Origin of the sequence: Microbacterium karelineae, assembly GCF_009745985.1 — a bacterium.
Classification (GTDB): domain Bacteria; phylum Actinomycetota; class Actinomycetes; order Actinomycetales; family Microbacteriaceae; genus Microbacterium; species Microbacterium karelineae.
In genome coordinates, this window is the sequence record NZ_WFIX01000190.1 from 455672 (window position 1) to 512476 (window position 56805).

At 71.9% G+C, this 56805-nt stretch carries 52 protein-coding genes (2 of these 52 only partly in view); 25 read left to right on the forward strand and 27 right to left on the reverse strand.

The genetic code is table 11. The features are described 5' to 3' along the window. A protein-coding gene (locus tag GB932_RS15280; protein WP_156761536.1) for an MMPL family transporter crosses the window boundary here: on the reverse strand, positions 1–558 show its start. It extends 1587 nt beyond the left edge of the window; the window shows 558 of its 2145 coding nt (coding positions 1–558); its start codon is at positions 556–558; its stop codon lies beyond the left edge, outside the window. A gap of 303 nt (positions 559–861) precedes the next feature. Between GB932_RS15280 and cspE the strand changes: the two genes are divergently transcribed. Then, the gene (gene cspE / locus GB932_RS15285; RefSeq protein WP_156761537.1) at positions 862–1068 is read left to right on the forward strand and encodes a transcription antiterminator/RNA stability regulator CspE; all 207 of its coding nucleotides are present in this window, start codon (positions 862–864) and stop codon (positions 1066–1068) included. Between the two features lie 57 nt (positions 1069–1125). Here cspE and GB932_RS15290 read toward each other — a convergent pair whose 3' ends face one another. Then, complete coding sequence (locus tag GB932_RS15290) at positions 1126–2046, reverse strand: LysR family transcriptional regulator (protein WP_231916239.1); 921 nt, start codon at positions 2044–2046, stop codon at positions 1126–1128. A gap of 79 nt (positions 2047–2125) precedes the next feature. Between GB932_RS15290 and GB932_RS15295 the strand changes: the two genes are divergently transcribed. Continuing rightward, complete coding sequence (locus tag GB932_RS15295) at positions 2126–3142, forward strand: YeiH family protein (RefSeq protein WP_156761539.1); 1017 nt, start codon at positions 2126–2128, stop codon at positions 3140–3142. A gap of 110 nt (positions 3143–3252) precedes the next feature. On the opposite strand, the gene GB932_RS15300 is transcribed toward GB932_RS15295, so the two are convergent. The 4 genes from GB932_RS15300 to GB932_RS15315 are packed head-to-tail and all read right to left on the reverse strand — an operon-like array spanning position 3253 to position 6523. Next, positions 3253–4521 (reverse strand): coiled-coil domain-containing protein, encoded by a 1269-nt coding sequence (locus tag GB932_RS15300; RefSeq protein ID WP_156761540.1) that lies wholly within the window; start codon positions 4519–4521, stop codon positions 3253–3255. 1 nt (position 4522) lies between these two features. Beyond that, entirely contained in the window at positions 4523–5191 is a 669-nt protein-coding gene (locus GB932_RS15305; protein ID WP_156761541.1) for an HAD hydrolase-like protein, read from the reverse strand. Between the two features lie 60 nt (positions 5192–5251). Next, positions 5252–5947, reverse strand: coding sequence for an endonuclease NucS (nucS, locus tag GB932_RS15310; protein WP_156761542.1), 696 nt, complete (start codon positions 5945–5947; stop codon positions 5252–5254). Between the two features lie 9 nt (positions 5948–5956). Then, complete coding sequence (locus GB932_RS15315; protein ID WP_156761543.1) at positions 5957–6523, reverse strand: TetR/AcrR family transcriptional regulator; 567 nt, start codon at positions 6521–6523, stop codon at positions 5957–5959. Between the two features lie 38 nt (positions 6524–6561). On the opposite strand from GB932_RS15315, the gene GB932_RS15320 reads away from it, so the two are divergent. The 8 genes from GB932_RS15320 to GB932_RS15355 all read left to right on the forward strand — a co-directional run bounded on the left by GB932_RS15320 (position 6562) and on the right by GB932_RS15355 (position 15903). After that, entirely contained in the window at positions 6562–7785 is a 1224-nt protein-coding gene (locus tag GB932_RS15320) for an FAD-dependent oxidoreductase (RefSeq protein WP_156761544.1), read from the forward strand. A gap of 160 nt (positions 7786–7945) precedes the next feature. After that, positions 7946–10876, forward strand: coding sequence for a Na+/H+ antiporter subunit A (locus GB932_RS15325; RefSeq protein WP_156761545.1), 2931 nt, complete (start codon positions 7946–7948; stop codon positions 10874–10876). Continuing rightward, the gene (locus GB932_RS15330) at positions 10873–11361 is read left to right on the forward strand and encodes a Na(+)/H(+) antiporter subunit C (RefSeq protein ID WP_156761546.1); all 489 of its coding nucleotides are present in this window, start codon (positions 10873–10875) and stop codon (positions 11359–11361) included. Before GB932_RS15325 ends, GB932_RS15330 begins: the two co-directional genes overlap by 4 nt. Next, a complete protein-coding gene (locus GB932_RS15335) occupies positions 11358–12914 on the forward strand; it encodes a Na+/H+ antiporter subunit D (protein WP_156761547.1) in 1557 nt (518 codons plus the stop codon). The genes GB932_RS15330 and GB932_RS15335 overlap by 4 nt, the downstream gene beginning before the upstream one ends. Further along, a complete protein-coding gene (locus GB932_RS15340) occupies positions 12911–13492 on the forward strand; it encodes a Na+/H+ antiporter subunit E (RefSeq protein ID WP_231916240.1) in 582 nt (193 codons plus the stop codon). Before GB932_RS15335 ends, GB932_RS15340 begins: the two co-directional genes overlap by 4 nt. Then, positions 13489–13779, forward strand: a complete 291-nt coding sequence (locus GB932_RS15345) for an MrpF/PhaF family protein (protein WP_156761548.1) — start codon at positions 13489–13491, stop codon at positions 13777–13779. The genes GB932_RS15340 and GB932_RS15345 overlap by 4 nt, the downstream gene beginning before the upstream one ends. Next, positions 13776–14114 (forward strand): monovalent cation/H(+) antiporter subunit G, encoded by a 339-nt coding sequence (gene mnhG, locus GB932_RS15350; RefSeq protein WP_156761549.1) that lies wholly within the window; start codon positions 13776–13778, stop codon positions 14112–14114. Before GB932_RS15345 ends, mnhG begins: the two co-directional genes overlap by 4 nt. A 10-nt stretch (positions 14115–14124) precedes the next feature. Continuing rightward, on the forward strand, positions 14125–15903 hold the full coding sequence (locus tag GB932_RS15355) for a DUF2207 domain-containing protein (RefSeq protein WP_231916242.1): 1779 nt from the start codon (positions 14125–14127) through the stop codon (positions 15901–15903). 140 nt (positions 15904–16043) lie between these two features. Here GB932_RS15355 and ald read toward each other — a convergent pair whose 3' ends face one another. Continuing rightward, positions 16044–17138, reverse strand: coding sequence for an alanine dehydrogenase (gene ald / locus GB932_RS15360; protein ID WP_156761550.1), 1095 nt, complete (start codon positions 17136–17138; stop codon positions 16044–16046). Between the two features lie 113 nt (positions 17139–17251). Here ald and GB932_RS15365 point away from each other — a divergent pair, with 113 nt between their 5' ends. Together GB932_RS15365 and GB932_RS15370 are read left to right on the forward strand one after the other, a co-directional pair. After that, positions 17252–17770 carry an Lrp/AsnC family transcriptional regulator gene (locus GB932_RS15365; RefSeq protein WP_156761789.1) on the forward strand — a complete coding sequence of 173 codons (519 nt, stop codon included), beginning with the start codon at positions 17252–17254 and terminating at the stop codon, positions 17768–17770. A 32-nt stretch (positions 17771–17802) separates the two neighbouring features. Then, complete coding sequence (locus tag GB932_RS15370) at positions 17803–18093, forward strand: hypothetical protein (protein WP_156761551.1); 291 nt, start codon at positions 17803–17805, stop codon at positions 18091–18093. 18 nt (positions 18094–18111) lie between these two features. On the opposite strand, the gene GB932_RS15375 is transcribed toward GB932_RS15370, so the two are convergent. The 3 genes from GB932_RS15375 to argG form a co-directional block, all read right to left on the reverse strand. Continuing rightward, positions 18112–19239, reverse strand: coding sequence for an ROK family transcriptional regulator (locus GB932_RS15375; RefSeq protein ID WP_156761552.1), 1128 nt, complete (start codon positions 19237–19239; stop codon positions 18112–18114). Between the two features lie 130 nt (positions 19240–19369). Continuing rightward, the gene (locus GB932_RS15380; RefSeq protein WP_156761553.1) at positions 19370–19780 is read right to left on the reverse strand and encodes a VOC family protein; all 411 of its coding nucleotides are present in this window, start codon (positions 19778–19780) and stop codon (positions 19370–19372) included. Between the two features lie 174 nt (positions 19781–19954). Continuing rightward, entirely contained in the window at positions 19955–21388 is a 1434-nt protein-coding gene (gene argG, locus GB932_RS15385) for an argininosuccinate synthase (protein ID WP_156761554.1), read from the reverse strand. Positions 21389–21509: 121 nt separating this feature from the next. Between argG and GB932_RS15390 the strand changes: the two genes are divergently transcribed. The 12 genes from GB932_RS15390 to GB932_RS15445 all read left to right on the forward strand — a co-directional run bounded on the left by GB932_RS15390 (position 21510) and on the right by GB932_RS15445 (position 42819). Further along, positions 21510–27695 carry an Ig-like domain-containing protein gene (locus GB932_RS15390; RefSeq protein WP_156761555.1) on the forward strand — a complete coding sequence of 2062 codons (6186 nt, stop codon included), beginning with the start codon at positions 21510–21512 and terminating at the stop codon, positions 27693–27695. After that, positions 27692–28927 carry a DUF58 domain-containing protein gene (locus tag GB932_RS15395; protein ID WP_231916245.1) on the forward strand — a complete coding sequence of 412 codons (1236 nt, stop codon included), beginning with the start codon at positions 27692–27694 and terminating at the stop codon, positions 28925–28927. The genes GB932_RS15390 and GB932_RS15395 overlap by 4 nt, the downstream gene beginning before the upstream one ends. After that, complete coding sequence (locus GB932_RS15400) at positions 28924–31254, forward strand: transglutaminase-like domain-containing protein (RefSeq protein WP_231916246.1); 2331 nt, start codon at positions 28924–28926, stop codon at positions 31252–31254. The genes GB932_RS15395 and GB932_RS15400 overlap by 4 nt, the downstream gene beginning before the upstream one ends. Then, on the forward strand, positions 31251–32888 hold the full coding sequence (locus GB932_RS15405) for a serine/threonine-protein kinase (RefSeq protein ID WP_156761557.1): 1638 nt from the start codon (positions 31251–31253) through the stop codon (positions 32886–32888). Before GB932_RS15400 ends, GB932_RS15405 begins: the two co-directional genes overlap by 4 nt. A 57-nt stretch (positions 32889–32945) precedes the next feature. Further along, a complete protein-coding gene (locus GB932_RS15410) occupies positions 32946–33473 on the forward strand; it encodes a hypothetical protein (protein ID WP_156761558.1) in 528 nt (175 codons plus the stop codon). Positions 33474–33521: 48 nt separating this feature from the next. After that, positions 33522–34496, forward strand: coding sequence for an ABC transporter ATP-binding protein (locus GB932_RS15415; protein WP_156761559.1), 975 nt, complete (start codon positions 33522–33524; stop codon positions 34494–34496). Beyond that, positions 34493–35680, forward strand: a complete 1188-nt coding sequence (locus GB932_RS15420) for an ABC transporter permease (RefSeq protein WP_156761560.1) — start codon at positions 34493–34495, stop codon at positions 35678–35680. The genes GB932_RS15415 and GB932_RS15420 overlap by 4 nt, the downstream gene beginning before the upstream one ends. Positions 35681–35752: 72 nt before the next feature. Continuing rightward, entirely contained in the window at positions 35753–37039 is a 1287-nt protein-coding gene (locus tag GB932_RS15425) for an adenylosuccinate synthase (protein ID WP_156761561.1), read from the forward strand. 80 nt (positions 37040–37119) lie between these two features. After that, complete coding sequence (locus GB932_RS15430; protein WP_156761562.1) at positions 37120–37566, forward strand: nitroreductase family deazaflavin-dependent oxidoreductase; 447 nt, start codon at positions 37120–37122, stop codon at positions 37564–37566. A gap of 85 nt (positions 37567–37651) precedes the next feature. Beyond that, positions 37652–38878 carry a sensor histidine kinase gene (locus GB932_RS15435; RefSeq protein ID WP_156761563.1) on the forward strand — a complete coding sequence of 409 codons (1227 nt, stop codon included), beginning with the start codon at positions 37652–37654 and terminating at the stop codon, positions 38876–38878. Then, entirely contained in the window at positions 38871–39524 is a 654-nt protein-coding gene (locus GB932_RS15440; protein ID WP_156761564.1) for a response regulator, read from the forward strand. Before GB932_RS15435 ends, GB932_RS15440 begins: the two co-directional genes overlap by 8 nt. 73 nt (positions 39525–39597) lie before the next feature. Further along, a complete protein-coding gene (locus tag GB932_RS15445; protein ID WP_156761565.1) occupies positions 39598–42819 on the forward strand; it encodes a S41 family peptidase in 3222 nt (1073 codons plus the stop codon). Positions 42820–42895: 76 nt separating this feature from the next. On the opposite strand, the gene GB932_RS15450 is transcribed toward GB932_RS15445, so the two are convergent. The 7 genes from GB932_RS15450 to GB932_RS15480 are packed head-to-tail and all read right to left on the reverse strand — an operon-like array spanning position 42896 to position 49089. Beyond that, a complete protein-coding gene (locus GB932_RS15450) occupies positions 42896–44035 on the reverse strand; it encodes a hypothetical protein (protein WP_156761566.1) in 1140 nt (379 codons plus the stop codon). Further along, positions 44029–44754 carry a hypothetical protein gene (locus GB932_RS15455; protein ID WP_156761567.1) on the reverse strand — a complete coding sequence of 242 codons (726 nt, stop codon included), beginning with the start codon at positions 44752–44754 and terminating at the stop codon, positions 44029–44031. The genes GB932_RS15450 and GB932_RS15455 overlap by 7 nt, the downstream gene beginning before the upstream one ends. Continuing rightward, a complete protein-coding gene (locus GB932_RS15460; RefSeq protein WP_156761568.1) occupies positions 44751–45752 on the reverse strand; it encodes a VWA domain-containing protein in 1002 nt (333 codons plus the stop codon). The genes GB932_RS15455 and GB932_RS15460 overlap by 4 nt, the downstream gene beginning before the upstream one ends. Continuing rightward, the gene (locus tag GB932_RS15465; RefSeq protein WP_231916247.1) at positions 45749–46741 is read right to left on the reverse strand and encodes a vWA domain-containing protein; all 993 of its coding nucleotides are present in this window, start codon (positions 46739–46741) and stop codon (positions 45749–45751) included. Before GB932_RS15465 ends, GB932_RS15460 begins: the two co-directional genes overlap by 4 nt. Further along, positions 46732–47208: a hypothetical protein gene (locus tag GB932_RS15470; RefSeq protein ID WP_156761569.1), complete on the reverse strand. Its 477-nt coding sequence runs from the start codon at positions 47206–47208 to the stop codon at positions 46732–46734. The genes GB932_RS15465 and GB932_RS15470 overlap by 10 nt, the downstream gene beginning before the upstream one ends. Beyond that, the gene (locus GB932_RS15475; RefSeq protein ID WP_156761570.1) at positions 47195–48082 is read right to left on the reverse strand and encodes a DUF58 domain-containing protein; all 888 of its coding nucleotides are present in this window, start codon (positions 48080–48082) and stop codon (positions 47195–47197) included. The genes GB932_RS15470 and GB932_RS15475 overlap by 14 nt, the downstream gene beginning before the upstream one ends. A 5-nt stretch (positions 48083–48087) precedes the next feature. Beyond that, complete coding sequence (locus GB932_RS15480; protein WP_156761571.1) at positions 48088–49089, reverse strand: AAA family ATPase; 1002 nt, start codon at positions 49087–49089, stop codon at positions 48088–48090. An 82-nt stretch (positions 49090–49171) separates the two neighbouring features. Here GB932_RS15480 and GB932_RS15485 point away from each other — a divergent pair, with 82 nt between their 5' ends. Then, positions 49172–49474, forward strand: coding sequence for a chorismate mutase (locus GB932_RS15485; RefSeq protein ID WP_156761572.1), 303 nt, complete (start codon positions 49172–49174; stop codon positions 49472–49474). Between the two features lie 3 nt (positions 49475–49477). Here the strand turns inward: GB932_RS15485 and GB932_RS15490 are convergent, their stop codons facing one another. The 10 genes from GB932_RS15490 to GB932_RS15535 form a co-directional block, all read right to left on the reverse strand. Beyond that, a complete protein-coding gene (locus GB932_RS15490; protein ID WP_156761573.1) occupies positions 49478–50212 on the reverse strand; it encodes a hypothetical protein in 735 nt (244 codons plus the stop codon). After that, positions 50209–51117 (reverse strand): ABC transporter ATP-binding protein, encoded by a 909-nt coding sequence (locus tag GB932_RS15495; RefSeq protein WP_156761574.1) that lies wholly within the window; start codon positions 51115–51117, stop codon positions 50209–50211. Before GB932_RS15495 ends, GB932_RS15490 begins: the two co-directional genes overlap by 4 nt. Before the next feature lie 33 nt (positions 51118–51150). Continuing rightward, positions 51151–51516, reverse strand: coding sequence for a GntR family transcriptional regulator (locus GB932_RS15500; RefSeq protein ID WP_156761575.1), 366 nt, complete (start codon positions 51514–51516; stop codon positions 51151–51153). Between the two features lie 223 nt (positions 51517–51739). Then, complete coding sequence (locus GB932_RS15505; protein ID WP_156761576.1) at positions 51740–52210, reverse strand: ASCH domain-containing protein; 471 nt, start codon at positions 52208–52210, stop codon at positions 51740–51742. Between the two features lie 215 nt (positions 52211–52425). Beyond that, positions 52426–52944 (reverse strand): lysozyme family protein, encoded by a 519-nt coding sequence (locus GB932_RS15510; protein WP_156761577.1) that lies wholly within the window; start codon positions 52942–52944, stop codon positions 52426–52428. Between the two features lie 24 nt (positions 52945–52968). Further along, complete coding sequence (locus GB932_RS15515; RefSeq protein ID WP_231916248.1) at positions 52969–54090, reverse strand: DUF899 family protein; 1122 nt, start codon at positions 54088–54090, stop codon at positions 52969–52971. Beyond that, positions 54087–55352, reverse strand: coding sequence for an RNA polymerase sigma factor (locus GB932_RS15520; protein WP_156761578.1), 1266 nt, complete (start codon positions 55350–55352; stop codon positions 54087–54089). Before GB932_RS15520 ends, GB932_RS15515 begins: the two co-directional genes overlap by 4 nt. Continuing rightward, positions 55349–55708 (reverse strand): YciI family protein, encoded by a 360-nt coding sequence (locus tag GB932_RS15525; protein WP_156761579.1) that lies wholly within the window; start codon positions 55706–55708, stop codon positions 55349–55351. Before GB932_RS15525 ends, GB932_RS15520 begins: the two co-directional genes overlap by 4 nt. A 210-nt stretch (positions 55709–55918) precedes the next feature. Next, positions 55919–56614: a hypothetical protein gene (locus GB932_RS15530; protein WP_156761580.1), complete on the reverse strand. Its 696-nt coding sequence runs from the start codon at positions 56612–56614 to the stop codon at positions 55919–55921. Positions 56615–56709: 95 nt separating this feature from the next. Next, a protein-coding gene (locus GB932_RS15535) for a hypothetical protein (RefSeq protein WP_156761581.1) crosses the window boundary here: on the reverse strand, positions 56710–56805 show its 3' portion. 78 nt of this gene lie beyond the right edge of the window; only the last 96 of its 174 coding nucleotides appear in the window; its start codon lies off the right edge, out of view; its stop codon occupies positions 56710–56712.

Genomic DNA, 56805 nt, shown 5'->3' on the forward strand with positions numbered 1-56805 from the left:
GCCGAGCAGCAGTCCGTCGATGCCGGCGAAGCCCGCCGCGAGGTCGGCGGTGAACCCGGCGGGCCCGGTGAGGAGGACCTCGACGCCGGCCGGGGCGGCCTCTCGAAGAACGTCGCCGAGCTCCGCGATCGCGTCGCCGATGTCCGCGTCCGCGTCGATCGGCACGAACGCCTGCGCCGCGATCCCGTCATCGGAAGGGAGAGCGCGGGAGACGTCGCCGTCGACCGCATCGAGACCGGCCGCGGCGTCGAGGGCGTCGCCGATCCGCGCGAGGTCGTCCTCGGACAGCTCGCCGTCGCCCGTGAAGACGGCGATGGCCGGGATCGCGTCCGATTCGGAGAAGTCCGACTGCGCCTCCTGTACGCGAGTGGCGTCGGCGGATTCGGGAAGGTAGGTGGTCTGGTCGTTCGACGAGACCTCGCTCACCTTCCCGAAGAGCGGCCCGCCGAAGGAGGCTCCCGTGAGCCAGACGAGGATGAGCGCCGCCGGGACGAGCACGCGGATCCACGGGCGCGGGCGGCGCTCGGGTCGCCGGTCATCGAGGGGAGGGTGATGCATCTCCACAGTGTGGACCGTGATCCCGCGTCCGCGCCGTCGACAGGCGAGGGTGATCCATCCCCGGCACGATTCACCCGGATGGACCTCCGGAGCGGGTGACCGGAGTCGCGGAAGGTTGTACTCTTGGGAGAGACGTCCTCTCTCGGTCGTCCGGCCCTCACTGTTTCCCCCCGACGGTGAGGGCTGTTTTCTGTCTGAGGGCGACTTTTTTCGCTCACCCCCTGGTCACAGACATGTTCGTGGGTTAGGTTGTGACCGTTGGCGTGAAACTGCGCCGGCATCCGCCCCGATAGAAGGCAGTACATGAGCACCCAGGGCACCGTCAAGTGGTTCAACTCGGAGAAGGGCTTCGGCTTCATCTCCCCCGACGAGGGCGGCCAAGACGTCTTCGCGCACTTCAGTGCGATTCAGTCGAAGGGCTACCGCTCGCTGGAAGAGAACCAGCGCGTGGAGTTCGAGGTTACGCAGGGCCCCAAGGGCCTGCAGGCTGACAACATCGTTCCGCTCTAAGCAGCGCGACTGATCTGAACCCCGCACCTCCGCTCGGAGGTGCGGGGTTTCTTCGTCTCATGGCACGGTCTGCGTGGCCGCGGCCAGGAGCTCGCGGCTCGTCGCCTGCAGGTCGCGGGGCCCGCCGCGCCAGATCGCCGTGATCGGGCGCTGGAGGGCATCGTCCGCGATCGCGACCCGCAGGATCCGCCCGAGCGCGACGTCGTCGGCGACGACGAGGTCGCTTGCGATCGACGGCGCGATGCCGCCGGCGACGGCCGACCGCACGGACGCGGTCGTCGACAGCACGACGGCGGGCGGGGCGGGTGCGACGCCGAGGCGTCCGCGGAGGATCGCCTCCCATGCGCGGCGTGTGCCGCTGCCCTCTTCGCGGGTGACGAGGGGGGTCCGGGCCACCTCCTCGAGCGCGACGGAGGCGCGGTCTGCCCACGGATGTCCGCGCGGCACGACGAGGGCGAGCTCGTCGTGCGCGATCGTCGCGGCCGCGAGGTCGTCCGGCACATCGGGCGTCTCGACGATGCCGAGATCCGCGTCGCCCGCGCGCACGAGATCCGCCGCATGCGCGCTGTTCGCGGCGATGACGCGCACCTCGGTGGGACGCCGACCCGCCGCGATCTGGGTCGAACGCAGCGCGAGCAGCCAGCGCGGCACGAGATGCGTCGCCACCGTCTCGCTCGCGGCGACGACGAGCTCGCGGCTGCTCTCGCCGCGGAGCTCCTCGACGCCCGACTGGAATCGCCGGGCGACGGCGAGCAGCTCGTCCGCCCAGCCGACGACCAGCGTTCCGGCGCCCGTGAGCTCGACACCGCGGGCCGAGCGGGTGAGGATCTCGACCCCGAGGGAGCGCTCGATCGACCGCACGCGCGCCGAGGCCGACTGCTGCGACACGCCGACCTCCCGGGCGGCGGCCGAGATGGATCCGTGGCGCGCGACGGCGCTGATCAGCTCGAGGGCGTCGAGGGGAGGGACATCGCGCATGGTGGACACAGTCTCGTCCTGTACCCCCATCGCGCGCAAGCGGATACCGCCCGGACGGCGCGTGGCGGAGAGTGGCGCCATGTCGCTCCCCGTCGCCGCCCGCGCGCGCTCCGTCGCGCCGGGACTCGCGCTGTGCACGGCGATCGCGGCGACGGCGGCGGCCATCGGCGCGCTCGTCCCGGTCGCGGGCAGCGCGCTCCCCGCGATCGTCCTCGGCGTCGCGATCGCGCTCGTGCGCGTGCCGTCGAGGATCCTCGCGCCCGGGATCGCAGCCGCGACCGGCCCGGTGCTGCGGATCGCGATCGTCATCCTCGGGGCGCAGCTCTCGCTCGGCGCCATCGCCCGCGTCGGCGCCGCGGCGCTGCCCGTGATGATCGCGTCGCTCGCGGCATGCTTCGCCGCCGCGCCCCTCCTGCGCCGGGCGCTCGGGGTGGAGCGCCGACTCGGCACGCTCATCGGCGTCGGGACGGGGATCTGCGGCGCCTCGGCGATCGCGGCCGTCGCGCCGGTGATCGGGGCGAGCGGCGCGACGGTCTCGTACGCGATGTCGACGATCTTCCTCTTCAATCTCGCCGCGATCGCGGCCTTTCCGCTGCTCGGCCACGCGCTCGGCCTCGAGCCGGAGGCGTTCGGCCTGCTCGCCGGGACCGCGATCAACGACACGAGCTCCGTCGTCGCCGCGGCAGGCGTCTACGGGACGGCGGCGCTCGGTTTCGCGGTCGCGGTCAAGCTCGTCCGCACGCTCGCGATCATCCCCGTCAGCCTGACGCTGTCGATCGCGGAGGCCCGCCGAACTTCGCGCGGAGAGCGGCTGACGCCGGTCGGGGCCGCACGCCTCGTTCCCTGGTTCCTCGTCGGGTTCCTCGCCGTCGCCTTCCTGCGCACGGCCGGATGGATCCCGGATCCCATCGTCGGCGCCGCGCCCGCGGCGAGCGGATTCCTCATCGCGCTCGCGCTCGCCGGGATCGGGCTGTCGACCGATCTCGACGCGATCCGTCGCGCGGGCTGGCGGCCCCTGGCGCTCGGCGCGATCCTGTCGATCCTCGTCACGGCCACGACGCTCATCGCGATGCGCCTCACGGACGCGCTGGGTTGAGGCGCCCCGGTCCCGTTCATATGACGACTGTCGACCGCTTTTCGCGGGGCGGTGGTCGATAGGCGTCATCTGAACCGCGGGGGCGGGGGCCCGTCGGGGAGAGGGCGCCCTCAGCGCCGCCGCTTGCGGAAGCGCGCGAGCACGGCCGCGTCCTCGGCGTCGCGGCGGGCGCGACGGGAGGCATCGAGCGCCTCGATGGGGTCGTGCGCCTGCCGCGCGAACGCGAGCTCGCGGCGGGCGCTGTCGAGGCGGACGCGCGCGTCGACCTCCGCGTCGAGGATGACCGCCTCGGCGCGGGCGAGGGCGCTGCGGGCCGCGTTCAGGGACCCGGGGAGCGCGCTGCGGGCGCCGCGCAGACGCTGCTGCTGCGTGCGGGCGTCGGCGAGCGCCATGTCGAGGCGATCGCGCAGGCGGGCGATGCGCTCGTTCGCCGTGACGGGGCGGCGACCCGCGATCTCGCCGGCCGACTCGAGCGCCACGCCCGCCACGCGGATCGCCTCCGCGAGCCGCGGCGCGTGCTCGGCGTCGAGCGTCTTCTGCGTGCCGATCGCGGCGCGGATCGCGGACTCGGCCGCGCGCCGCTCGTCGTCGACCGCGAGATAGGCGTTCTTCACGAGGCGGTGCGTCTCCTCGAGCAGGCGCGAGGCCTGCTCGGCGCGGGACAGGGCCTTCTCGCACGCGCGCAGGGACTCGCGCGCCGAGCGGGACGGATCCGCGGCTCGATCCTCCGCGTCGCGCAGGTGCTCCCGCGCCTCGTCGATCGCGGCGCGGGCCTCGTCGTCTGCCTGCGCCGCGTCCTCCCACTCGCTCTCGTCGGCGATGCGATCGAGCTCGGCGCGCAGGGCGCCGGGATCGCCCATCCGCGTCTCGAGCTCGTCGATGCGCCGGCGAGCGACGTCGATCTGCTCGTCCGCCGAGGCGTGCTCGCGCAGCCACTCCTCGTTGTCGGCACGGGCGCCGCGGATGACCTCCATCGCCTTGTCGATCCCGGCCGTGAGGCGCTTCGCCTCGCGGCGCTGCGCGCTCGGGAGCATGCCCTCGTCTGCGGCATCACGATATGCGGCGAAGGCGTCGTCGCGCGTGTGCTGGGCCGTGAGCCTGGCGCGTCGCAGCGAGGCGGGTGGGCGTCCGTCGTACAGCGCGCTCGACATGCCGATCTCGAGCTCGAGCTCCTCCGTCTGGTCGTCGAGCTCGACGAGGCGGACGCCGAGGGAGTCCAGCGCCTCACGCGCGCGGCGCCGCGCGCCCTTCCCGCGGCGAGCGACGCGCACGACGAGGACGATCGCGACGACGACGAGCGCCGCCGCGCCGAACACCACGAGGGCCGGGACGGCCCATGCGAGGAGATCCTCGGGCGCGATCTCGGGAAGCTCGAACATGTCAGCGGGGCAGGAGCAGCTCGCGCAGGTGCTCGGGATCCTCCGCGATCGCGACGGATCCCTTCGCCTCGTCGGCGTCGCCGAAGCCCCAGCGCACGAAGATCACGGGCACGTCGTGCTCGGCCGCGCCGTCGACGTCGTGGTGGCGGTCGCCGATGAGCACGGGGTTCGACAGGTCGACGCCGCGGGCGCGCATGTCGTCGAGCGCGCGCCCCAGCACGAGCGCCTTGGTGTCGAGCACATCGGCGTCGGGGATCGCGCCGTGGATGCTGTCGAACATCGGCGCGAGCTCGTAGTGCTCGAGGATCGCGCGCACCTGGTTCTCGGGCTTCGTGCTCGCGGTCGACTGCGGGATCCCCGCATCGTGCACGGCGCGGATCACCTCGGCGACGCCGTCGTAGATGCGCACCTTGTGCGCGTAGCCGTGCTCGGAGGCGAGCTCGCGATAGCGGCCCACCGCGTCGGTCGCCTGCTCGAGCGAGAGCCCGGCGAGCCTCTGGAACGACTCGAGCATGGGCGGTCCGATCCACCGGCGCACCTGGTCGGACGGCAGCGGCGGGTGACCGATCTCGCCGAGCACGCGCTCGATTCGGGGGAGGATCCCCGCGGACGCGTCCGCGATCGTCCCGTCCACGTCCCAGAGCACACACGACCACGGAGAATTCGCCATGCATCCAGCCTATTCGGCGCCGCCTGACGGCCCGCACACCGCGGGTGGGCAGGCCTGCCCTCAGAAGAGCGTCGGGACCCCCGAGTCGATGCCCTTCATGGCCTCGTAGTCGAGCGTCACACAGCGGATCCCGCGATCCTGCGCGAGCGTGCGCGCCTGCGGCTTGATCTCCTGAGCGGCGAAGACGCCCTGGATCCCCGTGAGGATCGGATCCCGACCGAGCAGGTCGAGGTACCGGGTCAGCTGCTCGACGCCGTCGATCTCGCCCCGGCGCTTCACCTCGACGGCGATCGCGACGCCCTCGGCATCGCGGACGAGGAGGTCGACCGGGCCGATCGCGGTGGGGTACTCGCGGCGCACGAGCGTCGCGCCCTCGGCGATGAGGTCGACCTGCTCGGCGAGAAGCCGCTGCAGGTCGGACTCGACGCCGTCCTTGATGAGCCCCGGGTCCACGCCCAGGTCGTGCGTCGTGTCGGCGATGACCTCGTGGATCCGCACCGTGAGGGTGTCCCCCGACTTCTGGTGCGTCACCTTCCACAGCTCGACGACGCCGGCGCCCGCGAGCTCGTCGTCGACCTCGAGATGGTCGACGCGGCAGGGCGGGCTCATCCAGTTGAGCGGCTTGTACGAGCCACCGTCGGAGTGGATGAGCAGGCTGCCGTCGCCCTTGTGCATGAGCACGCGGGTGGCGAGGGGCAGGTGGGCGTTGAGGCGGCCGGTGTAATCCACGGAGCAGCGGGCGATGACGAGGCGCACCGTGCGAGCCTAGCCGCTCGGCCGCGGCAGCATCGAGCGCATCGTCCCGATCACCTGGCGCGGGGTGAGCGTCGCCAGCGCCGGGACGCGGAGCACGTAGCGGGCGAAGATGACGCCCACGACGACGATCGCCGCGCGCCGCGCCTTCTCCGCTCCGAACGACGCGGTGAGCTGTCCGATCACGGCGCCCTGGATGTATTCGACGATCGCGCCCGATCGCGCCGAACCGGCCGCGGCCTCACGCGCGAGCGCCTCGAGCGAGGGGCCGCGCGCGGGATCCTCCCAGATCCGAACGAACAGCTCGGTGAGGAGGCCGAGGTCGATCTCGCCACCGGAGTCCGTGCTCGCCGCGACGACCTCGTGCGGTGCGACCCGCAGGGCGATCGCGGCCGTGAGCAGGCGGTCGCGCCCTCCGAAGTGATAATTGACCAGCGTGTGGCTGACTCCGGCCTCGACCGCGAGGGTGCGGGAGCTCGTCTCCGAGAGATCGCCCGCATCCAGGTGCTTCTGTGCCGCGAGAAGAAGGCGCTCACGCGCGTCGGATCCGCCGAGCGGGCGACCTCGCTTATTGACCACTCTCGCATCCTGTCACCCGCGCGCACACTGTGGGGCACATGAACGCGAATCGTACAGAGACCGCAGACTGCGTCGTCGTCGGAGGCGGACCCGCCGGCCTCATGCTCGGGGTGCTGCTCGCCCGGGCCGGCGTCGACACCCTCGTCCTCGAGAAGCACGCCGACTTCCTGCGCGACTTCCGCGGCGACACGATCCACCCGTCGACGCAGGACGCGCTCGCCGACATGGGCCTGCTCGACGAGTTCCTCGCCCTGCCGCACGCGGACCTGCCGCGGGTCATGCTGCGCTACGGAGGCCGCGACCTGGTGCTCGCCGACTTCTCGCGGCTTCCGACACGGCGCAAGGCCATCGCCTTCCTGCCGCAATGGGACTTCCTCGATCTGCTCGCCCGCGCCGGATCCCGCGAGCCCCGCTTCCGGCTCCTCCGCCGGACGCGCGGTGTGGAGCCGATCACCGAGGGCGAACGCGTCGTCGGCGTGCGTGCGGAGGGCCCGGGGGGCGCGTTCGAGGTGCGCGCCCGTCTCGTGGTCGCCGCGGACGGGCGCGACTCCGATGTCCGCGCCGCCGCGGGGATGGTGCCGAGGCGGATCGCGAGCGCCATGGATGTCCTCTGGTTCCGGCTGCCGAAGGATCCTCGCGAGACGCAGCCGTTCGTGCAGGCGGGGGACGGCACGCTCATCGTCATCGATCGGGGCGAGTTCTTCCAGATCGCGCACGTCATCCCGGCAGGGACATGGACGGCCGACGCCGACGGCCTCGTCGCGATGCGCGCACGGGTCTCGCGCCTGTCGCCCGCCATGGAGGAACGGGTCGGCGCGCTCGGACTCGACGACGTCAAGCTGCTCACGGTGCGCCTCGAGCGCCTGCGGCGGTGGCACCGCGACGGACTGCTCGCGATCGGCGACGCGGCGCACGCCATGTCGCCCGCAGGCGGCGTCGGCATCAATCTCGCGATCCAGGACGCCATCGCCACGGCGAACGCGCTCGCCCCGATCCTTCGCGAGAGGAGGCCGAGCATGCGAGAGCTCGCTCGCGTCCGGCGCCGACGCGAGCTGCCGACTGCGATCATCCAGCGCGTGCAGCACGCCCTGCAGGATCCTCTCCTCGCGCCGGCGCGGTCGTCGCGGATCCCCCTCCCGCTCCGCGCGCTGCAGCGACTCCCCTTCCTGCGCCATGTCACCGGGCGGATCGTCGGCGTCGGGATCCGGCCCGAGCGCGTGCGCTCGAATCAGCCGCGACGCGGGGCGCGCAGCACGAAGTAGGCGAGGAGGGCGAGGATCGCCACGAGAACGGGTACGACGCCGTCGACGACAGGTGGAGGTCAGCGGACGATGCCGACATGCGCCGGGCGCAATAGACTGGTGTGCATCTGAACACCCGCCGCCTGTGCGCCCGTGCCGGCCCGACGACGAGGAGACGCCCATGCTCGCGATCCTCGCCGCGTTCGCCGCCGCCTCGATCCTGGTCGTGCCGCTCGCGAAGCCGCTCGGGGCGCGCGTGTTCTACGTCGCGGCCCTCGTCCCGATCGCCGGCACCGTGCATGCGGCGGTTCTGAGCGCCCCCGTCCTCGCGGGCGACATTCCACACGAGGCATACATGTGGATCCGTCCGCTCGGCATCGAGATCTCGATGCGGATGGACACGCTCAGCTGGCTCATGACCCTCATCGTCGCGGGCGTCGGCGCCCTCGTCATGATCTACTGCCGCAACTACTTCCGCGGAAAGCACGGGGGCATCGGGCGGTTCGCGGGCGTGCTCACGGCCTTCGCGGGCGCCATGTACGGCCTCGTCCTGACCGACGACCTCATCATGCTCGTCATGTTCTGGGAGACGACGAGCGTCCTGTCGTACCTCCTCATCGGGCACGCCTACACGCGCGCCGCCCCCCGCCGCGCGGCGCTGCAGGCGCTCATGACGACGACACTCGGCGGGCTCGTGATGTTCGTCGGCGCGGTGATCCTCGTCGTCACGGCCGACACGTCGAGCATCGCCGAGATCCTGGCCGCGCCGCCGGCGGGCGCGCTCGTCGACGCGGCGCTCGTGTGCCTGCTCGTGGGCGCCCTCAGCAAGTCGGCGATCTTCCCGTTCCACTTCTGGCTCCCCGGCGCGATGGCGGCGCCGACGCCCGTCAGCGCGTATCTGCACGCCGCGGCCATGGTGAAGGCGGGCATCTACCTCCTCGCCCGCTTCGCCCCGACGTTCGCCGAGGCCGTCCCGTGGCGTCCGACGATCATCACGCTGGGGATCTTCACGATGCTCCTCGGCGGGTTCCAGGCGCTCCGTGAGACCGACCTCAAGCGCATCCTCGCCTACGGAACCGTCAGTCAGCTCGGTTTCATCGCGGTCGTCGTCGGCTTCGGAACGCGCGACACGGCGCTCGCGGGCGTCAGCCTGATCCTCGCCCACGCGATGTTCAAGGCGACGCTGTTCCTCGTCGTGGGCGTGATCGATCGCCAGCTCTCCACGCGAGACATCGATCAGCTCAGCGGCGTCGGCCGCGGCGCGCCTGTCATGGCGGCGATCTCGATCGTCGCGGCCGCGTCGATGGCGGGCGTGCCGCCGCTGTTCGGCTTCGTCGCGAAGGAGGCCGCACTCACCTCGCTCCTCGAGGCGGGGCTGGCGGGATCCGCGTGGGCGTGGGTCGCGCTGATCGGCATCGTCGTGGGATCCATTCTCACGGCGGCATATGCGATTCGCTTCGTCTGGGGGGCGTTCTGGCGCAAGAAGGACGGGCGCGGCGAGCCGCGCCCCGAGACCGCGTGGCCCGACCCGCCCCTCGGCTTCCTCTCGAGCCCGCTCGTCCTCGCTGCCCTCACCGTCGCGGGCGGCGTCGTCGCCCCGATGATCGACGTCCTGCTCGCCCCCTACGCCGACACGGCGGGCGAGGGCGACTATCACCTGGCGCTCTGGCACGGACTCGAGCCCGCGCTCGGGATCTCCGCGTTCGCTCTCGCGGCGGGGGCCGGTGTCTTCTGGCTGTCTGCGGCGACAGGGTGGGACCGCACGGGACGCGTCCTCCGCTTCCAGGCGAGCGATGTGTACTACCTCATCACACGCACCGTCGACCGTGTCGCGGTCGTCGTCACCCGCACGACCCAGCGGGGCTCGCTGCCCACATACGTCGGCACGATCTTCGTCGTGCTCGTCGCTGCGGAGGGCGCGGTCCTCCTGGCCGGAGAGGGCTGGCAGGCGCGCCTGGACGCCTGGCAGCACCCGATCCAACCGATTGCGGCCGTGCTCATGATCGCGGCCGGCATCGTCGCCGTGCGGGCGCAGAAGCGCTTCACTGGGGTCGTGCTCGTCTCGGTCACCGGTCTGGGGATGATCGTCCTGTTCGCCGCGTCGGGGGCGCCGGATCTCGCCGTGACGCAGGTGCTCATCGAGACCGTCACCCTCATCGCCTTCTCGCTCGTGCTGCGCCGGATCCCGTCGCGGCTCGGCAGCCACAACGGATCCGGTGCGACGATCGCGCGCGCGATGATCGGCGCGGCGGTCGGGATCACGATGGCCGTCATCGCCGTCGTCGCGTCCGGCGCGCGGATCCATGAGCCCATCTCGACCGAATGGCCTGAGCTCGCGTACGAGATCGGCCACGGCAAGAACGTCGTGAACGTCGCGCTCGTCGACCTGCGCGGGTGGGACACGATGGGCGAGCTCAGCGTGCTCGTCCTCGCCGCGACGGGCGTCGCCTCACTCGTGTTCATCACGGCACGCGGCGACAGGATCATGGAGGCGCGGGGACGGATCCGCGATGGCATCTCCGCGAAGTCGCGCCGCGCCGCGCGTCGACGCCCGCTCGTCGAGACGACGGAAGGGATCCGCGTGCAGACGGCCGACAACCGCGAGCACCCGCGCGCGTGGCTCGTCGGCGGCAGGACGATGAGCGCGGAGTCGCGCTCGCTCCTGCTCGAAGTCGTCGTGCGGATCCTGTTCCACACGATCATCGTCATCTCGCTCTACCTGCTGTTCGCGGGGCACAACCTCGCGGGCGGCGGCTTCGCAGGCGGCCTCGTCGCGGGGCTCGCCCTCGTCATGCGCTACATCGCCGGCGGGCGATACGAGCTCGGCGTCGCGGCGCCGACCGACGCCGGTTCGCTCCTGGGCGCGGGGATGGTGATCGCGGTCGGCACGGCCGTCGCGCCGATGCTGTTCGGGGAGGATCCGCTGGCGCGAGCCATCTGGGAGGCCGAGCTGCCCGTCCTCGGCCATGTCGAGTTCGTCTCGTCGACGTTCTTCGACATCGGCGTGTATCTCGTGGTGATCGGGCTCGTGCTCGACGTGCTGCGGTCGCTCGGCGCCGAGGTCGACCGCCAGATCACGCAGGGCGCCGCGCGAGAGGGGGCCCGCCCATGACGGTCTCCACCGCGCTCGTCGTCGCGATGGCGGTGCTCTACGCGCTCGGCGTGTTCTCGATGCTCGAGCGCAGCCTCACCCGCGTGCTCATCGGCTTCCTGCTCGTGGGCAACGCCACCAACCTGCTGCTGCTCATCGTCATGGGGTTCCCCGGCGTCGCGCCGTTCTACGGCGCGGAGGGGCCGAGCGACCCGCTCCCACAGGCGCTCATGCTCACGGCGATCGTCATCACCTTCGCCGTCAGCGCCTTCCTCCTCGCGCTCATCTACCGCTCGTGGCAGCTCGGCGAGGCCGACACCGTCATCGACGACGCCGACGACCAGGCCCTGCGCGAGAGCGCCGAGGAGACGGAGGACGCGCTCGAGGGCGAGGAGGAGGACGCCGAGGAGGAGGACGAGGAGACGACCGACTTCACCGAGGGCGAAGCGGCGCCCGTCACGGCGGTCATGGACGAGGTCCAGGACGAGACCCGGGGTGCGCCGTGAGCCTGCTCGTGCCCCTCTTCGTCGTGCTCCCTCTGCTGGGGGCGGCGCTCACGCTGCTGCTCGGCCGCCGCAGTCGCGCGCAGGTCGCCGTGTCGATCGTCACCCTCACGTCGACGTTCGCCCTCGCCGTCGTCATGCTCGTGGCGGTGGACCTCGGGACGCCGCTCGCCGTCTCGGTCGGCGGCTGGCCGCTGCCGTTCGGGATCGTGCTGTACGTCGACCGGCTCGCGGCGATGCTCGTCGCGGTCTCGAGCATCGTGCTGCTCGCGGTCCTGCTCTTCTCGGTCGGGCAGGGCGCGGCCGACGGCGATGAGGACACCCCGGTCTCGATCTTCCACCCGTCGTACCTGATCCTCGCGGCGGGCATCTTCGACGCGTTCATCGCTGGCGATCTGTTCAACCTCTACGTCGGCTTCGAGATCCTGCTCGTCGCCTCCTATGTGCTCATCACCCTCGGATCCACCGAGTCTCGGATCCGCACGGGAACCGTCTACATCGTCGTCTCGCTCGTCTCGAGCATCATCTTCCTGTCGGCGATCGCCGTCATCTACGGCGCGCTCGGCACCGTGAACATGGCGCAGATCGCCGAGCGGATGACCGAGATCCCGGATGATGTGCAGCTCGTGCTGCACATCCTGCTGCTGCTGGGCTTCGCCATCAAGGCGGCGATCTTCCCGCTGTCGTTCTGGCTGCCCGACTCGTATCCGACGGCCCCGGCACCCGTCACGGCCGTGTTCGCGGGCCTGCTGACGAAGGTGGGCGTGTACGCGATCATCCGCACCGAGACGCAGCTGTTCCACGACAGCGACCTCAACCTCGTGCTCGCGATCGCCGCGATCGCGACGATGATCGTGGGGATCCTCGGCGCGATCGCGCAGGCCGAGCTGAAGCGGATCCTCTCGTTCACCCTCGTAAGCCACGTCGGGTACATGGTGTTCGGCATCGCGATCGCGACGGAGGCCTCCGTCGGGGCGACCGCGTACTACATGGTTCACCACATCGTCGTGCAGACGACCCTGTTCCTCGCGGTCGGCCTCATCGAGCGCTTCGCGGGATCCACGTCGATCGTGCGGGTGAAGGGCCTCGTCGCGGCGACCCCGTTCATCGCGGCGCTCTACTTCATCCCCGCGCTCAACCTGGGCGGGCTGCCTCCGTTCTCCGGCTTCATCGGCAAGTTCGCCCTGTTCGATGCGGCCGCCTCCGTCGGGACGCCGATCATGTGGGTCGCGATCGGCGCGGGGGTCCTCACGTCCCTGCTCACGCTGTACGCGCTCATGCGTGCGTGGAACCTGTCGTTCTGGCGCGTGAAGGACGACTCCCCGGAGACCGAGGGGCGCATCGCCTACCTCTCGCAGGCGCCCGCAGCCGATGCGCAGGGCGCGCGCCGCGAGATCCCGCGCGTGATGTCGGGGGCGGCCGTCGGGATGGTCGCCGTGACTCTCGCCCTGACCGTGTTCGCAGGGCCGCTCTACGAGGTGTGCGAACGGATCGGCGAGTCGCTCCTGCAGCCGATCTCGCTCGTGCAGCTGGAAGATGTGGAGCAGGAATCGTGAACGGCCGCGAGGGGATCCGTCACTTCTGGACGCAGCTGCCGTTCTTCGCGTGGCTCGTCGCGCTCTGGATGATGCTGTGGGGCCAGTTCACGGTGCTCGCCCTCGTCACGGGGATCCTCGTCGCCGTCTTCGTCACCACGGCGTTCCGACTGCCGACCGCCGAGCTGACGGGGCGTGTCAACGCCTGGTGGCTGCTCGTCGGGATCGCGCGCTTCCTCGTCGACCTCGTGCACGGCGCTGTGCAGGTCTCCTGGTGGACGATCGCGCCGCGCACCCCGAGCGCCGCGATCGTGCGGGTTCCGCTGCGCATCGACGACGACCTCATCATGACCCACGTCGGCGTCGCCCTGTCGCTCGTGCCGGGCAGCACGGTCATCGAGGCCGATCGCACGAACCGGGTGCTGTTCCTCCATGCCATCGGCGTCGCATCCACGAAGGACATCGCGCGCGTGCGTGCGAAGGCGCTCGCGTGGGAGGCGCGCATCGTCCGCGCCGTCGGATCCCGCGACGAGCTGGCGGCCGTGACCGCGCGGGTCGCGCCGTATGTCGAACGCCAGGCCGCGGGAGGTGTCTCATGACGATCCAGGCCGTTCTCATCGTCGCGATCGCCGTGGTCTTCGCGGTCGCGGCAGCGCTCGCGATCATCCGCATGGTGATCGGTCCGTCGATCCTCGACCGGGCCGTCGCGAGCGATGTGCTGCTGACGGAGGTGCTGTGCGTCATGGGGGCCGAAGCGGTGGTCAACGCGCACACCGACACGCTGCCGGTCATGCTCATGATCGCCTCGACGGGGATCCTCGGCACGCTCGCCGTGGCGCGCTTCGTCGCCCGTCGCGACCGCGCGAGCGGAGGTGAGGGCCGATGATCGCGGAGACGATCGCACTCGTGCTCGTGCTGCTCGGCGCCGTGCTGTGCCTGACCGCGGCGATCGGTCTGCTGCGGTTCCGCGATGTTCCCTCGCGCTTGCATGCCGCGACGAAGCCGCAGGTGCTCGGGCTGCTGCTCATCGCGGCCGGCATCGCCGTGGCGTTCCAGTCGTGGGCCGTCGCCTGGTTCCTCGTTCCGATCGTGCTGATCCAGATGGCGACGGCGCCGATCTCGGCCCACATGGTCGGCCGGCAGGCGTATCGCAACGGCAGCATCGATCGCGACACCCTCGTCATCGACGAGCTGGAGGAGGAGCCCCCGGCTCATTTGTAGGGTGGAGGGCATGCGCCAGGTCGGGGGATGGATCCGGATCGCGTTCGCGGCGCTCGCCGCGGGCCTGATCATCATGCTGGGGGCCTCGCCCGCGAGCGCCGATGTCGACGACTTCGAGTTCGCGAGCCTCGACGTCGTCTACGAGCTCTCGCGGAACGCCGACGGCGCCGGCGTCGTGACCGTCACGGAGAGGTTCGTCGCCGTGTTCCCCGAGACCGACCAGAACCGGGGCATGCGGCGCTCGATCCCCGACAGCTATCTCGGCGGGCCGCTTCTGCCCGAGCTCGTGAGCGTGACGGACGAGAACGGCGATCCGAGGCCCGCGGAGGTCGAGACCGACGACGGCTACTTCCAGATCACGTCGCGGGCCGATGACTTCCTGCACGGGCGGCAGACGTTCGTCTTCACCTACACGCTCGACAACGTCGGGCGGGCGATGGACAACGGCGTCGACGAGTTCTACTGGGACGTCAACGGGGAGGAATGGTCGCAGCCGTTCCGCGCGGTGACGACCGAGGTGCGCGTCGATCCCGATCTCGCGCCCGCGCTGAACGGGGAGGGCTCCTGCTACGTCGGGGCGACGGGGTCCACGCGGCAGTGTGAGATCGGGACGGTCCCCGCGGACGGCGGCGCGGTCGCGATCGGGACGCGGCCCGAAGCGGTCGGCCCGTACGAGACGGTGACGATCGCGATCGGCTTCGAGCCGGGCACCTTCACGGAGTTCGACACCTCGCCCTTCGCGTCGCCGTGGGGGATCGCGCAGATCGTGACGACGATCGGCGCGGCGGGCACCATGATCTGGGCGGGCATCGTCCGCGCGCGTCGGCTGCGCGACGACGAAGGACGGTCGACGGTGATCCCGGAGTTCGCGCCGCCGAGCGGATTCGACGCGCTGCGGTCCGCGCTGCTGTTGAATCGCTCGACCAAGGCGATCCCCGCCGAGATCCTCGAGCAGGCGGTGCGCGGCGCCGTGCGGATCATCGAGGAGCCCAAGCAGGGCATGTTCGGGTCGTCGACGATGACGGCGCAGCTCGCCGACCCGGCGCTCGCGGACAGAAACGGGCGCGCAGTGCTCGACGGGCTGTTCCCGGGACTCCGCCCCGGGGCGACATTCACGTTCGGGAAGACGAACAATCGCTTCGCGAGGGCCGCGAAGCTCGTGCTGCACACGGGCAAGAGGAACATCGAGCCCTTCCGCCGCGATGTTCCGGGGTCCGTCCGGTCCGGTCCGGTCCTCACGGCGATCCTCTCCGGCGCGGCCACGGTCGGCTTCGGCATCGCGGCGACAGCCACCTATGTGTCGCCCGCGCTCCCGATTCTTCTGATCGTCTTCGGCGTGGTCTCGTTCTTCGTCTCGGTCCTCCTCGTCTCGCGCAAGCCTCTGAATCGACAGGGCGCGGTCGCGCGCGATCATCTGCGCGGGCTCGAGATCTTCATGAACTGGGCGGAGGCCGACCGGATCCGCATGCTGCAGTCGCCTCAGGGCGCCGCACGCGTGAACGTGAACGTGAACGACCGCACGCAGATGCTCCACCTCTACGAGGCGCTGCTTCCTTTCGCGGTGATCTTCGGACAGGAGAAGCGGTGGGCCGAGGAGCTGACGGTGCTCTATGGTGACAGCTCTCCTGGCTGGTACCACGGATCCGGTGCGTTCAACGCGGCGGCATTCTCCGCGAGCATGAGCTCGCTGACGTCGGGTGCCTCGAGTTCGTCGAGCACATCCGGCGGATCGGGCGGCGGCGGGTCCGCCGGCGGGGGCGGCGGTGGCGGCGGCGGTGGGGGAGTCTGACGGACCGCGTGGCGCCCGCACTGCGCGCATGTCGGAGGAACTCGTCATCGTGAGGCGACACGCCGGGCAACCGTCCTCCGACGCGACGGAGATCCGACACTCGCGCGGGCGACGCCCGCCCAGTCCGACGCCGGCGCGCCTCAGCTCGCGAGCGCGTAGCCGAACGCCTGCGCGACACCGGCGTTCGTGATCTGTCCCGCCCGCACGTTGAGGCCCTTCGCGAGGGCCGGATCCCCGGCGGCGGCATCCCAGCCGAGGTCGGCGATCCGCTGCGCGTACGGCAGGGTCGCGTTCGTGAGGGCGTGGGTCGAGGTCGCGGGAACCGCGCCGGGCATGTTCGCGACGCAGTAGAACAGCGTGTCGTGCACGGCGAACGTCGGATCGTCGTGGGTCGTCGGACGGGATCCCTCGAAGCAGCCGCCCTGGTCGATCGCGATGTCGACGAGCACCGAGCCGGGCTTCATGCCGCGCACCATGCCGTCCGTCACGAGCTTCGGGGCGGCGGCGCCGGGGATGAGCACGGAGCCGATGACGAGGTCGGCATCGGCGAGGGCCTCAGCGATGGCGTAGCGCGTCGAGTGGCGCGTGACGAGGCCGTTGCCGTAGCGCGCCTCGAGCTCGGCGAGCCGCGGGATGTTCACGTCGAGCACCGTCACGCGTGCGCCGAGGCCGAGAGCGTTCGCCGCGGCGTTCTCGCCCGCGACGCCGCCGCCGATGACGACGACGTTCGCGCGGGGAACGCCGGGCACGCCGCCGAGGAGCGCTCCGCGCCCGCCGTGCGAGCGCATGAGGTGGTAGGCGCCGACGGTGACGGACAGGCGACCCGCGACCTCGCTCATCGGTGTGAGGAGCGGCAGCGACCGATCGGCGAGCTGCACGGTCTCGTAGGCGACGGCCGTCGCGCCGGCGGCGACGAGGGCGTCGGTGAGGGGCTTGTTCGCCGCGAGGTGCAGGTAGGTGAACAGCGTGAGGTCGCTGCGCAGGAAGCCGTACTCCGACTCGATCGGCTCCTTGACCTTGAGCAGCAGCTCGGCGGCCGCCCACGTCGCGGCGGCATCCGGGAGGATCGTCGCGCCCGCGGCGGCGAACTCGTCGTCGAAGATGCGGGATCCGGCGCCGGCGCCGGCTTGGACGAACACCTCGTGGCCGTGGCGCGCGAGCGCATCGACGCCGGCGGGCGTGATCGCGACGCGATTCTCGTTGTTCTTGACCTCGGCGGGGATGGCGATCCTCATGTCGGACTCCGTGTGTCGGCTGCGATCGGCGGTCTCATTCCAGAGTCGCAAGAAGTTCGCTCGATGTGTACAAGTTCCGCAGAATGTTCGTGTGAAGAGCGTCTGTGGGTACGATGCTCCGTATGACGAGTGCGATGGAGGACATTCCTCCGAAGGATCTGCGGACGGTCGAGCTGGATGAGATCGATCGGCGCCTCGTGCGGATCCTCAGCCGCGACGGGCGGATCACCAACGCCGATCTCGCGGCGGCGCTCGGCATCGCGCCGTCGACGGCGCACGCGCGCACCAGATCGCTCGTCGAGCGCGGGGTGATCCGCGGGTTCCACGCGAGCGTCGATCATCGGCGGCTGGGGCGCGGGCTGCAGGCCATGATCGGCGTGACGCTGCGCGGCGGCACGCGGCACGACAGCATCATCGCGTTCATCGACGAGGTGAAGCAGCTGCCGCAGGTGCTGCAGCTGTTCTTCCTCGGCGGGACAGACGATTTCATGGTGCACATCGCGGTCGCCGATTCGAGCGAGGTGCGCCAGTTCGTCGTCGAGAACCTGTCGACCGAGCCCTTCGTCGCCTCGACGCGCACGAGCATCATCTTCGAGTACCACCGGCGCGGGGTCGCCGCGGGCTTCCGGTGATGCGGCGGTCCGCATCGGCCTACGATGTGGTCATGTCGAGCGACGAGGGCAAGAGGGACAAGAAGGGCAAGAAGGACAAGGGCGCCGGGAAGACCAAGAAGGACAAGCGAGACAAGAAGTCCAAGAAGTCCAACAAGTCCAAGAAGTCGAAGAAGGACACACCCAAGAAGACCTGCTGCGTGTCGAAGCCGCGCTGCCGGCGCTGTCCGATCCGCATGCTCGCGGAGGGGCGGCTCGACCCCGCCGACGCGAAGGTGCTCTTCCAGAGGTCGCGCAATCGGAAGCAGGCGAAGAAGGCGCATCTCGACCTGCCTGTCGGCTGACGGCCGGTCGGGGCGCGGTCAGAGGGCGGAGATCGCGAGCGCTCGCACGATGTCGGCCATCCCCCGCAGCACGGCGTCGGCGCCGTGCGCGCCGGGGGTGACCACGCAGGTGCGCCCGGTGACCAGGCTCCGCTCGCGCATGATGACCCGCTGGGCCGCGTCCGCGATGATCCCCGTGTCGAGGCCGGGCGGCCCGTCGAGGATCACCTCGGGCACGTCGAGCATCGCGACGGCAGGCGTGAGGGAGTGGCCGATGAGCTCGCCGACCCGGCCCAGCGCGGCCTCGACCGACGCGGTCGCGCCCGCGGTCCCCGCGCGCTGACCCCCCGGCCGGCGCGCCTCGCGCAGGAGCGCCTGCAGCTCCTCCTCGATCGTCGTGGCGCCGCTCTCGGACGAAGCCGTCCGCACGTGTGCGAACTCGCCGGCCGCGAAGTTCGCGCCCTGCACGATCCGACCGCCGACGAACGCCGCGCCGCCGATCCCCGCGCCGATGCGGACGAGCAGCAGGTCGTCGGTGCGTTCGGGAGCGAGCTCGGATGCGAGCGCCGCGTCGGCGTCGTTGCAGACGCGCGTCGGCGCGGAGAATCTCTCGCCGATCAGGCTCGCGAGGGGTACGCCGCGCCAGCCGAGGGTCGTCGATTCGAGCACGACTCCCGCGTCGTCGACGATCCCGGGCGCGCCGATGCCGATGCCGCCGATCGGGAGGTCGGTCGAGGAGGCGAGCCGGTCGACGAGCTCGATCACGCGCGCGACCGCGTCCTCGCCGCGCGCGTCGCCATCGAGCACGATGTTCGCGAGCTCGGTCCCGTCGAGCGCGAGCGCAGCACCCCGGACGGCTCCGGGTCCGCTCAGGTCGACCGCGATCGTCGCGAAGATGCGCGGGTTGATCCCGAGCAGAGTCGCCGGCTTGCCGGGGCGCCCCGCTGAGGCGCGCGCACCGGACTCCACGATCACGCCCTCGTCGACGAGGCCCCCGACGAGCTCCGAGATCGTGATCCGCGACAGCCCCGTGATGCGGGCGACGTCGGCCCGGCTGACGTCGTGTGTGCGCAGCACCGTCTCGATGACGAGGCTGCGATTGTGCGCCCGCGCGTCGGTCGGCAGCAGCTTCGTCGCGCGCCGCGGCGCGTCATCGCCGTGTCGCATCGCGCGCTCCTGCCCCTCGTCGACGATCCGGGTTTGTCAACAAACTATCCCAAACCGCGATCCGGTCGGAGCGCCCCGCGGGTCGTGCTGCTCGACGAGCGGCAGGGCCCGCCGAGCAGCACGAGCGTTCTCAGGCCTGTTCGCCGCCGCCCTCGATCATCCAGCTCACGCCGAAGCGGTCGGTGAACTGCCCGAAGAACGAGCCCCACGGCGCCGGCGCCCAGGGAATCGTGACGCTTCCGCCGGACGACAGGCCCTCGAAGGCGCCCGCGAGCTCGTCGGCATCGTCGCCGTAGAGGATGACGTCGACGCGCGAACCGCCGTCGGCACCGCCGGCGGTGTCCGCGGCCATGATCGTGGCGCCGCCGGGCACCTCGAGCTGACCGTGCATGACCCAGGTCGGCTCGCCCTCCATGCCGTCCATGGGCATGTCCGCGTAGCGCGTGATGTCGAGCGTGCCGCCGAGCACGCCGTGGTAGAACGTCAGCGCCTCCTCGGCGTCGCCGCTGAAGCCGATGTACGTCGTGATCTTGACCGCCATGATGTCCCCTTCTCGTCCGGCCGGACCGCGTGCCCGGCGCCCGTGAGGATCCTCACGCGCACCCCTGACAAACGAAAGGGGGTTCACGGATTCGTCACCGACGCGTCACGCGACTCCGTGCCGAAACGCGGAAGAGCCCCCGAGCGTGGGCTCGGGGGCGCTTCCGCAGCGGTGTCAGTCGGTGCCGGTGTCGAACGCGGCGCCTTCGCCGGCGATGTCGAGCGCGTCCGCGGCGGCCGCGTCGACGGGATTCGCGCTCTTCGTGATCTGCTTGGCCTCGCCCTGCTCGAGGGCTCCGATGAGGTCGGCCGTCGTGCCGCCGATCATTCCGCGCTGCACGTAGCCCTCGAGGCGGGCGCGGCTGTCGGCGATGTCGAGGTTGCGCATCGTGAGCTGCCCGATGCGGTCTGCGGGGCCGAACGCCGCGTCCTCGACGCGCTCCATCGAGAGCTTCTCGCCCGCGTACGACAGGGCGGGGCCGCTCGTGTCGAGGATCGTGTAGTCCTCGCCGCGGCGCAGGCGGATCGCGACGGTGCCGCTGATCTCGGATCCGACCCACTTCTGGATCGACTCGCGCAGCATGAGCGACTGCGGCTCGAGCCAGCGGCCCTCGTACATGAGGCGGCCGAGGCGGCGGCCCTGCTCGTGATAGGTGGCGAGGGTGTCCTCGTTGAGGATCGCGTTCACGAGGCGCTCGTACGCGATGTAGAGCAGCGCCATGCCGGGCGCCTCGTAGATGCCGCGGCTCTTCGCCTCGATGATGCGGTTCTCGATCTGGTCGCTCATGCCGAGGCCGTGGCGCCCGCCGATCTCGTTCGCCTTCATCACGAGGGCGACGGCGTCGGCGAACTCCTCGCCGTCGATCGCGACCGGGCGCCCCTGGTCGAACGTGACCGTGACGTCCTCGGCGGCGATCTCGACGGACGGATCCCAGAATTTCACGCCCATGATCGGCTCGACGGTCTCGAGCGAGACGTCGAGATCCTCGAGCGTCTTCGCCTCGTGTGTCGCGCCCCAGATGTTCGCGTCGGTCGAGTAGGCCTTCTCGGCCGAGTCTCGGTAGGGGTAGCCGTGCTCGACGAGCCACTCGCTCATGCCCTGTCGGCCGCCGAGCTGGCTGACGAACGTCGCGTCGAGCCAGGGCTTGTAGATCTGCAGGCGCGGGTTCGCGAGCAGGCCGTAGCGGTAGAACCGCTCGATGTCGTTGCCCTTGTAGGTGGAGCCGTCCCCCCAGATGTCGACGCCGTCCTCCTTCATCGCGCGCACGAGCAGCGTGCCCGTGACGGCGCGGCCGATGGGCGTCGTGTTGAAGTAGGTGCGGCCGGCCGAGCGGATGTGCCAGGCGCCGCATGCGAGGGCGGACAGGCCCTCCTCGACCATGAGCGGCTTGCAGTCGACGAGGCGCGACTTCTCGGCGCCGTACTCGAGCGCGCGGCTCGGGATCGAGGCGATGTCGTCCTCGTCGTACTGGCCGAGGTCGCCCGTGTAGGTGAAGGGGACGGCGCCGGCGTCGCGCATCCATGCGACCGCGCACGACGTGTCGAGCCCTCCGGAGAAGGCGATGCCGACGCGCTCGCCGACGGGGAGGTGCTCAAGAACGTTCGACATGCGCCCAATCCTACGGGCGCAGGGGGTCCGCCTTCGAATCCTGTGCATCGCACCCGGAGGAGCGTCGGGGGTCTCTACTAGAATCCGCCAGGAATCTCGAGTGTCGATCGAATGTCCGGGGGTGACGCGCACGATGAACCGGCTGAGGGCGCGCTGGCGCACCCTGACGGGCGGATCCATCGTCGCGATCGCGGCGATCGGCATCACGACGCTCGCCGTCGCGTACGAGGGCGAGCCCACGACCGAGGTCGACCTCAACGACGGATCCGTCTGGATCACGAAGCAGGACCAGCAGTTCGTCGGTCACTTCAACGCGCGGTCCGAGGTGCTCGACGGGCGCTTCGCCGCGGCGACGGCGGACTACGACGTGCTGCAGGACGGCGAGCGCGCGTTCGTGCACGACACGGGCGATGCCACGATCGGCCGGATCGACACGGCGACCGTATCGGCGCCCGAGCGGGCGCAGGTGCCCGACGACGCGTTCGTCGACTATGCGGCGCGCACCGTCGCGATCCTCGACGCCGAGAAGGGCGACCTGTTCGTCGTGCCGGCGGATGGCGTGCCGAGCTTCTCGCTGGCCGAGGCCGAGCCCGTGCTCGAGGATCTCGGCGGCGGCGCCGTGGCCACGGTCGGGCGCGACGGCGCGGTTCATGTGGCGTCTCCCGAGAAGGCGCGCCTCTACACGGTGCCGGTCTCGGCAGAGGGCCAGGCCCTCGACGATGAGCTTCGCGACCGCGAGGTCGCCGTCTCCGGGGAGGCCGACCTCGAGATCACGTCGGTCGGCGAACGGTCCGTCGTGCTCGATCGGACGGAGGGCGCCCTCCTCCTCGACGGGGGCGAGCCCGTCGCCCTCGAGGGCGCGGACGGAGCGCGGCTGGCCGGCGATGCGGCGGAGAGCGACGACGTCGTGGTCGCCACGGCCGAGGCGCTCGTCCGCGTGCCGTTCGACGGATCGGATCCGATCGTCACCCCGACGGGCGGATCCGCGGGCGAGCCGGCCGCGCCCGTGTCTCTCAACGGCTGCGCATACGGCGCGTGGGCGGGATCTGGGCGCTTCGTGCGCGACTGCCTCGACGACGCCCACGATCGCGCGGAGGCGATCAGCGAGTATCGGGCGGGCGGGGAGCTGCGGTTCCGGGTCAATCGCGACGTCGTGATCCTCAACGACGTCACCAGCGGCGCCGCGTGGTTCGCGAGCGACGTCATGCAGAAGGTCGACAACTGGGATGATCTGACGCCGCCCGAGGGCGACGGCGAGGAGAACCCGGATCCGACGACCGTGCAGGTGCCGGATCCGTCGCCGCCCGACCGCGGCGAGGACAACACGCCCCCGATCGCGAACGACGACGCGTTCGGCGTCCGCGCCGGGTCGTCCGCGATCCTGCCGGTGCTCGACAACGACAGCGATCCCGACGGTGACGTGCTCGTGGTCGACCTGCCGGGCGGGGCGCCCGACGGCGTCGATGTGCAGCCGATCCACAACTCGTCCTCGCTGCAGATCACGGTGCCCGAGGGCGTGACGGGCGTCGAGAGCTTCCGGTACCGCGTCGACGATGGGCGCGAGGGCGGCACAGACGAGGCGCGGGTGTCGATCGCGGTCGTGCCCGAGGACGAGAACGCGCCGCCCGAGCAGCGGCGCGAGCAGTTCGCGCTGCAGGTCGAGACGGGCGGCGCGCTCACCTACAACGTGCTCCCCGACTGGATCGACCCGGACGGCGACAGCCTGTTCCTCGAGTCGGTCACGGCCCTCGAGGGCGACGAGGTCGAGTTCACGGCGGACGGCCGCATCACGTATCGCGCGCTGTCGGGATCCCAGGGCATGATCGATGTGCCGATCACGGTGTCGGACGGCCGAGGCGCCTCGATGACCGGCGAGCTGACCCTCGACGTGCGCGCCGCAGGCACGGCGCCCCCCGTGACGATGGCCGATCATCTCGTCGTGAACGCCGGGCAGCAGGGCGTCGTGGCACCGCTTGCGAACGACCTCAGCCCGAACGACGAGCGCCTCGTGCTCGCACAGGTCAACGAGGTGGAGGACGCGCGGATCGTGCCCGACTTCACGGCGGGCACCTTCCGATTCACCTCGGGGAAGCCAGGCGTCTACTACGTCGAGTACCTCGCCTCGCTGGCGGGGATGACGCCCGTTCCCGGGCTCGTGCGCGTCGACGTGGTCGAGCCCGAGGACGCGGTGGAACCGCCCGTGGCGGTGCGCGACGTCGCCATGCTCCCCGAGGGCGGCGACACGCTCGTGAACGTGCTCGCGAACGACTTCGACCCGGCGGGCGGCGTGCTCGTCGTGCAGTCGGTCGACGTTCCCGACGACAGCGGCCTCAGCGTGTCGGTCATGGGGCACGAGACGCTGCGGGTCGCCGACGGCGGCATGGCGGCCGAGGGCGGACAGGTCACGGTCCGCTACACGATGTCGAACGGCATCGCGGATCCGGTGGAGGGCGAGGCGGTCATCATGGCGATGGCGGCGCCCGGCAAGCTGCGCCCGCCGATCGCCAACGAGGATGCCGCCGTCGTCCGGGCGGGCGACATCGTCACGATCCCCGTTCTCGACAACGACCACCACCCGAACGACGACGAGTTCCACGTCGATCCCGAGCTCGTCGAGGCACCTGATCCGTCCGAGGGCGAGGCGTTCGTGTCGCAGGACACCCTGCGCTTCCGCGCGGGGACCGAACCGGGAACGGTGCACGCGACGTACGCCGCCGTCGACTCGACGGGGCAGCGCGCCGCGGCCCAGGTCGAGATCCAGGTCACCGCCCCCGATGCCGAGAACAACAACGCGCCCTATCCGCGCGACATCGAGGCGCGCACCCTCACGGGACGGTCCGTGACGATCCCGATCCCCCTCGACGGCCTCGACCCCGACGGCGACTCCGTCGAGGTGATCGGGCTCGCCTCGGCGCCCGAGAAGGGGCGCATCGTCGAGTTCGGCGCCGACTCGGTCGAGTACGAGGCACTCCGCCATGCGAGCGGTGTCGACAGCTTCACGTACCGGGTGCGCGACGCGCTCGGGGCGGAGGCGGTCGCGACCGTCCGGGTCGGCATCGCGCCGCCCTCGGCCGAGAACCAGGCGCCGTACGCCGTGCGCGACAGCCTCGCCATGCGGCCGGATCGCATCGTCGCGGCACCCGTGCTGACGAATGACTCCGACCCCGACGGCGACCGCATCGGCCTCGTACCGGGCGCGGACGGCCTCGTGCTCGCCGACGATGCCGAGATCGACGCGGAGATCGTCGGCAATCGCGTGACGGTGACGGCGCCCGATCACGAGCTCGAGACCTCGTTCCAGTACGCGATCGAGGACGAGCGCGGCGCCAGATCCCACGGCGTCGTGCAGGTCACGGTCGACGAGAACGTCCCGCTCGCGGTGCCGGTGGCCCGCGACGACCGCGTCCTCGCCGAGGACATCGACCCCGAGACGCAGACGGTCGACGTCCCGATCCTCGACAACGACGAGGATCCCGACGGCACGGTCGAGTCGCTCGACGTGGAGCTCGTCGGCGACGACGATGCGCGGCTCCTCCCCGACGGATCCGCGCGCATCTCCACCCATGAGCAACGGCGCCTCGTCGAGTACACGATCACCGACGAGGACGGCCAGCTCTCGCGCGCGTTCATCCACGTGCCCGGCCAGGAGGATCGCCGCCCCACGCTCATCTCGAATGACCCCGTCGTCGTGAAGAGCGGCGAGACGATCGAGCTGCCGCTCGCGGAGCACGTCGAGGTCGCGAGCCAGAAGGAGCTGCGCCTCACGTCCGCCGAGAAGGTCCGCGCGGCGCACGCGAGCGGATCCCTGATCGTCGACGAGCACACCCTCACGTACACGTCGTGCGATCGCTGCTTCGGCCCGGATGCCATCACCTTCGAGGTGACCGACGGTGCGGGGGCGGACGACCCGAACGGACGCGTCGCGACCCTGTCGATCCCCATCACGGTCACGCCGCCCGACAACGAGGCGCCCGAGATGGTCGGCGCGTCGATGCGCGTCGGCGCGGGTGACGCCGAGCCGGGGACGGTCGACCTGGCGGGGCTCGCGAGCGACATCGACGAGGATCCGCTCACCTTCTCGATCGGCGATGTGCCGGGGGCCCTCCGCGCCGAGATCATCGACCGCACGACTCTCGCGGTCACGGCGGACGCCGACCGCAAGGGCGAGACGTTCACGATCCCCGTGACGGTCGACGACGGCGAGGACAACCCGAACCAGCCCGACCCCGTGACGGCCGACATCGAGGTCACCGTGACGGCGTCGACGCGCCCGATGCCCGCGGCGAGCGACGACACGGTCGGCGACTGGGATCAGGGCGAGAGCCTCACCGTCGACGTGCTCGACAACGACGTCAATCCGTTCGCGGACGAGGGAGAGCCGCTCACGGTCGTCAGCGTGAACCCCGTGATCGGATCCGCCGACGAGCTGTCGTTCACCGACGACTCGGTCACGGTGACCCCCGGCGCCGACTACAGCGGCCGACTCGTCCTGCGCTATGTGGTCCAGGACGCCACGGGCGACCCGGATCGCGTGTCCGAGGCGCGCGTGCGGGTGAACGTGCAGGGGGTTCCCGATGCCCCCAGCAAGCCGCGCGTGACGAACGTGCAGAGCCGGCAGGTCACCCTCACGTGGCGCCCGCCTGCGGACAACGGCGCGACGATCGAGCAGTACCGCGTCGAGGCGGCCTCCGCTTCCGACGGGTCGACCTTCTCGCAGACCTGCGGCGAGACGACGTGCACCCTGACGGGGCTGACGAACAACGTCACGTACACCTTCGTCGTGACGGCGATCAACGCGGTGGGCGATTCGGAGCCGTCTCCCGTGAGCACCGAGGCGCGTCCCGATGTCCGCCCCGACCAGCCGGATCCGCCGCGCGTGCCGTCCTTCGGGGACGGCGAGCTCACGGCGACGTGGGAGGAGCCGCACACCGACGGCTCGCCCATCTCGCGCTATGACCTCGAGATCAGCCCGACGCCGCCGAACGGCGTCGCCCGGGTCGAGCTGCCCGCCGGCACGACCGAGCACACCTGGGGCGGACTCGTCAACGGCACCTCGTATTCGTTCCGCGTGCGCGCGCACAACGACGCGCCCGATCCGTCGGACTGGAGCGCCACGAGCCCCGGCAAGGTGCCTGCGCGCGCCCCGGACGCTCCGGGCGCACCGACGGCGAGCCGGCAGGGCGACATCGGGCGGACCCCGGGCGACATCCTCGTCGAATGGAGCGCGGTCACGGGTACGGCCGCCGGCGGCGATGCCGTCGACGTGTACGAGGTGCAGGCGTACGAGGGTGGATCCCCGCACGGCGAGCCGAAGCGCGTCTCGGCGACCTCGGCGGCGTTCGCGCTGCCGCCGAGCGAGTCGGCCTACACCTTCCAGGTGCGCGCGAAGAACAAGGCCGGGTGGGGCGGCTGGAGCGAAGCGAGCGCGCCGCTGCGCCAGTTCACGTCTCCGACGCGGCCCGGTACGCCGACCGCCGAGCCGGGCGATCGCTCGATCTCCGCGACGTGGAAGGCCTCGGCGGCCGACGGCGCCGACGAGATCCGCTACGAATACCGCATCAACGGCGGGGCGTGGACAGGCGTCGGCACGGCCACGAGCATGTCGCAGGGCGGCCTGTCGAACGGGAGCGAGTATCGCGTCGAGGTGCGCGCGTTCGCGATCGCCGATGGGCAGCGCTCCGAGCCGAGCGCCGTGAGCGAGCCGTCGAACGCCGCCGTTCCCTACGGCACCCCGCCCGCCCCGTCCGTGACGGCGACGGCCCGCGGCACCGACATCACCTACACATGGGACCCGCCCACAAGCGACAACGGGCGCCCGTTGGACGCGATGAACATCCGCATCGACGGCGGCGCCTGGGAGGAGGTCGCGCTCAGCGGATCCCGCACGGTCGCCTACGACTACGAGCAGCGCGGGATGATCGAGGCGCGGGTGCACACGGCCGGAGGGTGGAGCGGCATCGCGAGCGACAGCGCGACGACCGCGGACAAGCCCAAGCCGCCGCCTCCGCCCGAGCCGAGTGCGTCCGTCTCGAAGGGCGGGAGCGCGGCGAACTCGTCGGGATGCGCCAGCGGCGACTGCCAGTACCTGCGGCTCAACTACGGCGACTTCCCCTCCGGGAAGTACACCGTGACGTGCCAGACCGACCGGGGCGGCGGATGGCACGACTTCGGCGGCAGCTGGAGCGGCAGGCTCAAGGGCACCGGGCGCACCGACATGAACTGCTTCTTCGGCTACGACGGCGACCGGGTGCGCCTCGTCGTCAAGGGGCCGTACAGCACCACGACAGCGGCCTACACATGGAGATGACGACGCCGCAGACCGAGGTCGCCACGTGGCGCGAGGTCGCCCTCTATCTCGTCGAGCGCGTCGGCGCGGCCGGGCGCCGCGCGGCGGCCGTCGTGCGCCCCGTCGGCTGGATCCTCACGGCGTCCGCGGTCGTCCTGTGGATCCTCGGCGCCGCGATGGGCTGGTGGGAGGTCATCGTGGCCGCCGCCGTCATCACGGCGACGATCGGGGTGTGCCTCCTGTTCCTCATCGGCCGCACGGCGTACGACGTGACGCTCGACCTGACGCGCACGCGCGTCGTCGTCGGCGAGCGCGCCGTCGGGGCGTTCACGGTCGCGAACCCCGGCGAGCGCGCGCTGCTGCCCTCCCGGGTCGTCCTCCCGGTCGGCTCCGCGCGCGGCACGTTCTCGGTCGGTCGCCTCGCCCCCGGCGAGCAGAACGAGGAGCTCTTCGCGATCCCGACGACCCGGCGCACGATCCTCTCGGTCGGCCCCGTCAGCATCGTCCGCGGCGATCCGCTCGGCCTGTTCGAGCGGAACACGAGCCGCGACGAGCCCGTCGACCTGTTCGTGCATCCGAAGACCGTGGGCTTCGCGGGCGAGTCGCTGGGGTTCGTCCGCGACCTCGAGGGCATGGTGTCGCGCGACCTCACGCGCGACGACATCGCGTTCCACGCCCTGAGCGAGTACCAGCCGGGTGACGACCTGCGCCACGTGCACTGGCGGTCGACGGCGCGCACCGGCACGCTCATGGTGCGCACCTACGAGCAGACGAGACGCTCGCACTTCGTCATCGGCCTGAGCACGAACCGTGCCGAGTACGGCGATGAGGACGAGTTCGAGCTCGGGGTCTCGATCGCCGGCTCCCTCGGGCTGCGCGCGCTGCGCGACGCATCCCACGTCGACGTGATGATCCCGCAGCGCACCCTCAACGCGCGCACCCCGCGGATCCTGCTCGACTCGCTGTCCGGCATCGGCCAGACGGCACCGCGCTCGGGGGGAACGGCCGAGCTGTCGGCGCAGGTCGGCCAGGCGGCGCCGGCCGCGAGCGTCGTCGTCCTCGTCTCGGGCCGCCGCGTCGACCCCGCGAACCTGCGGGGCGCCCTGTCGCGGCTGCCGCTGGGGGCACGCGTGCTGGCGATCGTCGCGAGCAGCGGCGAGGAGACGGCGCGTCGGCGCGTCGGCGACGCCGACGTCCTCACGATCGGCTCGCTGGATGCCGTGCCCTCGGCGATCGGGAGGGTGCTGACGTGACGTCGACCGGCGAGAGGACGGCGCCCCCGCGCGAGGTCGTCGACGTCGCCGCCGTGGCGCTGCTCCTGGCCGTGCCCGCGATCGGGTTCGTGCCGACCTTCGCGGGGATGCTCGTGCTCGCCAGCGGCCTCGCGGCGGTCGCGATCGGACTCGGCATCGCGTGCCTCGCCGCGCGCAGCGGCTGGGGCGTGCTGCCGGTCGCCGCGGCCGTCTGCGTCGCCTACTTCGTGCTCGGGGGGCCGCTCGCGGTGCCGGCCACGACGATCGCGGGCGTCGTCCCCACGCTCGACACCGTGCGTGAGCTCGCGACGGGGGTCGTGACCTCGTGGAAGACGCTGCTCACGACGGTGCCTCCCGTCTCCCCGCAGGACGGACACCTGATCGTCCCCTTCCTGCTCCTGCTCGTCTCGTCCGTCGTGACGGGCACGCTCGCGCTGCGGCTGGCCTCGCCTGCGTGGGCGATCGGGGCCGCGGCCGCGACCCTCGCAGGGCAGATCGCGCTCGGCACCTCGCAGCCCGCGGCGCCCGTCGTGCAGGGCGTCCTGTGGAGCCTCGTCTCGATCGTGTGGCTCGTCGTCCGGCACGAGTGGCGCCGGGGCGACGAGATCGTCGCGACGACGGCCGACGGGGAACCCCGATCCGGTCGCGGACACGCGACCCGCCGTGCCCTCGTCGGCGCGGGCGTGCTCGCGCTCGCCGCGGTGATCGGGGGCGGCGCGATCCTTCTCGCGCCGGCAGGGGGGATCCGCTACGTCGTCCGCGACGTCATCATCCCGCCGTTCGACGTCCGCGAGTTCGCGAGCCCGCTGCAGGACTTCCGGATCTACGTCGACGCCTACGACGACGTCGACCTGTTCACGGTGTCGGGCCTTCCCGCCGGCGCCCGGGTGCGTCTCGCGGCGATGGACGCGTTCTCGGGGGCCGTGTACGACGTCACCGAGTCGACGAGCGCTTTCCTCCCCCTGCGGACGGGCATGTCCGACGCGGCCCCCGACGCCCCGCGCAGCGATGTCCGCATCGAGATCGGCGCCTACGACGACGTCTGGCTCCCGACCGTGGGCGAGGCCGACGCCATCGCGTTCGACGGCGACGGCGCGGACGAGCTGCGGCGCGCGACCTTCTACAACGCGTCGACAGGCACGGCCGTCGTCCGCACGGGGCTGCACGAGGGCGATGCGTACACCGTCCGCGCGGTCGTGCCGGGCGGGCCCGACGAGGCGGTCCTCGTCGAAGACGAGTTCGCGGACGTGGACGTCCCCGAACCGACGTCGGTCCCTGCGGGCGCGGGCGAGCTCGCGGCCGATGCGATCGCCGCCGCCGGTGCGCAGACCCCGTATGAGCGGGTCGAGGCGATCACGACCTTCCTCGCGGAATCCGGCTACTTCAGCCACGGGCTCGACGAAGAGCAGTTCTCGCCCTCCGGACACGGCTCGGCGCGGCTCAGCACGATGGTCGACGCCGACGAGATGGTCGGCGACGACGAGCAGTACGCGACGCTCATGGCCCTCATGGCATACGAGTCGGGGATCCCCGCCCGCGTCGTGATGGGGTTCCACGATGCGGACGACGACGGCGAGCTGGTGGCGAACGGCAGCACCCTTCACGCCTGGGTGGAGGTCGCCTTCGCCGAGTCGGGGTGGGTGGCCTTCGATCCGACGCCGGACGAGGACAACGAGCCGAAGGACCAGAGCACGAAGCCGAAGGCGGATCCGCAGCCCATGCCGCTGCAGCCGCCCCCGCCGCCGAAGGAGTCGGCCGACGAGCCGCCCCTCGTGCCGGACGACCGGCAGGTCGAGGAGGACGACGAGCCGGAGTCGACGAGCTATCTCGTCTATGTCGTCGCGGGCGGCATCTCGCTCGGCACGATCCTGCTGCTCCTGTCGCCGTTCCTCATCATCGGTGCGTTCAAGGCCACCCGGCGGCGGCGTCGGCGGGCGGCGGAGGCCGCAGCCGACCGCATCAGCGGCGGATGGGACGAGCTCGCCGACCGAGCCGTCGACTTCGGGCACGGCGTCGCGGCGGGCACCACCCGCAGCGAGCAGTCGTGGGCCCTGGCGGGCGCGCTCGAGGACGGGCGCGTGGGGGCGCTCGCGACGCGTGCGGATGCCGGAGTCTTCGCGCCGGGGGATCCGGCGCCGGAGGAGGTCGACGGATACTGGGACGACGTCGACGGCGTCGTCGCGGACCTGCGGCGCCGCTCGTCGTTCTGGCGGCGGATGCGCGCGCGCCTCAGCCTGGCGTCATTCCGTCGGAACCGCACCGGATCCCGGGTGCGCGCGTTCCGAGAGGCCGTCGCCGTGCGACGGGAACGGAGCCGGATCCGATGAGCGCCCGCCGTGCACCCGCCGCGCCGCCGTCCCTGCCCGGCTTCTCGTATGTGAAGCCGCTCGGCTCGGGCGGGTTCGCCGATGTGTTCCTCTACGAGCAGCACCTGCCGCGTCGTCGCGTCGCCGTGAAGGTGCTGCTGCCGGACGTCGCGGCGGCGTCGACGGCGCAGTTCACGTCCGAGGCGAACACGATGGCGATGCTGTCGTCGCATCCGGCGATCGTCACGATCTTCGAGGCGGGCGTGTCGGCGGACGGACGGCCGTATCTCGTCATGGAGTACTGCCCGGGGCCGAACCTCCAGGTGCGCTATCGACGCGAGCCGTTCGGGCTCGCCGAGGCGCTGCGGGCCGGGGTCGCCGTCGTGGCCGCCGTCGAGACGGCGCATCGCGCCGGCGTCGTGCACCGAGACATCAAGCCCGCGAACATCCTGGTCACGGCGTACAACCGGCCGGCCCTGACCGACTTCGGGATCGCGTCGACGAACGTCGCCGAGAGCGAGGCGGTCGGGCTGTCGGTGCCCTGGTCGCCGCCCGAGGCGCTCGCCGAGGCCCCCACGAGCGGAGTGCGCGCCGACGTCTACCAGCTCGGCGCGACGATCTACACGCTGCTCGCGGGGCGCTCGCCGTTCGAGATCCCCGGCGAGAGCAACCAGACGACCGCGCTGATCGATCGCATCGAGCGCACGCCGCTTCCCTCCCTCGGCCGAGCCGATGTCCCCGAGGCGCTGTTCGCGGTCCTCGCGCGCGCGATGGCGAAGGATCCCGCCCACCGGTTCGCGACGGCCCTCGAGCTCGGCCGCGCGCTGCAGGAGGTCGAGATCTCGCTCGGCTTCGCGCCGACGATGATCGACATCCTCGACGACCATCCCGCGGCGGCGCTCGACGACGTCGACGACGAGCTCACGCGCGTGCGGGGGATCGTGACGATCGCGCCCGACGAGGACACCCGCGCGCGCCCGACGGGCCCGCCCGCGCAGGGCGCCACCGAGATCGCGCCCGCGACGATCGACCGCGTGCCGGGGGCGCCGGCCGACGACGCGACGGTGATCCGCTCGCCTCGAGCCGGCTCGTCCGTCGCGGACGAGACCGTGCTCCGCCCCCGGCACGCGCCGCCCCCGGGCGACGACACGGTTCTGCGCGATCGGGGCGCCGTGCCCGCGGGCCCTCCCGCGCCGCAGGTGCCTCCCGCGGCGGCGGGGGAGGCCGCATCGCCGCCGACGAAGCGCCGCTGGCCGCTCGTCGTCGCGGCGTCGATCGTCGCGATCGCCGTCGTGGGCGTCGTCGGCTCGTTCCTCGCCCAGCTGGCGTTCCCCGAGGACGATCCGCAGCCGGAGACGAGCTCGGCGGCGCCGCAGGATCCGCTCGGGACGACGATCCCGCAGATCGTCGACGGCTCGGGGGTCCTCGTGGCGGACGAGGCGCAGTTCTCGTGGGGCAACCCGGATCCGCAGGGCGGCGACTACTACCTGTGGCGCGAGAAGGAGATCGACGGCGTGGGCGAGAGCCGGCGCGTCGACGACGCGGCCGTCGACGTTCCGCGCGACGGCGCCGACCGGGTGTGCATCGAGGTGTTCCTCGCGCGGGCCGACGGCCGCGTCGCCGACGAGCCGGTGACGATCTGCGCGCCGGAGTGAGGCGCGGCGTCAGGCGCCGAGAGTAGTCTGGGCGCGGATTCGTTCGAAGGGGGCAGCATGGTCAAGCGGAAGCGCGGAGGCGTCGTCCTGGGCGTGCTCGGCGCCGTGCTGATCCTGGGCGGCGGCGCGCTCCTCGCGGGCGTCGCGCTGGCGCCCGAGCAGGTCGAGAAGGGCTACGGCGATATCAAGGTCGCGATCGGCTCGTCCGTCGACAAGGTGCAGGAAGAGGTCTTCGAGGAGCTGCCGACCGTGACGGTCGGCGTCGAGGGCGGCATCCCCGAGCTCGACCTCTGCGACGGCACCTTCACGATCATGACCTCCTACGAGCGCGACGGCGTGCCGGAGACGGCCGCCGCGCACAACAACTGCGGCGGCGACGTCCTGCTCCCGTGGGAGGAGGGCCAGCGGATCCGCATCGACGGGCGCGATGAGGTCTACGAGGTCGTCGACATCCGCTACACGTCGAAGATCTGGAGCAGCACCGACGACCTCGTCGGCCTGCAGGGCGAGATCGCGCTGCAGAGCTGCTTCTACGGCGAGGACCGCATGAAGTTCGTCGGGCTGGAGCCGGTCGACGACGCCTGACGCGCCGTGCCGACCTCGCGTGTCGGGGATCCCCGATAGCGTGCAGTCATGAGCACTTCGTCGCCCCTCGCGGATCCCGCGCCCGAGCCGTCGCACGCCGGCATCTCCGTGCGGGGCGTGGCTCGCTCGTTCGGCAGCGTGCACGCCGTGCGCGACGTGACCTTCGACGCGCGGCCGGGGCGGATCACGGGCCTCGTCGGGCCGAACGGCGCGGGCAAGACGACGCTGTTCCTCATGCTCGCCTCGCTCCTCGCGCCCGACCGCGGCGAGATCCGCATCGGCGGTGTCGATCCGTCGACCGACGCGGCCGCCGTGCGCGAGCGGATCGGGTGGATGCCCGACGCGCTCGGCGCATGGGAGGCGCTCACGGCGCGCGAGACCCTCACGGTCGCCGGCCGGCTGTACGGGGCGCCGAAGACGCAGGCCGCGACCCGTGCCGACGAGCTGCTGGCAGAGGTGGGGCTGCGAGAACTCGCCGCGGCGCCTGCGCGCGTGCTGTCGCGCGGGCAGAAGCAGCTGCTCGGGCTGGCCCGCGCTCTCGTGCATCGCCCGCCCGTGCTGCTGCTCGACGAACCGGCTTCTGGCCTCGACCCGGCCGCGCGGATCGCGCTGCGCCGCCACCTGCGGGCGCTCGCCGACGGCGGTGCCGCGATCCTCGTCTCGAGCCACGTGCTCGCCGAACTCGAGGAGATGGTCGACGACGCCGTGTTCATGTCCGAGGGTGCGACCGTCGCCCAGCGTCGCGACGGCGCGCGGCGAGGGCTCCTGCGCGATTGGCGCCTGCGCGTCGCGGGAACACGGGAATCCGGCCCCGGGCCGTGGCTCGAGGCCGTGCGGCACACCCTGCCGGACGCGAACGCGCGCGTCGACCGGCGCGGCCTCCTCCTCGGCTTCTCCGACGAGGTCAGCGCGGCGCAGGGGCTCGGCGCGCTCATCGCCGCCGGCATCCTCGTCGCCGAGTTCGCGCCGGCGTCCGGCGACCTCGAGAGCGCATTCCTCCAGCTGAAGGGCGACGAGCGATGAACCCCACCCGCATCGGCGTCCTCGTCGGCCTCGACCTGCGCCAGCGCGCCCGGCGGCCCGGCTTCTACGTGCTGCTCGGCGTGTTCTTCGTCGTCGTCAGCGGCATCACGTGGCTCGGATCTCTCGTGTTCTCCGGCTCGGCGTCGGTCGCCTCGGGCATGATCTCCGTCGCCATCTACGGAGTCCTGCTCATGGCGGTGCTCGTCACGCCGACCTTCACGGGCAACGCCATCAACGGCGACCGCGACAGCGCGACCCTCGCGCCCGTGCAGGTCACGCTCGCGACCACGGCCGAGATCCTCGTCGCGAAGCTGCTCGCAGGCTGGGCGACGGGCCTCGTCTACCTCGTCGTCGCGATCCCCGCGCTCATGTTCGCGCTCATCCGCGGAGAGATCGAGCCGCCCCAGGGGTGGATGGGGGCGAGCGCGGCCGAGCCCGCGCATCCCGCGACCCTCCTCGTGGCCGTGCTCGTGCTGGCCATCGAGATCGGCGTCATCGCGGCGATCGGCGTCGGGCTCAGCGCGATCATCGCGCGGCCGCTCTTCTCCGTCGCGGCGACGTATCTCGTCGTGATGCTGCTCGTGCTCGGCACCGTCATCGCCTTCGGGCTCGGCACCTTCGCGGTGCGCTCGTCGACGGCCACCCTCACCGAGAGCCCCGAGATGCTCTATGTCCCGGGGCAGGGCACCAGCCCGCTTCCCGCCTGCGATGAGGGCGATGAGCCGTGCATCGAGCCGCGCCCCGACATCAGCGCGCAGTGCGTCGAGGTGCGCGGCGCGGGCGAGGCGCCGCGGTACGACCGCGTCTGGTGGATCCTCGCGGCGAACCCGTTCGTCGTGCTCGCCGACGCGACGCCGACCGCCTACGACACGAGCGGGAACCCCGTCGACCTGTTCGGCCAGCTCAAGTACGGTGTGCGCGGCGCGCAGCACCCGCCCGAGCTGGTGAGCGACGACTGGACGGACCCGTGTGACGGCGAGCCGTATGTCGAGGGCGAGTTCCACGGAGGCGAGGCCCTGCAGAGCGACTACGAGACGCCCCGCGAGACGATCGAGCGCAGCCTGCCGAGCTGGTTCGTCGGCCTCGGGATCCAGGTGCTCCTCGCGGCAGGGCTCATGCTGTGGGGCGCATCCCGCATGCACACCCCGGCGCGGCGCACGCCGCCCGGGAGCCGCATCGCGTAGGCCGCGCGCGGGCCGCGCGCGCCCCGCCGATAGGATGGGGTGTCCAGCACCCGAATCTCAGGGGGATGACCCATGCCAGGAATCGTGATCGTCGGCGTCCAGTGGGGCGACGAGGGCAAGGGCAAGGCGACGGATCTGCTCGGTGAGCGCACCGAGTGGGTCGTCAAGTTCAACGGCGGCAACAACGCCGGTCACACGGTCGTGATCGGCGACGAGAAGTACGCCCTGCACCTGCTGCCCTCGGGGATCCTCTCCCCGGGCGTGACGCCGGTCATCGGCAACGGCGTCGTCGTCGACCTCGCGGTGCTGTTCGAAGAGCTCGAGGCGCTGGAGGCGCGCGGCGTCGACACATCGAAGCTCAAGCTGTCGTCGAGCGCGCACATCATCACGCACGCCCACCGCACCCTCGACAAGGTGCAGGAGCGCTTCCTCGGAAAGCGCCAGATCGGCACGACGGGCCGCGGCATCGGCCCGACCTACGCCGACAAGATCAGCCGCGTGGGCATCCGCGTCCAGGACCTCTTCGACGAGTCGATCCTCCGGCAGAAGGTCGAGGGGGCGCTCGAACAGAAGAACCACCTGCTCGTGAAGGTGTTCAACAGGCGTGACATCACGGTCGACGAGATCGTCGACGACCTGCTGTCCTACGCCGAGCGGGTGCGACCCATGGTGTGCGACACGGGCCTGCTCCTCGACGAGGCCCTGAAGCGGGGCGACGTCGTCGTCTTCGAGGGCGGTCAGGCCACGATGCTCGACATCGATCACGGGACCTACCCGTTCGTCACGTCGTCGACGGCGACGGCCGCGGGCGCGGCGAGCGGATCCGGCGTCGGCCCGAACCGCCTCGATCGGATCGTCGGCATCGTCAAGGCGTACACGACGCGCGTCGGCGCGGGCCCGTTCCCGACCGAGCTGTTCGACGAGAACGGCGAGTGGCTCGCGAAGCAGGGGCACGAGTTCGGCACGACGACGGGGCGCGCACGCCGCGTCGGCTGGTACGACGCCCCGATCACCCGCTACGCGACCCGCATCAACGGCATCACCGACCTCGTGCTGACGAAGCTCGACGTCCTCACGGGGCTCGAGGAGATCCCCGTGTGCGTCGCCTACGACGTGAACGGCGAGCGTTTCGACGAGGTCCCCGTCAACCAGAGCGACTTCCACCACGCGACGCCGATCCTCGAGAACTTCCCCGGCTGGAGCGAGGACATCACGGGTGCGCGCACGTTCGACGAGCTGCCGCAGAACGCCCGGGACTACGTGCTGGCGCTCGAGGAGATCAGCGGCACGCGCATCTCGGTCATCGGCGTCGGCCCCGGCCGCGACCAGGTGATCGTCCGCCACGACCTCATCGACTGACGCGAGGTGGTTCGCGGGTGCGGGGCGGTCGTCATGCCACCCCAGAACGACCATTTCGCACCGCTGGGGGGCGGGGAGCAATGACCGACTGGCTGATCGCTCGGATCCTCGGCACACCGTGGCTCATGCGGGTGCCTATCCCGCTGTATCGCGCAGGTTTCGGATGGCTGCTGGGGCGGCGTCTCGTCATGATCGAGCACGTCGGCCGGAAGTCCGGCGAGCCGCGATTCGTCGTCGTCGAGGTCGTCGAGCGCACCGGTCAGGCGCTCCGCGTCGCGTCGGGCTTCGGCGCGAAGTCGCAGTGGTACCGGAATCTCCGCGCGAACGGCGTCGCCTTCCTCAGCACCGGCGGGGTCCGCCGCGAGCGGGTCGCGGTGCGGCTCCTCGACGACGAGGAGTCCGGCATCGTCCTCGGCCGCTACGCCACCGCGCACCCGGCGGCGTGGGGCCGGCTCAAGGGCGCGATGGACGTGGCGCAGGGCGGCGAGGCGCGGATCCTCGTGGTGGAGTTCACACCGGCCGACTGACGTGCGCGATCCGCCCTCCGGTGGAGCCCGCCGAACCCAAAGGCGGAGGCCGCGGGACGCCGCCCTCAGTAGGCTCGGACGAGTGATGGCGGCGGATGCGAGGGTCGAGTTCGCGACAGGGGCGCGGCTGAGCGTCTGGTCGCGGGTGTGGCGGTACCTCCTCGTCGCCGTGTTCGCGGTGATCTCCTACCTGCTGATGTACGGCGGCTTCGCCGCGGCCGTCGAGGACGGGAAGCCGGACTCGCTGCCGTTCGCGATCCTCGCCCTCTTCGACCCGATCGTGGGTCTCATCGCCATCGGCCTCCTCCCGCTCCGGCGTCGTGCGCCGGCCACGATCGCGATCATCACGGCGCTGCTCTCCGCGGTGTCCACGACGACGGCCGGCGGCCCCGCGGTGCTTGCGGCGGCGTCGAATGCGACGCACCGCCGGGCCGTGCCGATCGTCGCGAACGGCGTCGCGTACGTGGCCGCGCTCTGGGTGTTCGAGCAGCTCGTCCCCGTCGAGACGATGGAGCCGCTCCCCTGGTGGATCATGCTCCTCGCCTCGGGTGTCGGGTTCCTCATCCCCGTCGCCTTCGGGCTGTACATCGGCGCGCGCCGCGAGCTCATCGCGTCGCTGCACGAGCGCGCGATCGAGGCCGAGCGCGAGCGCGAGCTGCAGGTCGCGGCCGCTGAGGCGGGGGAGCGCACGCGCATCGCCCGCGAGATGCACGACGTCCTCGCGCACCGCATCTCGCTCGTCGCGCTGCACGCGGGCGCGCTCACCTACCGCGACGACCTCGCCCCCGATGAGGTCACACGGACCGCCGTGCTCGTGCAGGACAACGCGCGCCGCGCCCTCACCGAGCTGCGCCAGGTGCTCGGGGTGCTGCGCCGGCGGGAGAGCGGCGTCGAGCCGCCGCAGCCGACGCTCGACGCCCTGCCGGCGCTGCTCGACGACGCGCGCCAGGCGGGCGCCCTCATCGACGACGAGATATCGACGGGGCCGGGCGAGCCGCCCGCACTCGTGTCGCGCACCGCGTTCCGCGTCGTGCAGGAGGCGCTCACGAACGCGCGCCGGCACGCGCCCGGGGCGGCGATCAGAGTGCGCATCACCGGACACCCGGACGGCCTGCTCGCGATCGAGGTCGTCAACGGTCGGCCGAGCCCGACGGCGCGCATCGAGGCGACGGGGTCGGGGAGCGGTCTGATGGGCCTCGCGGAGCGCGTCGACCTCGCCGACGGATCCCTCGACTATGGTCCGAACGAGTACGGGGGCTTCGCGGTGCGCGCGTGGCTCCCGTGGGGCGAGGAGGAGGATCCGCATGAGTGACGCGACGAGGGTGGTCCTGGTCGACGACGATCCGCTCGTGCGCGCCGGCCTCGTGATGATGCTCGGGGGTGCCACCGGGATCGACGTCGTCGGCGAGGCGGGGGACGGTCGCGAGGGCGCCGACCTCGTGCGGCGTGAGCGGCCCGATGTGGCCCTCATGGACATCCGCATGCCCGTCATGGACGGTCTCCAGGCGGTGCACGAGATCGTCTCGCGCGGATCCGCGACGCGCGTGATCGTGCTGACGACGTTCGACGCCGACGATATGGTGCTTCAGGCGCTGCGCGATGGCGCGGCGGGCTTCCTCCTCAAGGACACTCCGCCCGCCGACCTCATCGATGCCGTGCGCCGCGTCGCGCGCGGGGAGCCGATGCTGTCGCCGAGCGTCACCTCGCGGCTCATCGCCGTCGCGACGAGCCGCGAGGAGACGGATGCGGACGCCGAGAGGCTCGCCGAGCGGCTCACCGAGCGCGAGCGCGAGGTCGCCGTCGCCGTGGCCCGCGGGCTGAGCAACGCCGAGATCGGCGCGGAGCTGTTCATGGGCGTCGCGACGGTGAAGACCCATGTGAGCCACCTGTTCACCAAGCTCGGGGCCGCCAACCGGGTGCAGCTCGCCCGCCGCGTGCACGAGGCCGGGCTGCGGTAGACGACGGCACGCCGGCGCGGGATATCCGCGCACGAGGGGCCACCCGGCCCCGGATCGCGGATAGCGTGAGCGCATGGCATCCGCGTATCTCCGATACCCGCACATCCACGATGAACTCCTCACCTTCGTCGCCGACGACGACGTCTGGCTCGCCCCCGCAGAGGGAGGGCGGGCATGGCACCTCACGAGCGACAGGGCGCCCGTGCGGCAGCCGCGGTTCTCGCCCGATGGGGCGCACGTGGCCTTCGCCTCGCATCGCGACGGGCATCCCGAGCTCATGGTCGCCGATGTCGCCTCGGGCGGCGTCCGGCGTCTCACCTACTGGGGCGGGCAGTCGCTGCTGGTCCTCGGCTGGACCGCATCGGGCGACGTCCTCGTCGCATCGAACGCGGGCGAGGCGAACATCCGCCACACGGTCGTGAAGACCGTCTCGCTCGACGGCCGCACCGAGCGCCTCGGCCTCGGAATGGCCTCGGGCGTCGCGCTCCGCGGCGACGGGCGCACGGCGCTCACGACGCCGGGCAGCCGGCCTCCGGCCTGGTGGAAGCGCTATCGGGGCGGCACGGCACCGCGCCTCTGGATGCGCGACGGCGGCGGCGCGTGGACGCGCCTCCTCGCCGACGACCATGCGGCGATCGTCGACCCGATGTGGGTCGGCGACGCCTTCGCCTTCGTCTCCGACCGCGCCGCACGCTTCCCCGATGCTGCGGACGAGCAGGCGAATCTCTGGATCTGGGACGCCCCGGGCGAGGGCGAGCCCCGCCAGCTCACGTTCCAGACCGAGGCGGACGGGTACGTCCGCGACGCGACCACGGACGGGTCGCGGATCGTGTGGCACAGCCGCGGGCGGATCCGGATCCTCGACGATCTCGGCGCGGCGCCGCGCACGGTCGACGTCGTCCTCCCCGGCGTCCACGGCGAGACGGTCGCGCTCGACCCGACGGAGAACCTCACCGACATCGCGCCCGACCGCACCGGCAGCGGCAGCGTCGTCGCGTGGCGCGGCAAGCCGTTCTGGCTGACGCACCGCGAGGGTCCCGCCCGCGCGCTCCCCGGCGCCGAGTCCGGCGTGCGCGTGCGCGAACCCGTCGTGCTCGGGTCCACGGGCCGCGCCGCCTACGTGACCGACATCGAGGGGGAGGACGCGATCGAGGTCGCCGCGACCGACGGCACGCGCGACGAGGGATCCTTCCCCCTCCTCACCGGCCAGCTCGGGCGGGTGCTGCACCTCGCGGCCGATCCGAAGGGCGAGCGGCTCGCCGCGATCTCGCACGACGGCCGCGTGCGCCTCATCGACGTCGCGGCCGGCACGGCGCGCGAGCTCGGGCGCTCGTCCCAGGGCGAGGCCCTGACACCGCGCTTCTCGCCCGATGGGCGCTACCTCGTCTGGTCACAGCCGACGGACGGCGAGGGCGAGCTGCACGCGCTGTGGATCGCCGACACCTCGACGGACGAGGAGGGCGTGCAGGTGACCGACGGGCGCTTCCACGACCACTCGCCCGACGTCACCCGAGACGGCAGACATCTCGTGTTCCTCTCGAACCGCACCTTCGATCCGCACTACAACGCGCAGGCGTTCGACCTGTCGTTCTCCGGATCCACCCGCCCGTGGCTGCTGCCGCTGTCGGCGACCGAGCCGGCGCCCTTCGGCCCGAGCGCGACCGGCTGGGCGTTCGCGAACGGCAAGAAGGACGCCTCCGCGCGAAAGCGCGTGGATCCCTCGCCCGACCTCGACCTGGACGGCGCCGAGCAGCGGATCGTCGCGTTCCCCGTGCCGTCGGCCGACTACCGCGACCTCGCGGCGACGGCGGGCGGCGTCGCCTGGATCGCCGAGGGCAGCGACGTGGGCGTGCTCGGATCCCGCCGCGCGGGCGTGCCGGGCGAGAAGCAGCCGAATCGTCTCGAGCGCTGGTCGTTCGACGACCGCGAGGCCGCGACCGTCGTCGAGGGGCTCGACAGCTTCGCGGTGTCGGGCGACGGTGAGCGGATCGTCGTGCGCAAGGGATCCGATGTCTCGATCGTGCGGGCGACGCGAAAGGCTGACGGCGGCGACGACCCCGTGAAGGTCGACCTGTCACGGCTGCGCTTCGAGCTCGATCCTGCGGCCGAGTGGCGCCAGATGTTCGACGAGAACGCCCGCCTCATGCGCGACCACTTCTGGCGCGAGGACATGGACGGCGTCGACTGGGAGGCCGCCACCGCCAGGTGGCGCGAGGTCGTCGACCTCGCCCGCACGCACGACGACATCGTCGACGTGCTGTGGGAGCACGTCGGCGAGCTCAACACCTCGCACGCATACGTCATGCCCGCGTCGCCGCTCGGCGACCCCGCGCGGCGGCTCGGCTTCCTCGGCGCCGATCTGTCTCCGGCGGACGACGGCTGGCGCATCGACCGGATCCTGCCGGGAGAGTCGAGCGATCCCGGCGCGCGTTCCCCGCTCGCCCAGGCGGGCGTCGGGGCGGCCGTGGGCGACGTGATCGTCGAGATCGACGGGCAGGGCGTCGACCCGACGTTCGGGCCCGGCGCGTCGCTCATCGGCGCCGCCGACAAGCCCGTCGAGCTGACGCTGCGGCGGGACGGGACCGACAGGCGCGTCGTCGTCGTGCCGCTCGGCGACGAGGAGGCGCTGCGCTACCAGGACTGGGTGCGCTCGCGCCGCGACTACGTCGCCGAGAGGAGCAGCGGTCGGCTCGGATACCTGCACGTGCCCGATATGCAGAGCGTCGGCTGGGCGCAGCTGCACCGCGATCTGCGCACCGCGTCGCTCGCCGAGGGCATCGTCGCCGATGTGCGGTACAACCGGGGCGGACACACGAGCCAGCTCGTGATCGAACGCCTCACGTCGCGGGTGATCGCCTGGAACCAGGCGCGCCACTTCGGCGAGATGATCCCCGATCCCGATCGCGCCCGCCGCGGCCCCGTGGTCTTCGTCGCAAACGAGTTCTCCGGATCCGACGGCGACATCGTCAACGCCCGCGCGCAGGCCCTCGGCCTCGGCCCCGTGGTCGGGGCCCGCACCTGGGGCGGCGTCGTCGGGATCGACGGCCGCTTCGACCTCGTCGACGGCACGGGCGTGACGCAGCCGCGCTACGCGTACTGGCTCGAGGGCAAGCAGTGGGGCGTCGAGAACCACGGCGTCGACCCGGACATCGAGGTGATCCACGACCCGTCGGCGCTGTTCGGCGACGCGGATCCGCAGCTCGACCGGGCGATCGCCGAGGCCCTCGCCCGCCTCGACGAGACCCCGGCGGCCACGGCGCCCCCGGTCCCCGAGCCGAAGGTGCGCACCCCCTGACACCCCCGTTCGTATGACGCTCCCCGACCACTTCTGCGCGGAAAGTGGTCGGGGGGCGTCATACGAACGGTGTGGGTCAGCCGCCCGTGCCCGCGGCGAACGCGTCGCGATCGGCCTCCGACAGCAGCTGCCGGCTGAGGAACATCAGGTCGAGGCCCTCGAGCGGGGCGCCCGGTTCGGCCGTGGCCTCCTCGCGGGCCCGGAAGTCGCCGGAGGTGTCGTTCGCGAGGTCGATGATGCTCGCGTAGAGCAGCGTCGGCTCGGGACCGCCGAGACCGCTCGCGGTGATGCGCTGGGTGGCGTACTCCCAGACGGCCTGCTCGCGCGGATCCGCGCTGCCGTAGAGCGATTCGAGGGTGGCGTCGTCGATCGAGCCGTCCGGCTCGTTGAGGGCGTACAGCTCGTAGTAGTCGCCCTCCGCCGCGAGAACGGCGTCGATCTCCTGCATGACGGCGCGCTTCTCGGCGTCGTCGTGGATCGGCTGCTCGGTGCGCCAGCGCGGCGAGATGTACTGCTGCAGCAGCGACTCGCCGCCGAACCCGTTGCGCTCGGGCCGCATCTGCGCGTCGGCCGTCTGCACCCACGTGTATCCGAACTCGTCGGACAGGCGGGTGCGGATCCGCTCCGACAGCTCGGCGGTGTGCGACTCGACGTCCTCGAGCGACGGGGCCGCGAGCACGGACGCCGGATCGAGGCCGTCGATGCCCGGGTAGCCGAGGCGCTCGCGATCCTCCTGGGTGAGCCCGCCCGTGTAGTCGCCCGTCGCCGACTGCACGAGCGCCCCCGCGGCCCCCGCGGTGCCGATGTTGCACACGAGTGCGAGGGTGAGCGCCGCGGCGCCGAGGATCCGCCCCCGCGGCATGGCGAGGGCCGCCGCGATGGCGGCGACGACGAGCAGCTGCAGGGCGACCACCGTCGTGCCGAACACGAGGTGCGTCGCGCCCGAGACGATCGCACCGAGGAGGATCACGCCGAAGACGGCCGCCGCCAGCAGCGCGACCCAGCCGAGCGGGTGCGCGCGGGGGCGCGGGGCCGGTGCCGCGGCGGGCACGAGCGCGTCGCCGAAGACGGGATGGTCGGGGAAGCGGCGCTCGCCGCGATACCCGCCCGGCGGGGGCACGGGCGGCGCCCCCGCATGCGCGTGCACATAGTCGCGCGAGATGCGCTGGCCGGCATGCGGCCGCGGATCCCGGTCGTTCCGCTCGTCGGTCACCACGGCCTGTCCACCTCCGGCTCGCCGGATCCGCCCTCGCCGCCGCGCTCACGATCGTCGCGCGCCTCCTGGCCGTCCCGCAGGAGATCCTCGATGTCTCCCAGGTCGCCGTCGTCCGGCGCCTCGGTGGGCTCGTCGCCGTCGTCGGTCGTGGGCTCCTGCGGCCCGTCGGACTGCTTCTCGCGCAGGCGGTCGACGAGCGAGTCGAGCGCCTCCGCGGGGTCGCGGCTCGGATCCGGCGACTGTTCGCGCGCCTCGTCGGAACGGCACTCCTCGGGCGTCTCGAGCGTCAGCGCGAGCGCCTCGTCGTACAGCGCGGACGCGCGGGCGGGATCGTCGGACCGCGCCGCGTCGCCCATGCGTTCGAGCACGAGGGCGAGATTGATCCGCACGGGGCACACGTCGAGACCCGTCGCGAGCGGCAGGGCGCGCTCGAACTCGGCGCGCGCCTCGCCCAGGTGCTCGGCGCGGGCGAGGCCCACTCCGAGGTCGTAGGGCGCCTTCCACGGCTCGAACCAGTTCAGCGGCTGCAGCCCCTCGGCCGCCGCGATCGCCGCGGGCGCGTCGCCCCGGACGTGCGCGGCGACGGAGGCGTGCGCGAACGCGTACATCGTGAGGATCTTCGCGACGAGCCCGAGCGCGATGAGGACGACGGGCAGGCTCGCCACACCGATCCATACGCGCGCGCGGCGTCGCCGGGCGGCCGGTTCGACGTTCGTCATGCCGCCTCCTTCCGCGGGCGGGTGTCGCGGACGGACCGACGCAGGCGGGCGGCGCCGAGCGCGAGCTCCCCCGCGAGGAGCGCGGCGACCACGAGGGCGACCACCCACGACACCTCGGTGCGTGCCCCGAGCGTCTCGCCGCTCGTCACCGACATCGACGTCGTCGGCGCCTCGGGAAGGACCGGCTCGGCGCCCGCCGTGCGGTGCGCATACGTGACGCCGAGGTCACCCGCGATCGCCTCGAGGTTCTCCTCGTCGATCATCGAGAGGGCGCGCGCGCCCTCGTGCTGGATGTACGCCTCGTCGGCCCCCACCCCGCCCGAGACGGTGCGCATCGGGCCGCCGTCGGCCGTCCCGTATCCGAAGACGGCGCCGCCGTCTGCCCACTCGGCGGCGGGCGAGAACGACTCGGGATCGGCGCTCGCCGTCTGCTCGCCGTCGCCGAAGTAGAACACGAGGCGCGAGCGATCCTCGGCGGCCGCCGAGGCGGCCGTGCCCCGCAGCGCCTCGGCGAGCAGCGGCGCGGCCTGACCGATCGAGGATCCGCGCGCGTAGAGGGTCGTCGGCGGGCGCAGCACCTCGAGCGCAGACTCGACCGCGGCCGTGTCGGTCGTGAGGGGCAGGCGCTGTGACGCCTGATTGTCGAAGGTGATGAGGGAGAACCGCGCGCCGGGGTAGGCGTCGACGATGCGCCGCACATCGGCCCGCACGCCCGCGAGCCGGGGCTCGCCGTCGCCCCAGTCCTCCGCCGTGATCGACGTCGTGCTGTCGACGACGAGGAAGACGTCGACGTCGGTCGCGACCGTCCGGGCGGCGCCATCGGGGATGCCCGGCCGCAGAGCCAGCAGCCCGCACGCGAGGACGAGGGCGATCCGCAGTCCCCACGAGGCGCGCGACGCGGCGCCGTGGGCGCGGACGAGCGCCCAGGCCGCGATGCCGAGCACGGGCAGCACGATGAGGGCGAGGGCCGCGGGGTGGAGGATCGGGAGGACGCTCATGCGCGCGCCCTCCACGCGATCACGACGGCGGCGAGGCCCGCGACGAGGAGGATCAGGATCCAGGGGGCCGGCGCATCGGTCCGGACCACCTCGGCGCGTGCCGTGAGCGCCCGCGCCTCCTGCGTCTCGATCTCGGCGATGATGTCGCCGACGGTCGTCTCGCCGCGGAGCGCATAGGCGGCGCCGCCCGTCTCGGCGACCGCCTGCGCGAGCCGCCTGCTCGGCTCGGACTCGCCGTCCTGGATCGGGTTGAGGGCGAACACGCGGATGCCGCGCTCGGCGCTGTAGGCCGCCGCCTCGGCGAGGGTGACGATCGTGTCGCCGACGGTCTCGTTGTCGGTGGCGAGGATCACGGACCGCGAGCGCTCGTCGTCAGCGTGATCGAAGCGGAGGGCGCACGCCGCGAGGCCGTCGCCGATGAGCGAGGATCCGGGGCCGTCGAGAGTGCCCACCCAGTGCTCGGGGATCTCGCCGCCCGCCGTGCCCTGCTCGATGCTCTCGCGCAGCCCGGAGAGGTGCCGCGCGACGAAGTCGTAGTCGTCGGTGAGGGGGAACACCTGCACGGGCGACGAGTTGAAGATCGTGAGGCCGATGCGCTCGCCGTCGAAGCCGGAGGTCAGCTCGCCGAACACGTCGAGGATCTCGACGTCGACGTCGTTCATCGAGCCGGACACGTCGAGGCAGAGCATGACGTCACGGCTGTGGTTCTCGGGCACGATCGTCTGCGCCGCGAGGGGGCGTGCCGCGACGACGCCGGCCGCGACGGCGGAGCACGCCCCGAGGACGAGGACGGCGCTCAGCGCGAGCACCCGCAGGCGCGTCGCGCGTCGTACCGAGGGCAGGCGGCGCAGGCGCTCCGCGCGGGCGACGAACGCCGGATCCGGCGCCGCCGCGCGCGAGCTGCGTCCGCCCCACAGGAGCCCGGCGGCGACGGCCGCGATCGCGACGCCGACGACGACGAGGAGGATCCACGGGGTGCTCAGTGCCATCCCGTCACCACCTTCCGTGCCGCGTCGGCGCCCGCCGCCGGATCCACCGGCGCGCCGCGGCGGAACAGGCTCGGATAGTAGTGGCGCCGCAGCGCGTCGATGAGGTCGGGGCTCGCGCCGCGGGCCGCCAGCTCGTCGAGCGGCAGGACGGGCGTCTCGACTCCCGTGTACTCGTTGACGAATGCGCGGGTGAGGCGGCTGAGCTCGGCGTTCGCGTCGCGCGCCGAGAGGTCGCCGTCTCCGTATGCGCCCTCGACCCGCGCGATCTGCGCCAGGTAGCGCTCGCGCAGGGCGTCGAGCTGCGCGCCGAGGGGCGCCGCCGGGGCCGCCGGGCGCGCCCGCGGCGGACGCGTGAGGGCCCACACGATCCACGCCCCGGCCGCGAGGGCGATGAGGATCGCGACCGCGAGCAGCAGCCACCAGCCGTCGTACTGCACGGGCGGGTACAGCTCGTCAGCGCCGGGCATGCGGCCTCCTCGCGAGCATCGAGAGGATCCGCGGCACGGCGGTGTCGGCGTGGTCGAGCGCCGCGTGGCTGATCTCGAGGCCGTCGAGGAGGCGTGCCCGGTGCGCGTCGGCGCGGGCGCGCTGCTCGGCGAGGTCGCGCGCGACGTGCGCATCGCCGTGCAGGAACCCCGGCACCTCCCATCCGCTGTCGGCGTCACGCCGGGCGGCGTCCGAGCGCAGCGGCAGCACGGGATCCGCATCGCGCACCGTGATCCACACGACGTCGTGCTGCACCCGCAGGCGGCGCAGGAGGCGTTCGTCGTCGGCGGTGAGCGGATCCTCGCCTGTGACGACCACCAGGATCGTGCGGCGCCGGATCGTGCGCACGATCGACGACAGCAGCGCCTCGCGGGAGCTCGCCGCCCCTGACGACGTCGTGGCGTCGCGGATCGCCCGCAGCGCGTGCTCGAGCGCGCCCTCCGAGCGGCGCGCGGGCAGCCGCGTCACGCCCGCCGCGTCGCCGTGCAGGATCGACACATCGTCGCCGTGTCGCGTCGCGAGCAGGCCGAGCGCCCCGACCGCGAGGATCGCGAGCTCGCTCTTCCGGCGCTCATCGGGCGAGAGCGCCGCCATGCCGCGGCCCGTGTCGACCGCGAACAGGACCGTGTGCATGCGCGTCGCGCGCGAGCGCTTCACGAGCAGCTCGCCGTGCTTCGCCGACGCCCGCCAGTCGACATCGCGCACATCGTCGCCGTGCTCGTACTCGCGCAGGTCCTCGAAGTCGAGGCTGCGCCCGCGCTGCAGCGACGCGTACGCGCCGTCGAGCGGATGCGACGAGGCGAGGCGCGTGTGGATGAAGAGGCGACTCTTCACCGGCGTGAGCAGGGCGGTCATGCGGATCAGGGGGTCGGCACGGCCGCGAAGATCGCGTCGACGAGATCCTCGCTGCGCACGCCGTCGGCCTCGGCCTCGAACGTGAGCAGCACCCGGTGGCGCAGCACCACATAGCGCAGGGCGCGCACGTCCTCCGGGATGACGTGTGTGCGGCCCTGCAGCAGCGCGAGCGCGCGCGACGCCTGCAGGAACGCGATCGACCCGCGCGGGCTCGCGCCGTACTTGATGTACCGCGCGCGCTCCTCGCCGATGTACGGCGCCGGATTCCGCGTGACGTAGCTGAGGCCCACGATGTAGTTGCGGATCGCGTCGCTCACGTGCACCCGCGCGGCCGTCCTCTGCAGGTGCTCGACATCGGCCAGCGACGCGGACGACGCGACGTGCCGATCCGGATCCAGCGCCCCCGAGTCGATGCGCGTGAGCACCTCGAACTCCTCCTGCGGGCTCGGATACGTGACGATCTCCTTCAGCAGGAAGCGGTCGAGCTGCGCCTCCGGCAGCTCGTAGGTGCCCTCCTGCTCGATGGGGTTCTGCGTCGCGATGACGAGGAACGGCCGCGGCAGCCGGTGCACCTCGCCGCCGATCGTCGTCTGCCGCTCCTGCATCGCCTCGAGCATCGCCGACTGCGTCTTCGCGCTCGAGCGGTTGATCTCGTCGAGCAGCACGAAGTTCGCGTGCACGGGGCCGAGCACGGTGCGGAAGGATCCCGCCTGCGCGTCGTAGATCTGGCCTCCCGTGATGTCGCTCGGCATGAGGTCGGGCGTGCACTGGATGCGCCGGAACGATGCCTGGACGGTGTCGGCGAGCGTGGACGCCGCCGTCGTCTTCGCGAGGCCGGGCACCGACTCGAGCAGGATGTGCCCGCCCGCGATGAGCGAGACGAGCAGGCTCGTGCGCAGCTGCTCCTGGCCGACCATCTTGGCCGCGTAGGAGGCGGAGATGTCGTCGATCACCTCGTGCGCGGAGGCGAGCTCCGACTCGTCGAGCGGCGTGGTCTGGTCTGTCATGGATGGCCTCCCTGTACCCACCCACGCTATCCGGCGCCTCCGACATTCCGAGCGGGCAGGCCTCCCCGGATACGCTTTCCCCATGAGCGACGCGTCCGACGACCCCATGGCCACCCTGCTGCGCCTGCGCGCGAGCATCGACAACATCGACGCCGCGCTCACCTTCATGCTCGCCGAGCGCTTCCGCTGCACGAAGCAGGTCGGCGAGCTCAAGGCCGACCACGACCTGCCGGCGAGCGACCCCGCGCGCGAAGAGCGCCAGATCGCCCGGCTGCATCAGCTGGCGGAGGACGCCGAGCTCGACCCTGCCTTCGCGGAGAAGTGGTTCCGCTTCGTCGTCGCCGAGGTCATCCAGCACCACAGGCAGGCGGCGGAGCGGGACTGACTTCTACACCGTCGCCTTGCGGAGGGTGGCGTAGGTGCCGACGGCCGTGACGGCCGTGAGCGCGAGACCCAGGAGGGTGATCGCGAACACCCCGACGTCGGCGAACCAGCCCATGACCGACGGCCACGACTCCGTGCGGGTGATGGCGAAGATCCCGACGACGAGCGCGAGGCCGAGCAGCACATAGACGGCCGTGATGACGAACCATCCGAAGCGCTTGTAGACGACGGCTGACCAGAAGCCGACGACGAAGAGGAACAGCGTCGCGGTGAAGTACGTCAGCCACGCCGACACCCAGCCAGGGACGAAGATCCAGTCGAGGTGCGCGACGCGACCGTTCACGCCGTAGCCGTTCGTGAGCACCTCGACGCCGGCGAGCAGGATGAAGATCGTCGCCATCATCGCGGCGCCGATCGCCCCCATGATCAGTGTGCCGAGGAAGAACTCGCGGCGCGTGATGCTCAGCGCCTGCGAGAACGGGAACGACAGGGTCATCGCCTGGATCCCGAGCGCGAGGAAGTACCACATGGGCGCGTTCCCCGCACCGGCGACCTTCACGTCGTCCCCGGGGATCATCGCGAAGATCAGGGCGGAGATGCCCGCCGCCGCGACGAGGATCAGCAGGGGAACCCATACGAGCGACTGGGTGTTCATGAGGTGCAGGCGCACGACCTTGAGTGTGCGGCTGCCGAGGCCGCGCCGGGCGGGCAGCGCCTCGAGGGGGTGGGCGGTGGTCATCGCAGTGCTCCTTCCGTGGCGGGGGAGTCGGTGGCGGCATCGCGCTGCGTCATGCGGACGATGAGCTGCTGCAGCGGCACGGGCGCGAGCTCGAGGCCCGCGCTCGCCGCCTCGCGGCGCTCGACGTCCGTCAGGCGCCCGAGGAAGGTGACCGATGCGGTGCGGCCGAGGCCCTCGCGGTGCAGCACCTCGTGGGATCCGACGAAGCGCTCGACGAGATCGCGCTCGCCGACGAGGTTCGTCGCGCGGTCGCGCGCGTCGTCCGTCGACTGATCCATGAGGATCCGCCCCTTGTCGATCACGAGCACGCGCTCGATGAGATTCGAGATCTCGTCGATGAGGTGGCTCGACAGGATGACGGTGCGGGGGTGCTCGGCGTAGTCGGCGAGCAGGCGGTCGTAGAAGATCTGCCGCGCGACGGCGTCGAGGCCCAGGTAGGGCTCGTCGAAGAACGTGATCTCGGCGCGCGATGCGAGCCCGATGATCACCCCGACGGCCGACAGCTGGCCGCGCGAGAGCTTCTTGATCGTCGTCTTCATCGGCAGCTGGAAGTCGTCGATGAGCTCGTCGGCGAGGCCCTGGTCCCAGTTCGGGAAGAACAGCCGCGCCGTGCGGAACGCGATCCTCGCGTCCGCCTCATCGGGGTACTTCTGGCTCTCGCGCACGAAGCAGACACGGCTGAGGACGCGGGCGTTCTCATAGGGATCCTCGCCGAAGACGCGCACGGATCCGCTCGTCGCGAAGTTCTGCGCCGTGAGGATCGACATCGCGGTCGTCTTCCCGGCGCCGTTGCGGCCGAGCAGGCCGTAGATCGTGTTGCGCTCGATATCGAAGCTGACGCTGTCGAGGGCCGTGGTGTCCCTGTAGGTCTTGGTGAGGTCGCGGACCTGGATGACGGGGTCCATGGGGTCTCCTTGGATGGGCGGCGGCGCCGCAGGTCAGGACGGTGAGGGGGTCGCGTGCTCGCGGATGAGCTGGGCGACGTCGTCGGGCCCGAGTCCGAGCTTCCGGGCCTCGTCGATGAGCGGGGCGATGTAGCTGTCCGCGAAGGCGGCGCGGCGCTCGGCGAGCACCTGCTCGCGGGCGCCGACGGCGACGAACATGCCGATGCCGCGGCGCTTGTAGAGCACGCCCTTGTCGACGAGCATGTTCACTCCCTTCGCGGCCGTCGCCGGATTGATGCGGGAGAAGGCGGCGATCTCGTTCGTCGACGGGGCCTTCTCGTCCTCGGCGAGGGAGCCGTCGACGATCTGGTCCTCGACCATCTCGGCGATCTGCACGAAGAGCGGCTTGCTCTCGTCCATGTCACGCCCTCCCGGGGTTCTGTGGTTCATTACTCGACTAATGAACCACAGAACCTACGGCGCGTCAACCCCTCCACCGATTCCCGCAGCGCGGGCGGCGCGGTGGCGCGGCAGCAGCACAACGCAGTCGATGCAGCGGTGCGCAGCGCGATCGGTCGGGAATCTGGCCGATCGGCGCCGAATCGACTGCGTTGTGCTGACGCTGTCTCGGGGAGGCGGGCGCTCAGCCGGCGTAGACCAGGCGGAAGCGTTCGCAGACGATCGGCATGTCGTCGCGGAAGCCGCGGTCGTGGCTCGCGTAGCGCGTGAAGAAGTCCTCGTGGATCCGGCGCCATGAGGCGAGCGTGCGGTCGTCCTCGCCCTCGGAGAAGGCGTGCTCCTCGGTGACGTCGCGGAAGGGCACGATCTCGACCGAGGTGTTCTGAAGCACGGCGCGCGGGGCGCCGGAGCCGTCGAGGATCACGTCGAGCTGGCCCAGCTGCGGGAGCGGGTCACCGTCGGCCTCGTATCCCCACAGGTCGCTGGCCGTGCCCGTCTTCGTGCCGTCGAGCACGAGCGCGAGCAGCCCGTCGGCATGCTCGGGTGTCGCGCCGAAGCCCCATACGCGGTCCGCGGGCGGCGGATCCGCCGGGAGCGTCGGGACGGCGGCGCGGGCGGCGCGCCAGAACTCGGCGATGTCGGGGGAGGCGGTCACCTCGTCATCCTCGCACGCGGGCGACCAGCACAACGCAGTCGATCCGGCCGCCGCAGCGTCACCGGGGCCCTTCTGCGACGATCCCGGCGCAGATCGACTGCGTTGTGCTGGGGCGCCCGGTCTGCTCGGCGCCACGGGCTCGGCGCAGATCGACTGCGTTGTGTGGGAGGGCGCCGGATGCTCGGCGCCGGGCGGCGTGCCCGGAGAGCAGCGCCTCAGGCGTCGCAGGTGTCGCAGATGCCCGTCGCCGGCAGCACCATGAAGCAGGTCGGGCAGATCGCCTCGGGACGCTCGGGGGCGGCCTGCCGCGCGGACGGGCGCGGGGCCGACTGGCGCGGCGCGCTCTGCCGCGGGCTGCGCCGGGCGGGCTTCTTCTCGACGACCGGGGCGGCCTCGGGGTGCGTGACGCCCCACGCGCCCTGGAAGCGGCGGCTCGGCCACCGCTCGGTCTCGCCCGCCCGTCGCATCACGTCGGACTCCGACCGGAACCCGTTGGTGTACCCCGCGTGCACCTCGAGCGCGGGCCCGCCGCCGCGACGGTTCACGCGGAAGTAGGTGTCGAAGCCGACGAGGCTCGCGACATCGGTGCTCTCGACGATGCGGCGGATCAGCACCTGGTTCGCCGGCGGGGTGCGATAGCGCCGGAACGCCTCGTCGAGCGAGGCGAGGGGCGTCGAGCGCTCCCGACCCTTCTGCGTGCGCGCGCGGTCGGCCGTCTCGGGAGTCTCGTTCATCCCCTCCAGAGTACGCGGGCGCGGTCAGTGATGATGCGCGCGTCCCTGCTCCGTCACGGGGGTCGCGCCGGGCCGCGTCCACTGCGGCGTCGGCCGGCTCGTCGGACCGAAGCCGCCGAGCCCTGCGTCGTCGGTGCGCCAGTACCAGCAGGGGTGACTCCCCTCCGGCCACCCCTCGGGCACCTCCTGCCATGCCTCGCGCCGCCCGTACGGCGTCATGTCGAGCAGCGCGAAGGATCCGCTCGCCGGCTCGGTGCCGCGACCGGTCGTGTCGTAGGTGAGGAACACCCGATCGCCCCTCCGGAGGAAGACGGTGATGCGGCCCATGTCGCCGCCGATCGGCGCCTCGAGCCCGCGCACCGAATACCAGGGCTCGGAGTAGCCCATGAAGTCGCGGAACGGGGCGATCTCGTCCCACGGGCCTTCGCAGAGGACGGCGAAGGCGACGCCGCGCGCGGCGAGGTAGGACGCGTCGCGCATGTGCCACGCGAAGAGCGTGCACCCCTCGCACTGGCCCTGATGGGGCGCGCCGTCGTGCCACATGTGCTTGTACACGAGGAGCTCGTCGCGCTCACCGAAGAGGGTGAGGAACGGCACGGGGCCGTCCGGTCCGACGACCGGAGTCGCCCCGTCGATCTCGACCATCGGCAGGCGACGGCGGGCCGCGGCGATCGCGTCGCCCTCGCGGGTGTGGGCCTTCTCCCGGGCGAGAAGCTCCGCTCGCGACGCCTCCCACGTCCCCATGTCGACGATCGGCGGGCTGCCGGCGTCCAGGACCTCGGCCGATGGCGGGGCCGCCTCGTGCTCCCACGGGAGGTCCACGGCGGGGAGCACGAGGATCCGCCCCTGCGGCGCCGTCGGGTGCTTCGCCATGAGCGCCGCGGCGTCGTCGATCGACTCCGCGCTGATCAGGTCGTACCCGGCGAACCACTCGCGGAACTCGGGGAACGGGCCGTCCGTGATGAGGACCTCGCCGTCGCGCACGGTGACGGACTTCGCCTGATCGGCGCCGGCGACCATGGATCCGGGGCCGATCCTGTCCTCGCCGTCGGCCAGCCAGGCCTCGAGCATGCGCCGGTCGACGTCCTGTGTCAGAGGGCGACCGGTCTCGTCGGTCATGTGGATGATGAGGAACTGCCTGCTCATGATGTCGCTCCGTTCGATGAGGGATCCTGCGGGGGTGCTGCTGCGAGCTGCGCCCGGCGGCGGGTGAGGTGGTCGATCTCGGCGGCGTTCGAGGCCAGCGAGATCGCCCGGTCATAGGCGGCGCGCGCATCCGCCGGGCGCCCGACCGCGCGCAGCAGCTCCGCGCGCGTCGCGTGGAAGGGGTGGTATCCGTCGAGCCGATCGCGCAGCCGCTCGACGATCGCGAGCGCGAGGTCCGGGGAATCGGCCTCGGACACGGCGATCGCCTTGTTCATCGTGACGATCGGATTCGGATCGATGCGCTCGAGGGATCCGTAGAGGGCGACGATCCGCGCCCAATCGGTGTCGCGCGCGTGCGGCGCGGTGTCGTGCACGGCGTTCACGTGGGCGAGCACGCCGTATCTCCCGGCGACGCCCTCCTCGAGCAGCGCGAGGCCCTCGTCGATGAGCGCGCGATCCCACGCGCCGCGGTTCTGCTCCGCGAGGATCACGAGGGATCCGTCCGTCGCGACGCGTGCGGCGGCGCGCGCGTGGGTGAGGAGCATGAGGGCGAGCAGCCCCGTCGCCTCGGCGCGCTCGGCGGATCCCGTCGGCAGCAGCGCGCGGACGAGGCGCGTCAGCCGGATCGCCTCGCCCGCGAGGTCCTGCCGAATCGGATCCGGTCCGTCGCCCGACGTCAGGTGTCCCTCTGTGAATACGAGGTACAGCACGGCGAGCACGCCCGCGAGCCGCTTCGGCAGATCCTCTTCCTCAGGGACGCGATAGGGGATCCGCGCGGCCGAGATCTTCGCCTTCGCGCGCGTGATGCGCTGGCCCATCGTCTGCTCCTTCACGAGGAACGCGCGCGCGATCTCGGCGACCGTGAGCCCGCCGACGATCCGCAGTGTGAGGGCGACGCGCGCCTCCATCGCGAGCGCGGGGTGGCAGCAGGTGAAGACGAGGCGCAGCCGATCGTCGTCGATCGCTCCGGTCGGATCCGGAGGGGAGTCGTCGGCGATCATGAGGGCCTCCCGCTGCTTCTCGTCGCGTCGCGCCTCGCGCCGCAGGCGGTCGAGCGCCCGGCGATGGGCGGTCGTCGTGATCCACCCGCCGGGATTGGGTGGGATCCCCTCGGCCGGCCAGCGCTCGACCGCCGTCGCGAAGGCCTCCGCCGCCATCTCCTCGGCGATGTCGAGGTCGCCGAAGCGCCTCGCGAGGCCGGCGACGACCCGCGCCCACTCGTCGCGGTGCACGCGGGCGATCGCCTCGTCGGCGTCGGTCATTCGGCCGCGAAGGGGCGCACCTCGATGCGTCCGCGACAGACGTGCGAGGCCTCGCTCGCGAGCTTCAGCGCGGCGTCGAGATCGGGCACGTCGACGACCCAGAGGCCGTTCAGACCCTCCTTGGACTCCGCATACGGGCCGTCCGTGAACAGCGGCTCGTCGCCGAGGCCGTCGACGACCGTCGCGGTCGCCGGCGCCTCGAGCCCGCCGACGAAGACGAGCGCGCCGTCTTCGCGGATCCGGTCGGTGAAGGCGCGCGTGGCCGCCATCGCCTCCCGCATCTCCTCCTCCGTCGCGTACGTGCCGAAGCCCGTGTAGTCGCTCGGTCCGATGACCGACATCAGATAGCGCGTCATGATCCCTGCTCCCGTCGATCGCGCGTTCGGCGATCCTCACTGATGCAACGAACGCGCCTCCACCGATTCGACAGCGGTGGGAGAGAATTCTCAAGGGATGTCGCGACGCCGTCCAACACGACGCAGTCGATTCGGCCGCCGGAGCCGCGCACAGGGCCGATTCCGGGCGATCCGCCCCCGATCGACTGCGTTGTGTCGGAGGGGAGCGGCTCAGGCCTCGAGCTCGCCGGCGACGCGCTGCCGCAGCTCGCTTTCGGCCGCGTCGGAGAGCACGATGAGCCCGTCGAGCTCCTCGCGGATCCGGCGGTAGGCGGTCTGCCGCTCGGCGGCCGTCGCCGACTGATCGACCGCGACGCTCAGCATGTGCTGTGCGCGGGTCAGCCGCTGTCGCTCCGACTCCGTGAAGCCCGTGTCGCGCACCCGCCGTGCCTCCTGCTCGGCGATGTCGAACGCGACCTCGAAGTCATGCACCGCGTCGCGGTACTCCGCATATGTCTCGGCGTCGACGCGGGCCTCGGCCGAGGCGGGGCGCAGCCCGTCGGCCACCTTCTTGGCGCGCAGGAAGGCGGCGGTGTGCGGATCCCGCCCGTCGCTCATCGTCGGGAAGGCGATGAGCTTCGCCGCGTCGAGCTCGTAGTCGAGCCAGCGCCGCGAGACCTCGTCGTGCGTGTCCATGAGGCGGGCCAGGCGCTGGGTGCGTCCGGCCGCGTCGGCCTCGGCGATCGCCTCGGGATCCGTGTGACGCGTCGCCTGCGCGAGCTCGGCCTTCGTCCGCATCACCTCGAGGCGGCGCTGGTGTCGCTCCTTGGCGTTCTTCGACCACCACGCGCTGATCGGGCCGGCGACGCCCATGAGCGGGAACACCAGCCACCAGTAGCTCCCGAGGAATCCGAACAGCGCGTCCATAGCCGTCATCGTACGAGGCGGGGCGCACCGCGGCACGCGGTCGGCGCGGATCCATGACGTCTGTCACATCGTCGGCGCCGGATCTCGTCTCCGCGTCAGCCGAACAGCGTCAGGAGGACGGTGGATCCGCCGCCCGCGAGGATGAGCGAGATCACGACGACCCACGCGACCGCCCGGATCCGCTGATTGCG

Bases quoted from the DNA above. Each gene is read 5' to 3' on its own strand.
- GB932_RS15395 (WP_231916245.1), top strand. From the start codon at position 27,692: ATGACGACGCCGCAGACCGAGGTCGCCACGTGGCGCGAGGTCGCCCTC.
- GB932_RS15515 (WP_231916248.1), bottom strand. From the start codon at position 54,090: ATGAGCAGGCAGTTCCTCATCATCCACATGACCGACGAGACCGGTCGC.
- GB932_RS15490 (WP_156761573.1), bottom strand. From the start codon at position 50,212: ATGACCACCGCCCACCCCCTCGAGGCGCTGCCCGCCCGGCGCGGCCTC.
- GB932_RS15410 (WP_156761558.1), top strand. From the start codon at position 32,946: ATGGTCAAGCGGAAGCGCGGAGGCGTCGTCCTGGGCGTGCTCGGCGCC.
- cspE (WP_156761537.1), top strand. From the start codon at position 862: ATGAGCACCCAGGGCACCGTCAAGTGGTTCAACTCGGAGAAGGGCTTC.
- GB932_RS15345 (WP_156761548.1), top strand. From the start codon at position 13,489: ATGACGATCCAGGCCGTTCTCATCGTCGCGATCGCCGTGGTCTTCGCG.
- GB932_RS15305 (WP_156761541.1), bottom strand. From the start codon at position 5,191: ATGGCGAATTCTCCGTGGTCGTGTGTGCTCTGGGACGTGGACGGGACG.
- GB932_RS15455 (WP_156761567.1), bottom strand. From the start codon at position 44,754: ATGACGAACGTCGAACCGGCCGCCCGGCGACGCCGCGCGCGCGTATGG.
- GB932_RS15430 (WP_156761562.1), top strand. From the start codon at position 37,120: ATGACCGACTGGCTGATCGCTCGGATCCTCGGCACACCGTGGCTCATG.
- GB932_RS15520 (WP_156761578.1), bottom strand. From the start codon at position 55,352: ATGACCGACGCCGACGAGGCGATCGCCCGCGTGCACCGCGACGAGTGG.
- argG (WP_156761554.1), bottom strand. From the start codon at position 21,388: ATGTCGAACGTTCTTGAGCACCTCCCCGTCGGCGAGCGCGTCGGCATC.
- GB932_RS15290 (WP_231916239.1), bottom strand. From the start codon at position 2,046: ATGCGCGATGTCCCTCCCCTCGACGCCCTCGAGCTGATCAGCGCCGTC.
- GB932_RS15470 (WP_156761569.1), bottom strand. From the start codon at position 47,208: ATGCCCGGCGCTGACGAGCTGTACCCGCCCGTGCAGTACGACGGCTGG.
- GB932_RS15530 (WP_156761580.1), bottom strand. From the start codon at position 56,614: ATGGACGCGCTGTTCGGATTCCTCGGGAGCTACTGGTGGCTGGTGTTC.
- GB932_RS15355 (WP_231916242.1), top strand. From the start codon at position 14,125: ATGCGCCAGGTCGGGGGATGGATCCGGATCGCGTTCGCGGCGCTCGCC.
- GB932_RS15435 (WP_156761563.1), top strand. From the start codon at position 37,652: ATGGCGGCGGATGCGAGGGTCGAGTTCGCGACAGGGGCGCGGCTGAGC.
- GB932_RS15525 (WP_156761579.1), bottom strand. From the start codon at position 55,708: ATGACGCGCTATCTGATGTCGGTCATCGGACCGAGCGACTACACGGGC.
- GB932_RS15330 (WP_156761546.1), top strand. From the start codon at position 10,873: ATGACGGTCTCCACCGCGCTCGTCGTCGCGATGGCGGTGCTCTACGCG.
- GB932_RS15320 (WP_156761544.1), top strand. From the start codon at position 6,562: ATGAACGCGAATCGTACAGAGACCGCAGACTGCGTCGTCGTCGGAGGC.
- GB932_RS15475 (WP_156761570.1), bottom strand. From the start codon at position 48,082: ATGACCGCCCTGCTCACGCCGGTGAAGAGTCGCCTCTTCATCCACACG.
- GB932_RS15445 (WP_156761565.1), top strand. From the start codon at position 39,598: ATGGCATCCGCGTATCTCCGATACCCGCACATCCACGATGAACTCCTC.
- GB932_RS15375 (WP_156761552.1), bottom strand. From the start codon at position 19,239: ATGCGACACGGCGATGACGCGCCGCGGCGCGCGACGAAGCTGCTGCCG.
- GB932_RS15405 (WP_156761557.1), top strand. From the start codon at position 31,251: ATGAGCGCCCGCCGTGCACCCGCCGCGCCGCCGTCCCTGCCCGGCTTC.
- ald (WP_156761550.1), bottom strand. From the start codon at position 17,138: ATGAGGATCGCCATCCCCGCCGAGGTCAAGAACAACGAGAATCGCGTC.
- GB932_RS15325 (WP_156761545.1), top strand. From the start codon at position 7,946: ATGCTCGCGATCCTCGCCGCGTTCGCCGCCGCCTCGATCCTGGTCGTG.
- GB932_RS15365 (WP_156761789.1), top strand. From the start codon at position 17,252: ATGCTCCGTATGACGAGTGCGATGGAGGACATTCCTCCGAAGGATCTG.
- GB932_RS15510 (WP_156761577.1), bottom strand. From the start codon at position 52,944: ATGAACGAGACTCCCGAGACGGCCGACCGCGCGCGCACGCAGAAGGGT.
- GB932_RS15295 (WP_156761539.1), top strand. From the start codon at position 2,126: ATGTCGCTCCCCGTCGCCGCCCGCGCGCGCTCCGTCGCGCCGGGACTC.
- GB932_RS15380 (WP_156761553.1), bottom strand. From the start codon at position 19,780: ATGGCGGTCAAGATCACGACGTACATCGGCTTCAGCGGCGACGCCGAG.
- GB932_RS15480 (WP_156761571.1), bottom strand. From the start codon at position 49,089: ATGACAGACCAGACCACGCCGCTCGACGAGTCGGAGCTCGCCTCCGCG.
- GB932_RS15300 (WP_156761540.1), bottom strand. From the start codon at position 4,521: ATGTTCGAGCTTCCCGAGATCGCGCCCGAGGATCTCCTCGCATGGGCC.
- GB932_RS15425 (WP_156761561.1), top strand. From the start codon at position 35,753: ATGCCAGGAATCGTGATCGTCGGCGTCCAGTGGGGCGACGAGGGCAAG.
- GB932_RS15460 (WP_156761568.1), bottom strand. From the start codon at position 45,752: ATGAGCGTCCTCCCGATCCTCCACCCCGCGGCCCTCGCCCTCATCGTG.
- GB932_RS15440 (WP_156761564.1), top strand. From the start codon at position 38,871: ATGAGTGACGCGACGAGGGTGGTCCTGGTCGACGACGATCCGCTCGTG.
- GB932_RS15485 (WP_156761572.1), top strand. From the start codon at position 49,172: ATGAGCGACGCGTCCGACGACCCCATGGCCACCCTGCTGCGCCTGCGC.
- GB932_RS15415 (WP_156761559.1), top strand. From the start codon at position 33,522: ATGAGCACTTCGTCGCCCCTCGCGGATCCCGCGCCCGAGCCGTCGCAC.
- GB932_RS15465 (WP_231916247.1), bottom strand. From the start codon at position 46,741: ATGGCACTGAGCACCCCGTGGATCCTCCTCGTCGTCGTCGGCGTCGCG.
- mnhG (WP_156761549.1), top strand. From the start codon at position 13,776: ATGATCGCGGAGACGATCGCACTCGTGCTCGTGCTGCTCGGCGCCGTG.
- GB932_RS15500 (WP_156761575.1), bottom strand. From the start codon at position 51,516: ATGGACGAGAGCAAGCCGCTCTTCGTGCAGATCGCCGAGATGGTCGAG.
- GB932_RS15370 (WP_156761551.1), top strand. From the start codon at position 17,803: ATGTCGAGCGACGAGGGCAAGAGGGACAAGAAGGGCAAGAAGGACAAG.
- GB932_RS15495 (WP_156761574.1), bottom strand. From the start codon at position 51,117: ATGGACCCCGTCATCCAGGTCCGCGACCTCACCAAGACCTACAGGGAC.
- GB932_RS15420 (WP_156761560.1), top strand. From the start codon at position 34,493: ATGAACCCCACCCGCATCGGCGTCCTCGTCGGCCTCGACCTGCGCCAG.